General features: G+C 56.5%; 64 protein-coding genes, 2 tRNA genes, 1 other RNA gene and 1 pseudogene (1 of these 68 running past the window's edge). 43 read left to right on the top strand and 25 right to left on the bottom strand.

Translation table 11 applies throughout. The annotated features are described in order from the left end of the window. The 5 genes in view from NT131_03955 to NT131_03935 are tightly spaced (at most 14 nt apart) and all read left to right on the top strand, a layout consistent with a single transcriptional unit that may run on beyond the window. Positions 1-353: the 3' portion of a 30S ribosomal protein S19e gene (locus NT131_03955; GenBank protein ID MCX6650795.1), read on the top strand. It extends 70 nt beyond the left edge of the window; only the last 353 of its 423 coding nucleotides appear in the window; its start codon lies beyond the left edge, outside the window; the stop codon is at positions 351-353. 14 nt (positions 354-367) lie between these two features. Beyond that, entirely contained in the window at positions 368-697 is a 330-nt protein-coding gene (locus NT131_03950) for a DNA-binding protein (protein MCX6650794.1), read from the top strand. Position 698: 1 nt separating this feature from the next. Further along, positions 699-854, top strand: a complete 156-nt coding sequence (locus tag NT131_03945) for a 50S ribosomal protein L39e (GenBank protein ID MCX6650793.1) — start codon at positions 699-701, stop codon at positions 852-854. Between the two features lie 5 nt (positions 855-859). Next, on the top strand, positions 860-1,126 hold the full coding sequence (locus NT131_03940; protein MCX6650792.1) for a 50S ribosomal protein L31e: 267 nt from the start codon (positions 860-862) through the stop codon (positions 1,124-1,126). Between the two features lie 10 nt (positions 1,127-1,136). Further along, entirely contained in the window at positions 1,137-1,796 is a 660-nt protein-coding gene (locus NT131_03935) for a translation initiation factor IF-6 (protein ID MCX6650791.1), read from the top strand. Here NT131_03935 and NT131_03930 read toward each other — a convergent pair whose 3' ends face one another. Together NT131_03930 and NT131_03925 are read right to left on the bottom strand one after the other, a co-directional pair. Continuing rightward, a complete protein-coding gene (locus tag NT131_03930) occupies positions 1,797-2,432 on the bottom strand; it encodes an MBL fold metallo-hydrolase (GenBank protein ID MCX6650790.1) in 636 nt (211 codons plus the stop codon). Positions 2,433-2,443: 11 nt separating this feature from the next. Further along, positions 2,444-3,481, bottom strand: a complete 1,038-nt coding sequence (locus NT131_03925) for a hypothetical protein (protein ID MCX6650789.1) — start codon at positions 3,479-3,481, stop codon at positions 2,444-2,446. Between the two features lie 145 nt (positions 3,482-3,626). Here NT131_03925 and NT131_03920 point away from each other — a divergent pair, with 145 nt between their 5' ends. The 11 genes and pseudogenes from NT131_03920 to NT131_03870 all read left to right on the top strand — a co-directional run bounded on the left by NT131_03920 (position 3,627) and on the right by NT131_03870 (position 14,539). Beyond that, the gene (locus NT131_03920; protein ID MCX6650788.1) at positions 3,627-4,784 is read left to right on the top strand and encodes a DUF373 family protein; all 1,158 of its coding nucleotides are present in this window, start codon (positions 3,627-3,629) and stop codon (positions 4,782-4,784) included. A gap of 2 nt (positions 4,785-4,786) precedes the next feature. Further along, on the top strand, positions 4,787-5,422 hold the full coding sequence (locus NT131_03915; GenBank protein ID MCX6650787.1) for a DUF115 domain-containing protein: 636 nt from the start codon (positions 4,787-4,789) through the stop codon (positions 5,420-5,422). 504 nt (positions 5,423-5,926) lie between these two features. Continuing rightward, positions 5,927-7,537, top strand: coding sequence for an ABC transporter substrate-binding protein (locus NT131_03910; protein MCX6650786.1), 1,611 nt, complete (start codon positions 5,927-5,929; stop codon positions 7,535-7,537). A gap of 94 nt (positions 7,538-7,631) precedes the next feature. Next, positions 7,632-8,648 carry an ABC transporter permease gene (locus NT131_03905; protein MCX6650785.1) on the top strand — a complete coding sequence of 339 codons (1,017 nt, stop codon included), beginning with the start codon at positions 7,632-7,634 and terminating at the stop codon, positions 8,646-8,648. A gap of 4 nt (positions 8,649-8,652) precedes the next feature. Then, positions 8,653-9,621, top strand: coding sequence for an ABC transporter permease (locus NT131_03900; GenBank protein ID MCX6650784.1), 969 nt, complete (start codon positions 8,653-8,655; stop codon positions 9,619-9,621). 5 nt (positions 9,622-9,626) lie between these two features. Next, positions 9,627-10,595 (top strand): annotated as a pseudogene (locus tag NT131_03895) (ATP-binding cassette domain-containing protein). A gap of 147 nt (positions 10,596-10,742) precedes the next feature. Next, on the top strand, positions 10,743-11,042 hold the full coding sequence (locus NT131_03890; protein MCX6650783.1) for a hypothetical protein: 300 nt from the start codon (positions 10,743-10,745) through the stop codon (positions 11,040-11,042). Continuing rightward, entirely contained in the window at positions 11,035-12,141 is a 1,107-nt protein-coding gene (locus tag NT131_03885) for an ATP-binding cassette domain-containing protein (GenBank protein MCX6650782.1), read from the top strand. The genes NT131_03890 and NT131_03885 overlap by 8 nt, the downstream gene beginning before the upstream one ends. Positions 12,142-12,150: 9 nt before the next feature. After that, positions 12,151-12,438 carry a hypothetical protein gene (locus NT131_03880; protein MCX6650781.1) on the top strand — a complete coding sequence of 96 codons (288 nt, stop codon included), beginning with the start codon at positions 12,151-12,153 and terminating at the stop codon, positions 12,436-12,438. Positions 12,439-12,513: 75 nt separating this feature from the next. Beyond that, the gene (locus tag NT131_03875; protein MCX6650780.1) at positions 12,514-12,897 is read left to right on the top strand and encodes a hypothetical protein; all 384 of its coding nucleotides are present in this window, start codon (positions 12,514-12,516) and stop codon (positions 12,895-12,897) included. 34 nt (positions 12,898-12,931) lie between these two features. Continuing rightward, entirely contained in the window at positions 12,932-14,539 is a 1,608-nt protein-coding gene (locus NT131_03870) for a site-2 protease family protein (protein ID MCX6650779.1), read from the top strand. A 6-nt stretch (positions 14,540-14,545) separates the two neighbouring features. Here the strand turns inward: NT131_03870 and NT131_03865 are convergent, their stop codons facing one another. Continuing rightward, complete coding sequence (locus tag NT131_03865) at positions 14,546-14,842, bottom strand: hypothetical protein (protein MCX6650778.1); 297 nt, start codon at positions 14,840-14,842, stop codon at positions 14,546-14,548. Positions 14,843-15,007: 165 nt separating this feature from the next. Next, positions 15,008-17,128 carry an anaerobic ribonucleoside-triphosphate reductase gene (gene nrdD / locus NT131_03860; GenBank protein ID MCX6650777.1) on the bottom strand — a complete coding sequence of 707 codons (2,121 nt, stop codon included), beginning with the start codon at positions 17,126-17,128 and terminating at the stop codon, positions 15,008-15,010. A gap of 218 nt (positions 17,129-17,346) precedes the next feature. Between nrdD and NT131_03855 the strand changes: the two genes are divergently transcribed. Both NT131_03855 and NT131_03850 read left to right on the top strand, forming a co-directional pair. Beyond that, on the top strand, positions 17,347-17,925 hold the full coding sequence (locus NT131_03855) for a hypothetical protein (protein ID MCX6650776.1): 579 nt from the start codon (positions 17,347-17,349) through the stop codon (positions 17,923-17,925). Positions 17,926-17,972: 47 nt separating this feature from the next. After that, the gene (locus NT131_03850) at positions 17,973-18,980 is read left to right on the top strand and encodes a methanogenesis marker 2 protein (GenBank protein MCX6650775.1); all 1,008 of its coding nucleotides are present in this window, start codon (positions 17,973-17,975) and stop codon (positions 18,978-18,980) included. A gap of 4 nt (positions 18,981-18,984) precedes the next feature. Here the strand turns inward: NT131_03850 and ffs are convergent. After that, positions 18,985-19,296: signal recognition particle sRNA (gene ffs / locus NT131_03845), an RNA gene on the bottom strand. Positions 19,297-19,575: 279 nt separating this feature from the next. On the opposite strand from ffs, the gene NT131_03840 reads away from it, so the two are divergent. Genes NT131_03840 through NT131_03805 form a run of 8 tightly spaced genes read left to right on the top strand, consistent with a single transcriptional unit; the run spans position 19,576 to position 27,326 of the window. Beyond that, positions 19,576-20,346, top strand: a complete 771-nt coding sequence (locus tag NT131_03840; protein ID MCX6650774.1) for an ABC transporter permease — start codon at positions 19,576-19,578, stop codon at positions 20,344-20,346. A gap of 2 nt (positions 20,347-20,348) precedes the next feature. After that, complete coding sequence (locus NT131_03835) at positions 20,349-21,149, top strand: ABC transporter ATP-binding protein (protein MCX6650773.1); 801 nt, start codon at positions 20,349-20,351, stop codon at positions 21,147-21,149. Positions 21,150-21,153: 4 nt separating this feature from the next. Then, positions 21,154-22,119, top strand: a complete 966-nt coding sequence (locus tag NT131_03830) for an ABC transporter substrate-binding protein (GenBank protein MCX6650772.1) — start codon at positions 21,154-21,156, stop codon at positions 22,117-22,119. Between the two features lie 2 nt (positions 22,120-22,121). Beyond that, positions 22,122-23,177 carry a hypothetical protein gene (locus NT131_03825; protein MCX6650771.1) on the top strand — a complete coding sequence of 352 codons (1,056 nt, stop codon included), beginning with the start codon at positions 22,122-22,124 and terminating at the stop codon, positions 23,175-23,177. Then, complete coding sequence (gene lipA / locus NT131_03820) at positions 23,174-24,085, top strand: lipoyl synthase (protein ID MCX6650770.1); 912 nt, start codon at positions 23,174-23,176, stop codon at positions 24,083-24,085. Before NT131_03825 ends, lipA begins: the two co-directional genes overlap by 4 nt. Beyond that, positions 24,079-25,134: a pyruvate dehydrogenase (acetyl-transferring) E1 component subunit alpha gene (pdhA, locus tag NT131_03815; protein MCX6650769.1), complete on the top strand. Its 1,056-nt coding sequence runs from the start codon at positions 24,079-24,081 to the stop codon at positions 25,132-25,134. Before lipA ends, pdhA begins: the two co-directional genes overlap by 7 nt. Then, entirely contained in the window at positions 25,131-26,096 is a 966-nt protein-coding gene (locus NT131_03810) for an alpha-ketoacid dehydrogenase subunit beta (GenBank protein MCX6650768.1), read from the top strand. Before pdhA ends, NT131_03810 begins: the two co-directional genes overlap by 4 nt. A gap of 6 nt (positions 26,097-26,102) precedes the next feature. Next, on the top strand, positions 26,103-27,326 hold the full coding sequence (locus NT131_03805; GenBank protein MCX6650767.1) for a dihydrolipoamide acetyltransferase family protein: 1,224 nt from the start codon (positions 26,103-26,105) through the stop codon (positions 27,324-27,326). On the opposite strand, the gene NT131_03800 is transcribed toward NT131_03805, so the two are convergent. Genes NT131_03800 through NT131_03780 form a run of 5 tightly spaced genes read right to left on the bottom strand, consistent with a single transcriptional unit; the run spans position 27,323 to position 29,621 of the window. Next, positions 27,323-28,078 carry a biotin/lipoate A/B protein ligase family protein gene (locus NT131_03800; protein MCX6650766.1) on the bottom strand — a complete coding sequence of 252 codons (756 nt, stop codon included), beginning with the start codon at positions 28,076-28,078 and terminating at the stop codon, positions 27,323-27,325. The two genes, NT131_03805 and NT131_03800, sit on opposite strands and share 4 nt — an antisense overlap. Further along, positions 28,072-28,347, bottom strand: coding sequence for a hypothetical protein (locus NT131_03795; GenBank protein ID MCX6650765.1), 276 nt, complete (start codon positions 28,345-28,347; stop codon positions 28,072-28,074). Before NT131_03795 ends, NT131_03800 begins: the two co-directional genes overlap by 7 nt. A gap of 5 nt (positions 28,348-28,352) precedes the next feature. Further along, the gene (locus NT131_03790) at positions 28,353-28,640 is read right to left on the bottom strand and encodes a hypothetical protein (protein MCX6650764.1); all 288 of its coding nucleotides are present in this window, start codon (positions 28,638-28,640) and stop codon (positions 28,353-28,355) included. Beyond that, positions 28,637-29,068 (bottom strand): hypothetical protein, encoded by a 432-nt coding sequence (locus tag NT131_03785; protein ID MCX6650763.1) that lies wholly within the window; start codon positions 29,066-29,068, stop codon positions 28,637-28,639. Before NT131_03785 ends, NT131_03790 begins: the two co-directional genes overlap by 4 nt. Before the next feature lie 46 nt (positions 29,069-29,114). Beyond that, the gene (locus NT131_03780) at positions 29,115-29,621 is read right to left on the bottom strand and encodes a nitroreductase family protein (protein ID MCX6650762.1); all 507 of its coding nucleotides are present in this window, start codon (positions 29,619-29,621) and stop codon (positions 29,115-29,117) included. 83 nt (positions 29,622-29,704) lie between these two features. Here NT131_03780 and NT131_03775 point away from each other — a divergent pair, with 83 nt between their 5' ends. Genes NT131_03775 through hisD form a run of 5 tightly spaced genes read left to right on the top strand, consistent with a single transcriptional unit; the run spans position 29,705 to position 33,058 of the window. Continuing rightward, a complete protein-coding gene (locus NT131_03775; protein MCX6650761.1) occupies positions 29,705-30,322 on the top strand; it encodes a MarC family protein in 618 nt (205 codons plus the stop codon). A 56-nt stretch (positions 30,323-30,378) separates the two neighbouring features. After that, a complete protein-coding gene (locus NT131_03770; protein MCX6650760.1) occupies positions 30,379-30,639 on the top strand; it encodes a hypothetical protein in 261 nt (86 codons plus the stop codon). A 41-nt stretch (positions 30,640-30,680) separates the two neighbouring features. Then, positions 30,681-31,364, top strand: a complete 684-nt coding sequence (locus NT131_03765; GenBank protein ID MCX6650759.1) for a hypothetical protein — start codon at positions 30,681-30,683, stop codon at positions 31,362-31,364. Positions 31,365-31,378: 14 nt separating this feature from the next. Next, on the top strand, positions 31,379-31,762 hold the full coding sequence (locus tag NT131_03760; protein MCX6650758.1) for a thioredoxin family protein: 384 nt from the start codon (positions 31,379-31,381) through the stop codon (positions 31,760-31,762). Positions 31,763-31,795: 33 nt separating this feature from the next. After that, on the top strand, positions 31,796-33,058 hold the full coding sequence (gene hisD / locus NT131_03755) for a histidinol dehydrogenase (GenBank protein MCX6650757.1): 1,263 nt from the start codon (positions 31,796-31,798) through the stop codon (positions 33,056-33,058). On the opposite strand, the gene NT131_03750 is transcribed toward hisD, so the two are convergent. The 6 genes from NT131_03750 to NT131_03725 all read right to left on the bottom strand — a co-directional run bounded on the left by NT131_03750 (position 33,055) and on the right by NT131_03725 (position 38,202). Further along, a complete protein-coding gene (locus tag NT131_03750) occupies positions 33,055-33,465 on the bottom strand; it encodes a hypothetical protein (protein ID MCX6650756.1) in 411 nt (136 codons plus the stop codon). The genes hisD and NT131_03750 overlap by 4 nt on opposite strands. Positions 33,466-33,588: 123 nt before the next feature. Then, the gene (locus tag NT131_03745; GenBank protein MCX6650755.1) at positions 33,589-34,398 is read right to left on the bottom strand and encodes a TIM barrel protein; all 810 of its coding nucleotides are present in this window, start codon (positions 34,396-34,398) and stop codon (positions 33,589-33,591) included. Positions 34,399-34,439: 41 nt separating this feature from the next. Continuing rightward, positions 34,440-35,036 carry a methyltransferase domain-containing protein gene (locus NT131_03740; protein MCX6650754.1) on the bottom strand — a complete coding sequence of 199 codons (597 nt, stop codon included), beginning with the start codon at positions 35,034-35,036 and terminating at the stop codon, positions 34,440-34,442. Next, positions 35,033-35,593 carry a methyltransferase domain-containing protein gene (locus tag NT131_03735; GenBank protein MCX6650753.1) on the bottom strand — a complete coding sequence of 187 codons (561 nt, stop codon included), beginning with the start codon at positions 35,591-35,593 and terminating at the stop codon, positions 35,033-35,035. The genes NT131_03740 and NT131_03735 overlap by 4 nt, the downstream gene beginning before the upstream one ends. 27 nt (positions 35,594-35,620) lie before the next feature. Beyond that, positions 35,621-37,432, bottom strand: coding sequence for an ABC-F family ATP-binding cassette domain-containing protein (locus NT131_03730; protein ID MCX6650752.1), 1,812 nt, complete (start codon positions 37,430-37,432; stop codon positions 35,621-35,623). Between the two features lie 35 nt (positions 37,433-37,467). Further along, a complete protein-coding gene (locus tag NT131_03725; GenBank protein ID MCX6650751.1) occupies positions 37,468-38,202 on the bottom strand; it encodes an MBL fold metallo-hydrolase in 735 nt (244 codons plus the stop codon). A gap of 96 nt (positions 38,203-38,298) precedes the next feature. On the opposite strand from NT131_03725, the gene NT131_03720 reads away from it, so the two are divergent. Beyond that, positions 38,299-38,445 carry a hypothetical protein gene (locus NT131_03720; protein MCX6650750.1) on the top strand — a complete coding sequence of 49 codons (147 nt, stop codon included), beginning with the start codon at positions 38,299-38,301 and terminating at the stop codon, positions 38,443-38,445. Further along, positions 38,442-39,290: a DUF1638 domain-containing protein gene (locus tag NT131_03715; GenBank protein MCX6650749.1), complete on the top strand. Its 849-nt coding sequence runs from the start codon at positions 38,442-38,444 to the stop codon at positions 39,288-39,290. Before NT131_03720 ends, NT131_03715 begins: the two co-directional genes overlap by 4 nt. Here the strand turns inward: NT131_03715 and NT131_03710 are convergent. Continuing rightward, on the bottom strand, positions 39,274-40,563 hold the full coding sequence (locus NT131_03710; GenBank protein ID MCX6650748.1) for a hypothetical protein: 1,290 nt from the start codon (positions 40,561-40,563) through the stop codon (positions 39,274-39,276). The two genes, NT131_03715 and NT131_03710, sit on opposite strands and share 17 nt — an antisense overlap. Positions 40,564-41,030: 467 nt before the next feature. Then, entirely contained in the window at positions 41,031-41,153 is a 123-nt protein-coding gene (locus NT131_03705) for a hypothetical protein (protein MCX6650747.1), read from the bottom strand. 264 nt (positions 41,154-41,417) lie between these two features. Between NT131_03705 and NT131_03700 the strand changes: the two genes are divergently transcribed. Then, the gene (locus tag NT131_03700) at positions 41,418-42,950 is read left to right on the top strand and encodes a catalase (protein MCX6650746.1); all 1,533 of its coding nucleotides are present in this window, start codon (positions 41,418-41,420) and stop codon (positions 42,948-42,950) included. A 32-nt stretch (positions 42,951-42,982) separates the two neighbouring features. On the opposite strand, the gene NT131_03695 is transcribed toward NT131_03700, so the two are convergent. After that, positions 42,983-43,210 carry a hypothetical protein gene (locus NT131_03695; GenBank protein MCX6650745.1) on the bottom strand — a complete coding sequence of 76 codons (228 nt, stop codon included), beginning with the start codon at positions 43,208-43,210 and terminating at the stop codon, positions 42,983-42,985. 428 nt (positions 43,211-43,638) lie between these two features. Between NT131_03695 and NT131_03690 the strand changes: the two genes are divergently transcribed. Then, a complete protein-coding gene (locus NT131_03690; GenBank protein ID MCX6650744.1) occupies positions 43,639-43,896 on the top strand; it encodes a tautomerase family protein in 258 nt (85 codons plus the stop codon). 286 nt (positions 43,897-44,182) lie between these two features. Here NT131_03690 and NT131_03685 read toward each other — a convergent pair. Together NT131_03685 and purB are read right to left on the bottom strand one after the other, a co-directional pair. Continuing rightward, positions 44,183-44,276: transfer RNA gene (locus tag NT131_03685), tRNA-Ala, on the bottom strand. A gap of 47 nt (positions 44,277-44,323) precedes the next feature. Then, positions 44,324-45,670 carry an adenylosuccinate lyase gene (gene purB / locus NT131_03680; protein MCX6650743.1) on the bottom strand — a complete coding sequence of 449 codons (1,347 nt, stop codon included), beginning with the start codon at positions 45,668-45,670 and terminating at the stop codon, positions 44,324-44,326. 110 nt (positions 45,671-45,780) lie between these two features. Between purB and NT131_03675 the strand changes: the two genes are divergently transcribed. The 8 genes from NT131_03675 to yjjX all read left to right on the top strand — a co-directional run bounded on the left by NT131_03675 (position 45,781) and on the right by yjjX (position 52,519). Beyond that, positions 45,781-47,343 (top strand): hypothetical protein, encoded by a 1,563-nt coding sequence (locus NT131_03675; GenBank protein MCX6650742.1) that lies wholly within the window; start codon positions 45,781-45,783, stop codon positions 47,341-47,343. 61 nt (positions 47,344-47,404) lie between these two features. Then, on the top strand, positions 47,405-47,743 hold the full coding sequence (locus NT131_03670; GenBank protein ID MCX6650741.1) for a winged helix-turn-helix domain-containing protein: 339 nt from the start codon (positions 47,405-47,407) through the stop codon (positions 47,741-47,743). Positions 47,744-47,790: 47 nt separating this feature from the next. Continuing rightward, positions 47,791-48,153: a winged helix-turn-helix domain-containing protein gene (locus tag NT131_03665; protein ID MCX6650740.1), complete on the top strand. Its 363-nt coding sequence runs from the start codon at positions 47,791-47,793 to the stop codon at positions 48,151-48,153. A 120-nt stretch (positions 48,154-48,273) separates the two neighbouring features. Further along, a complete protein-coding gene (locus tag NT131_03660) occupies positions 48,274-49,146 on the top strand; it encodes a phosphoserine phosphatase (protein ID MCX6650739.1) in 873 nt (290 codons plus the stop codon). Between the two features lie 254 nt (positions 49,147-49,400). Beyond that, positions 49,401-50,744 carry a signal recognition particle protein Srp54 gene (locus NT131_03655; GenBank protein ID MCX6650738.1) on the top strand — a complete coding sequence of 448 codons (1,344 nt, stop codon included), beginning with the start codon at positions 49,401-49,403 and terminating at the stop codon, positions 50,742-50,744. After that, positions 50,741-51,328, top strand: a complete 588-nt coding sequence (trmY, locus tag NT131_03650; GenBank protein ID MCX6650737.1) for a tRNA (pseudouridine(54)-N(1))-methyltransferase TrmY — start codon at positions 50,741-50,743, stop codon at positions 51,326-51,328. Before NT131_03655 ends, trmY begins: the two co-directional genes overlap by 4 nt. A 37-nt stretch (positions 51,329-51,365) precedes the next feature. After that, positions 51,366-51,560, top strand: a complete 195-nt coding sequence (locus tag NT131_03645; protein MCX6650736.1) for a DUF2116 family Zn-ribbon domain-containing protein — start codon at positions 51,366-51,368, stop codon at positions 51,558-51,560. Continuing rightward, positions 51,560-52,519 carry an inosine/xanthosine triphosphatase gene (gene yjjX, locus NT131_03640; protein ID MCX6650735.1) on the top strand — a complete coding sequence of 320 codons (960 nt, stop codon included), beginning with the start codon at positions 51,560-51,562 and terminating at the stop codon, positions 52,517-52,519. Before NT131_03645 ends, yjjX begins: the two co-directional genes overlap by 1 nt. Here yjjX and NT131_03635 read toward each other — a convergent pair. The 4 genes from NT131_03635 to NT131_03620 all read right to left on the bottom strand — a co-directional run. After that, the gene (locus NT131_03635; GenBank protein MCX6650734.1) at positions 52,510-52,749 is read right to left on the bottom strand and encodes a hypothetical protein; all 240 of its coding nucleotides are present in this window, start codon (positions 52,747-52,749) and stop codon (positions 52,510-52,512) included. The two genes, yjjX and NT131_03635, sit on opposite strands and share 10 nt — an antisense overlap. Positions 52,750-52,930: 181 nt before the next feature. Continuing rightward, a tRNA-Ser gene (locus NT131_03630) sits at positions 52,931-53,017 on the bottom strand. A 7-nt stretch (positions 53,018-53,024) separates the two neighbouring features. Then, positions 53,025-54,680 carry a phenylalanine--tRNA ligase subunit beta gene (pheT, locus tag NT131_03625; GenBank protein MCX6650733.1) on the bottom strand — a complete coding sequence of 552 codons (1,656 nt, stop codon included), beginning with the start codon at positions 54,678-54,680 and terminating at the stop codon, positions 53,025-53,027. Positions 54,681-54,755: 75 nt separating this feature from the next. Further along, positions 54,756-55,115 (bottom strand): 3-hydroxy-3-methylglutaryl-CoA reductase (locus NT131_03620; GenBank protein ID MCX6650732.1); only part of this gene is annotated, 360 nt, incomplete at its 5' end.

The following is a 55,115-nucleotide window of genomic DNA, read 5'->3' as shown; positions in this document are numbered from 1 at the left end:
GAGCGGTGAATCCCCCGGAGTGGGCCGAGTTCGCCAAGACTGGTGTTCACACCGAAAAGGCACCCATCCAGAAAGACTGGTGGTACACTCGCGCAGCCTCGGTCCTGAGAAAGGTCTACATAAAGGGGCCTATCGGCACCTCCAAGCTAGCTGCCGAGTACGGCGGGTTCGTGGACCACGGATCCAGGCCCAATAAGGCCGTCAAGGGCAGCCGCTCCATCATAAGGAAGTCCCTGATGCAGCTGGAGTCCGCCGGTCTGGTGGCTAAGAACAAGAACAACGGGCGCGTCGTCACTCCCAAGGGACAGGCTCTGCTGGACGGGGCCGCCAAGGAAGTCAGCGGGTCCAACTGAATCAGGTGATATCCGTGGAAGATGCTGAACTCTCTGAACTGCGACGGCGGAAGATGGCCGAGATGCAGCGCCAGGGAGAGCAACAGGCCGTCGTGGAGCAGCAGAACCAGGCTATGGAAGCCCAGAGGCAGGCCATCATGCGCCAACTGCTGACCCCGGAGGCCAGGGACCGCCTGGCCAACGTTCGCATGGCCTACCCGGACATAGCCCGCTCCGTCGAGGACCAGCTAATCAGGCTGGCCCAGAACGGTCAGATAAACTCCCAGATAGACGAACCTACCCTGAAACAGATACTCAGGAAGGTATCCCCTCAGAAGAGGGAAATTAACATTGAGAGGAAGTAATATGGCACGTTACAAGCACTCCGCCATGAAGGCGCGATTGATGAAGAAGGTCAAACAGAACAGGCGCGTACCGGCATGGGTCATGATGAGGACCAGCCGTACCTTCCTGCGCCACCCAATGCGAAGGAACTGGCGCCACAGCAATCTGAAGGAGTGATCAACATGGCAGAGGAGCAAGAGTCCGTTTACATCATACCCCTTATCAAGACCAAGACGGTCCCTACCACCGAACGTTCCAGAAGGGCCATCAAGGAGATACGAGCTTACGTCGCCCGGCACATGAAGGCCGAGGAGAAGGACGTATGGATAGACCCCAAAGTGAACGAGTCCATTTGGGCCCGCGGCAAGACCGCCCCTCCGAGCAAGGTGCGCGTGAAGGCGGTGCGCTTCGAGGACGGCCTGGTAGAGGTCTCCCTCCCCGCCGAGTGAGCATTGAGACATGTTACGGGTCTCCAATTACAACGGCATCGAGTTCGTAGGCGTCTACGCGGTGGCCAACGAGTTCATGGCCTTGCTGCCGATGGACTCCGATGAACGGTTCGAGCAGGACGTCTCCACCGCCCTCACCGTCAAATGTTCCCGGGGAACCATCGCAGCCACCAACCTTATAGGTTCCCTGGTAGCCCTGAACTCTTACGGAGCAGCGGTCGCCAATTTCACTACCGACGAGGAGATGAAGGCCTTTTCCGGACTGAACGTGGTCAGGCTCGAGGACCGTCTGAACGCCTGCGGCAACAACATACTAGTGAACGACCGCGGTTGCCTCGTCAACCCCGAAGTGGACGATCGCACCGTCGTCGCCCTCGAGAAGGTCTTCAACGTGGAAGTGCTCCGTGGGGCCATCGCCGAACAGAACACTGTGGGCTCGGTGTGCAAGGCCACGAACAAAGGCCTGATATGCCACCCGGCGGCCACCAAGGCCGACCTCCAGCTCCTCAAGGACATCTTCAAATTGGAACCGATGATCACCACCCTCAACTACGGCTCCCCTTACGTGGGGGCCAGCATCGTGGCCAATAGCAAGGGCGGAGTGGTGGGTATGCGCAGCACTCCCATCGAGCAGGGCCGGGTCGAGGACGCCCTCGACATAATCAGCTGATCACTGCGAGAACACCCAGTACTCGGTCTCCTTGGGCAGGTCCTCTTTCTCGAAATCAACTTCGTTCCCTACGCGAACGACCTTGTCCTCGGGAAGCCCCTTAAGGAAATCGTTGGCGTTGTGAATCGATAAGGAAAGCCCGCCGACACGGAAATGCATGGGAATGGCCACCTTCGGTCCGATGTCCCTGACCAATTTTTGGGCCTGAGCGCCGTCCAAGGTGAACACGCCTCCTACCGGTATGAACAGCACGTCGACCGGACCTAGGTCCTTGAGCTGTTGTTCCGAGAGCATGTGGCCCAGATCGCCGAGATGGCAGAACCTCACGCCGTCAAGGGTGAAATGGAAAATGTTGATCCGACCGCGTTTCTCTCCTTGCACATCGTCATGGAACGCCGGAATGCCCCGTACCTCGACACCTTTTATGACCTTTGGGGCGACGTCCTTTATGACGATGTATTCTCCTTTGACCACGCGGACAGCGTTGTGATCGAAATGATCGTGGCTGATGAGGACGAGGTCCGCCTTCAACGAAGGGGGTTTGACCCCTATGGACCTCCCATCATGTGGGTCGGTGACCACGGTGACGGTGTCGTCCACCTCGAAACAGGAGTGCATGTGCCAGATTACCTTCACAACAAACCCACCTAATCCTCGGGCAGGAACGCTGCACCACAGGCGGGGCAGCGGTCGCCGTCCCTGTCAACGCTCTCATGGCATTTGGGACAGATAAAAACCTCGTCCAGTTCCTTCCGCTTGAACGAAGGATAGGCCATGGCCGCTCCTATCACCACCATCAATGACGATACGCTCCCTAGGCCCAGGCTGAATGCGGTGCCGACGAATCCAATGGCGGTCAGGGCCAAGGTGATCAGGTAGAGGAAGATGCCCACAGCCAGTATCCCTACCGCGACCATCGCTCTCTTACCATGCAAGAGTTTGGAATTTTTATGCACCTCTGCCGTTTGCGGAGCCTCATCTTCGCTTGTCCTGGTCCCTGTCTCTTCAACGACCACGACCTCGTCCCATACCACGCTGACGGTCTCCGGCGGCTTGACCTCCTCGCTTACGGCGGGAGCGGTGGTCATCGCCTCAGGCGAAGGGGCCGATACCACTTCCTCCGGTTCCGGAGATGCGACCTCGACCGGGCGCTCCTCCTCTGGGATCTTTTCGGACTTCTCAGTGGCGGTTTCGGCCGGAGACCGCTTTTCTATGGACGACCCGGGGACAGGCTCGGTAATGACCTTAGGTTCGGTCGGTTCCTCATGGATTTTCGGCGCTTCCTCAGACACTGCCAGAGGAGGTTCGACCGTTACTATGGTGCCGGAAGGGGCTTCCGCGGAAATGGAAGCTTCCTTCGGCGGTTCAACTGCAGGTTCGTCTTTGACGGGAGGTGTCTTATCGAACTCCTTCAGGATGTCCTCAAGGTTGGCCACCTCCTTAACTTCCACAGGCTTGTGATGGGGGGGCTCCTTGCGAATGATAGTCGATTCGATGCGCCGCGAGGTCTGATAATCGACCGTCCCTCGGCTATCGGCCTTGGTGAAGGATTCCAGGTCCTTGACGTGGGACTGCCAATCGTCGCCCGCGGTAAGGCTCTGCCCGCAAAAATCGCACTGGACCGCTGTTGGTTTGTTGCGAAGCCCGCATTTTGGGCACTCTTTAAAACCGGCCTTGCGTTCCATTGCGGGACCGTATACCTCCATTCCCAGTTATATCTTTTTTCTGTCTGGTATCGAAATATTACCAAGACCTGTACGGTGCCCCAGTTCCCCATTTCATCTGTCGTAGCATAATTTTAATATAGAGGATTACTGGATTGATATAGAGATGAAGGTCCTAGTCCTCAACGTCGATCGCGACGATGATTTTGGCAAGAAGGCCGGGCTGAACAGCCCTTTCATTGGTCGCGAGGAGAACGCCAACGCCATCATGGCGCTGGGGCTCAAGGACCCTGAGGACAGCGACGTCAACACCTGCCTGGCCGCACTGAGCATGTACGATGAGATGCTGAAAAAAGGCGAGGACGTGGAGGTCGCCACCATCTGCGGCGACGTGAAGGTGGGCTACGAATCCGATCTGGTCCTGACCACACAGCTGGAAAACGTGCTCGAGCTGATAAAGCCGGACCGGGTCATCCTGGTCAGCGATGGGGCCGAGGACGAGTTCATCTACCCTATGGTCTTCTCCCGAGTGAAGGTCGATTCGGTCCGTCGTGTCTGGGTGAAACAGGCGCCTACGGTTGAAGGGACGTACTACATCATCATGAAGATGCTGGCCGATGATAAGATGAGGAAGCGCATCTTCACCCCCATCGGACTAGTGCTGGCCGTCCTGGGCCTGTTCAACATCCTGCCCCCGATACTCAAATTGATGCAGCAGGATGCTAGCATCGAGTTGATCGCCAGCATGGGCTGGGGGATGATAGCTTTGGTGATGGGAATTTACCTGCTGTTCTTCGCCTATAAGGTGGCAGAGCGGGTGGAGAACTCCCTGCGGAACACTGGCAAGGCCATAAAGAACGGCAGCCAGATGATCCCTTACGCCATATTGTCGGTAATCCTCTTCCTGGCTGGAATATTCTTTGCCCAGGACGTCCTGTCACAGGACACCGAGGCCAGCGCGACCTCGCAGCTGCTGAAGCTTTCCAGCGTGTTGTTGTGGATGTGGGTGTTCTCCATATTCTGTTACCAGATGGGAAAGTTCGTCAATCACTACTTCTCCTTCGGGAAGATCTACAGCACTAGTCTGGTGGTCAGCACCAGCATGTTCGCCATCGCCTTCATCCTGCAAGGCTCCTTCGACCTGGCGGCCGTGGTCTTAGGCTATGCCAATTATGAAGAAGCGATCATCTTCCTGCAGTTCCTAGTTGGATTCCTCCTGGCCGGGTTCAGCAGTTTGATCAACGCCAACATGAAGAGCTACTCCCGTCCGGCCAAGGTGGATGCCGAGAAGGAGAGCGAACCTCAGCACTTCCCAGAGGCTTGAGGATGGAATGGGCCCTTTGGAGACCTCTATACCTCGAGATTTTGAAGGATTTCAATTTCGATCCGCAAGCGGACATCGAATCCGCTTTGGTCCTTTCGAAATTGATCGATTCCCAACGAATTCCGAATTTTTGTACGATTGTCGATAAACTGGGTAAGAGCGTGTCGATATGCGGGGCCGCAGCATCATTGGAGAATGAACTTGGCAATTTGTCCGCCGATAGAACGATCATATCGGCCGGGTCCGCCACTGGTCGATTGATGCACAAGGGTATCATGCCAGATGTGATCGTAAGTGATTTGGACGGGGAAGTTGAGTTCGAGATCGAGGCTAGCGCGAAAGGCGTTCTCATGTTCGTCCACGCCCACGGGGACAATATTCCCATGCTGCGACGGGTCGTTCCGAAATTGCTCGGACCGATCGTCCCTACGGTGCAATGCCAGCCCTTTGATGACCTCTACAATTTCGGAGGATTCACCGACGGCGACCGATGCTATGTCATGGCAAAGCACTTCGGAATCGACGATATTCGATTTTTCGGTTGGGACCTCGCTAACCCGTTCTTTGACGAAAGCAAGGACCGGGGATTGAAGCGGAAAAAATTGATATGGGCTGAAAGGATAATTAAAGAATATTGAACTCGACCGACCGAACAGGGACTGTTTTCAACAATTGCATTTGATTTTCGAACGATCATTATGTCAATAATTCACCTCGATTATCCATCATAATGACAAATAATTTGGAATATTGTTGGACACACCTTGAATAAAAAAATCACATTTGTAGCCCATGCGTTCACATTGCTGGATAGTAGTCCCTTATACTGTAAAACGGAAAAGGTATATATAGCATCAAATTGTTTACAAAAGTTAATCTCCCAGTCATTTATGAAATGGGAGGAAGGAGGATTGAGAATGGAAGGAAGTGCTGATACCTCTGCAGATGCTGGGAAAGGCAAGTCCAAGATAAAGATAATCGCTATTGTGGTTGTCGCTGTCTTGATTATTGCTGCTCTTGGTGCTGCACTGTTAATGTCAGGTGGTGAAAGCGAGAAGAAGATCTTCGTCGTTGACACTATCTCTGGAAACCCTGAGAGTTTAGACCCGGTTGTAGGCTATGAAACCGTAGGCGGGGAAATAATGCAAAACGTCTACGAGACCATGATGTTCTACGAGGGAGCGAGTGCAAGCGTATTGGTTCCGCAGCTCTGTACCTCGGTGCCAACTGTTGCTAACGGCGGTATAACCGACGATGGCTACACCTACACCTACAACCTGCGCACGAATGTCACATTCCATGACGGAACTGATATGACCGCTGATGATGTGGTCTACAGCTTCGTTCGCGCTTTGAGGTATAACTACCAAAGCGGTGCCACCTGGATGGTTGGCGAGCTGGCAATCCCTTGGTACTACAACTATACTGAGGCAACGTTCGGTAACGACGGGAATATTAACAACACCGCCGTCCTTAATCTAGCGAATGGGACAGTAATCACACCTGGGACCATTTCGCTGGATACGATCGCTGAGCACATTTGGGCGAAGGACGATTACACTGTTCAATTCAACCTGACCGTCCCCTTCCCCGGCTGGAACTACGTGATCACCTATACCATCGGCGATGTCATTTCCAAGGACTTCGTTGAGGCCAACGGCGGTCTCACCAAGGACGGATACGATTACATGGCCACACATATGTGCGGTACTGGACCGTTCTCCTTGGGCGAGTTCATTGCCGATGATCACTTCTTGCTGCTGAAGAACAATGACTATTATATGACCCCGGCCAAGCTGGACCAGGTTCTAATCAGGCAGGTACCTGAAGCGAGCACCAGGCTATTGGAACTGCAGAGCGGCGACGCTGATGTAGCTGCGATCCCCCGCACGATGGAAACCTCGGTTAACAACCGCACCGACATCCGCATCGTCAAGGGTCTTGGTACGTTCTCTGTCGACTTCATCGGGCTGAACATGGACATCAACCCCAATTCGACCCTGATGTCCCACACCAATGTTCCTCTGGATTTCTTCGCTAATAAGAACGTACGCCTAGCCTTCGCTCACGCCATGAACGTTTCCAAGCTGATCGCGACTGCGTATAACGGTGCTGGAATCCAGGAAAACGGGGCAATCCCGATGGGCATGTTCGGCTATGATGCAAGCACACCAACCTACGACTTTGATCTGGCCCTAGTCAAATCCTACTTGGAGAACGCCACCTACACCGATCCGGACACCAACGAGACATGGAACTGGTTAGACCACGGTTTCAGCCTGGACATCTTCTACAACTCCGGTAACACTGTAAGGCAAACTGCATGTGAGCTGTTCAAGGATGGACTGGAGGCTGCCAGCGACAACATTCATATATACGCCACTGAGCTGGAATGGTCTGTCTTCCTGAACGCAAGGCGCCATGGAATGCTGCCGGTCTTGTTCCTGGGATGGGCTCCGGACTACGCTGACCCGAACGACTATATGCAACCGTTCTTCGTCGGTACCTACGCTGACACGGTTGGATACCACAACGTCACCGTGAACGCGGAGATAGCCGCGGCTGCGGCCGAACAGAACCCGACTGCCCGGGCTAACATGTACTCCAACATAAGCTATGAAATGTACAAAGAGTGCGTGTTCGTTTGGACCGTACAGGCGACCAACTTCCACTGTGAGCGAACCACGGTCACTGGATACGTGTTCAACCCGATGTACTCCGGTCTGTACTATTATCCGATGGATAAGGCATAAGCCAGAAGCAGGAACGACGGTTCAAACCCTTTCCCTTTAAATTTTTTATAATTGACAAGGAAAAAGATTGACCAGATAACGACGAGGCGATGGAATGCGTTTGTTCAGCTATATTTTTAAAAGATTGTTGTTGATAATTCCCGTCTTGCTCGGTGTCTCGATAATCATATTCACTCTTTCGAGATCGACTGGTGGAGATCCCGCGTCAGCCTACATCAATGAAAAAATGACGGAAATCCAGATCCAGCATGTCTATGAAAAATATCATTTCGATGAGCCAATAATCAACCAATATTGGTATTGGCTCGAGGGTATACTCCAAGGTGACTGGGGTTGGTCTAAGACGGCGCTCATGCCGGTGACCGAGGCCATTCTGACTAAGTTGCCGGTAACGTTCGAATTGACTGTGTTCAGCATGCTCATCGGTGTGTCCATGGGTGTGACCATCGGAACGATGACCGCCCTTCGCAAGGACAAACCGTTCGACCACATCACTAGGGTCATTTCATTAATAGGTGTATCATTGCCCGTTTTCTGGCTGGCATTGATCTTTCAATATGTGTTCTATGCTAAGCTGCATATATTACCTTCATCTGGTCTTTACGGTATTGAATTCATAGGGAATGTCCACCGCATTACAGGGCTGATATCAATTGATGCCCTGCTCGTCGGTAACATTCCATTATTCTTTGATCATCTCGAACACTTGCTGATGCCAGCGATCGTTCTATCATTTGGAACAACCGCGGTCCTTATACGCATTCAGAGGAACAGCATGTTGGAGGTCCTTAACTTAGATTATGTCAAAACAGCCAGGGCAAAGGGATTGCCTGAAAAGATAGTTATCAACAAGCACGCTAGGCGAAACGCGCTGATCCCCACTACAACGGTCATTGGTCTATCCTTCGGTGGATCATTGGGCGGAGCAGTTTTGACCGAATCCATCTTCGCCCTTCCCGGATTAGGGAGGTGGTCAGCATATTCCATTACTCGAAATGATAATATTTCGGTTCTGGGCTTCTGCCTTTTCATCGCACTCGTATATGTAATAGTAAATCTAGTTGTCGATGTGCTTTACGCATATCTGGACCCTAGGGTAAAACTGGAGTGATTACATGGCCGAGAAAAAAATGAACAAGAAAGCGGCCAAACGGGCGAAGAGGAAGAAAAATCGTAAAGCATCCAAGATGGATGATTTCGTTTCCGGTCTGAAACCGAGGTTCCGGGAGTACAAAAATATCATGGACCTTATCGTTCACAACCCCAGCGTGATGCTGGGCATCTTCTTCATTATTTTAATCGTGTGTGTGGCGATTTTTGCCCCAGTATTGGCCCCACCTATCAATGATAACGATCCTTACCGCATACCGAAGGATTACATCGAACCCCCTAGAGCGCCCGGGGTCAACGGCAAGATATTCGGTACTGGGGATATGGGACTGGATGTGTTCTATGGTGTGGTCTGGGGAGCCCGGACATCGATATATACATCGCTCATAGTGGTCGGGATCGCCACCTTCCTCGGGCTCGTTCTAGGGTCCGTTGCCGGTTTCTACGGGGGTAAGTTGGACAACCTCCTCATGAGGATCACGGACGTGTTCCTTTCTCTGCCCGCTCTGATCATGGCCATGGCCGTGACCAGTGTTCTGACCAGGGACCTGAACAGCATCATCTTAGCCCTCATCATCGTCTGGTGGCCTTCCTATGCTAGGCTAGTGCGCGGTCAGGTACTGGCCATTAAGGAGAACACCTATGTAGAGGCGGCCAGGGCCATTGGGGCCAAGAAACCGCGCATCCTGTTCAGGCATGTCATACCGAACTCGCTTACCCCCTTGATCGTCGCGGTCACCATGGATGTGGGCTCTGTTTGCCTGACCACCGCCGGTCTGAGCTATATTGGTTTCGGGGTCAGCACTGGTTACGCCGAGTGGGGACGCATGGTCTCAGATGGGGAGAAATGGTTCGTTCAGGGGTACTGGTGGACTATTGTGTTCCCAGGGATGGCAATATTGCTGTTCACGATGGGATTCAGCTTACTTGGTGACGGATTGAGGGACATAATGGACCCCCGGGCGAAGAGGTGACCAAGATGGGCGATGAACTGTACTTCCTGAAGATAAAGGACCTCTACGTCAACTTCTACACTAAGTCGGGTGTGGTGAAGGCCCTTGACGGCGTAGATGTGGAAATAAAGCGCGGCGAAACCTTCGGCCTGGTCGGAGAGAGCGGCTGTGGCAAGAGCGTCACCGCCAACAGCGTGATGAGGATCATTCCCTCACCACCAGGCAAGATCGAGGGCGGACGCATCCTTGTAGACCCTCCTGCTGATCTTCAGCAGAAGCTGTCGGCCATCGAGGCCGAGCAGGCGAACGGAAGGAGCCCGGAGGACATCAAGAAAATGATGGACGAGATCGCTCCCGAGCTCAACAAGTACGACATACTGAAGATGTCGGCGAACAGGCTGAGGAAGATACGCGGAAAGATCATCTCCATGATCTTCCAAGAGCCGATGTCGGCCCTTAACCCGGTGTTCACCGTCGGCAATCAGATAACCGAGATCCTGATCCTTCACGAACTTCCGGACCTGGTAAAGGGAACGCTCCAGAAACTGGATGAGAACTACACCTCCCTGTCAACGACCGGACACACCACCATCAAGAGGATCGAGGAGAACGGTGAGATCAAGTGCTCGGACTGCGGCTCAACAGTAAGCGGGAAGTCCAATAAATGTCCCTATTGCGGTGGAAGTTTCAACAAGAAAGGGTTCAAGGGATTCCACCTTTGGCAGATAAAGTACTACAAGAAATTATACAAGATGATGCTGAAGGACCCGGACGATGTCACGCTGTGGTTCATGAACAAGATACCTATCCTCAACCGTTATCGGAAACCGCTGCAGGCGGAGGCCACTGGAAGGGCCATAAGGATGCTCCGACTGGTCCGAATACCCGACCCGGGCAGCATAGTCAAGAATTACCCACACGAACTATCCGGAGGGATGCAGCAGAGGGTCATGATCGCCATGGCCCTGGCTTGCAAGCCCAAGCTGCTCATCGCCGATGAGCCGACCACCGCGTTGGACGTTACAATACAGGCCCAGATCCTGAAATTGATGAGGGAGCTGCAGGAAGAGACCGGCACATCGGTACTCATGATCACGCACAACCTTGGTGTCGTTGCTGAGGTATGCGAGCGCATCGGCGTCATGTACGCCGGGAACATCGTCGAGGTCGGTTCGGCCGAGGAGATATTCGCCCAACCCCTCCATCCCTATACCCAGGGGCTGATAAACTCCATACCCAAGCTGACGGAGAGCACCACCCACCTGGAAGTGATCAAGGGAAGCGTGCCTAACCTGCTGCATCCTCCGCCGGGGTGCCGTTTCCACCCGCGCTGCCCGTTCGCCATGCAGATATGCAGTGAGGTCAAGCCTGTGCTCCAGGACATCGTTAAGGACCATAGGGTGGCCTGCCATCTATACGGGAAGGTGAAGCGGAATGAGTGACGAGAACCTGTTCGAGGTCCGCGGGCTTCAGAAGTATTTTCCCATTCGGAGCGGCCTTATTAAGAAGAACGTGGGGAACGTCAGGGCCATAGACGGCATCGATTTCAGCATACCACGCGGAAAGACCCTGGGCCTAGTAGGCGAAAGCGGCTGCGGCAAGACCACCACGGGGCGCTGCGTCCTCATGCTCACCCCGCCCACTGGAGGGAACATCTACTACAAGATGCCCAACGATGTCCATGACCGGATGCTTCAGCTTGAGGCCGAAGAGGTCCAGCTCAATATGCCTAAGGGCGGCATGGTCAAGAAGGCAAGGCACGTCAAGCCGGTGACCATACCTGAATTGGAGGACATACGCAACACCTATACCCTGAACCGGCGCAAGCCGGAGGACCTGCGGCGCTTGCGCAAGGACATGCAAATCGTGTTCCAGGACCCTTACTCTTCCTTGAACCCGCGCATGCTCATCAAGGACATCATCGCCGAGCCGATCAAGATCCACGGGATGTCTAGCAGTACCAATGTCACCGGCAGGGTGAAGGAGCTGATGGAACGCGTGGGGTTGGCACCGGAGCACATCTACCGCTACCCGCACGAGTTCAGTGGAGGCCAGAGACAGAGGATAGGCGTGGCCAAGGCGTTGGCCCTCAACCCGGACTTTATCGTCCTGGACGAACCGACCTCGGCCCTGGACGTCTCCGTGCAATCCCAGATACTAAACCTACTGAACGACCTGCAGGCGGAGCTGGACCTGACCTACATGTTCATCTCCCACGACCTGTCGACCATCAAGTACATGTGCGACTTCGTCAACATCATGTACCTGGGCAAGATCGTGGAATCGGGCCCCAAGGACGAGATATTCGCCAAGCCCATACATCCTTACACCGAGGCATTGCTCAATTCCATCCCAGTTCCCGATCCAAAGCTTAAGAGGAAGAGGGTCCCCCTGAGCGGTGACATACCATCCCCGGCCAACCCTCCGTCTGGTTGCCGCTTCCATACCCGGTGCCGCTATCGGGAGGAGATATGCGAACAGATGGAGCCGCAGCTGGTGGACAAGGGCAACGGTCATATGGTGGCCTGCCATTTCCGTTAATCTGAAGACATGGCAACGAAGAGGAAGCTAGTCATCCACAATACGGAGACGGTCGAGGAGGAAGGGGAGGAGCCCCCCTCCCAGCCATGGCTTAAGCGCGTCTACGCCAAATACTGGTTCTGGCTGCTGGCCCTGGCCTTGGCCACCATGGTCCCCCTGGAGATCGTGACCAGGCACGAGGAGTGGGGAGGACTGCGCTGGTCGGCCGCTTTTATATTTATTGCCGGCGTGGTGATCCTTTTCGTCATATTGTACCTTAAGATTTGGGGAAAGGACGGTATTTGGGGCGAGGATTGAGTTTTAAAAGCAATTCCCGTTAAAGAATCATTATATTCGTTAACCGCGTTGACTCACGGAGGGTGGGGTTAGGGCATGACGGTCGTGAGCATGGAGGACGTGGTAAAAGCGTTGTCCAATACCATGGGCAAGAAAGGCATGTCCCATGAAGACCTGGAAAAACTGGCGGAATACATTCTTTCCTTCTTCGGCTACACCGACGAGGTCATCGACAATCGTCTCACTTCCGAGGACCGGGACGTCTTCTACATGTTGGAGGAGGAAGGTTTCCTCACCACCACTCAGGAGGAGGTCCACCTCAAGAAGGGCAAGCTTTGGCGCATTCACTACTGGATCCTGAAGAAGGACCAGATCTTGAGGATGGCCCACAAGTGCGAAGATGAGACCTGTGGGCCAGAGGACCCCTCGGCCGTCTACGCCACCATGGACGATGACGTGTGGAAAGACCGGGAGCGTTAGGTATTTTATACCCAGCCCTCGTTCCTGGCCCTTGATGTACGAAGACCTGCTCTTGGTCCTGCTGGCCATATTCGCATTCATATTCATCGTGCGATTGGCCGACAAGAAGGGATGGATCAAGAAGTACGGCATGAAAGCCTACGGCCCTTTCCTCATGTGGAGCACCCAGAGGGGCAAGAACTTCATTGACGTTCTGGCACGCCCCAAGCGTTTCTGGCAAATCTACGGCATGGTGGCCAAATGGGTCTGCGTAATAGTCATGTTCCTGATGATGGCCTTGCTATTGTGGGAGGCAACCATCGTCTCCAGCATACCGGCGGAGTCCGCCCCGGGCCTGGACATGTTGCTGGGGATTCCGGGCATAAACCCCATCATTCCCCTGTGGTACGGGATAATAGGGCTGGTCGTGGCCATCTTCATCCACGAGTTCGCCCACGGCATCCTGACCAGAGTGGGAGGGATGGCCATCCGTTCTATGGGGGTGTTATTGCTCATCGTGCCCATGGGCGCCTTCGTTGAGCCGGATGAGGAAGCATTGGTCAAGACCGAGAAGCGCAAGCGCATGAACGTCTACGCCGTTGGTCCGGCCACGAACATCATCGTCGGGCTGATGTGTGCCCTGATATTCTCCTCGGCCATGATGGCCTCGGTGGAACCGGTGCGGGACAACCCCATCGTGGTTAGCGTGGCCGACGGCGGGCCGGCGGACCTGGCCGGACTGAGCTTCGGTGCACAGATAATGGAGATAGACGGCCAGGCGATATCCACCTATGAGGATTACTCCTCCTTCAATGCGCCGGACCCTGGTAATGTGGTGAATGTTACATATTACTCTAAGGACGAGCTTCGGACGACGCAGGTGACCTCGGGCGTCATGCTCACGTCCGTATCGAGCGGTTATCCTGCAGACGATGCCGGTCTAGAGGTGGGCATGATCATCTTCTCCCTCAACGACACCGTCATCCGCAGCAACGAAGATCTCACCGGCACCCTCAAACAGACCGTGGGCGGACAGGTGGTCAACGTGACCGCGCTCGCCTACGACAAGGATTTGGACAAGTACGTGCTCGACCCGTCGGTAACGAGCGTCACCCTGATGAGCCGTCTGGACTATTACCAGGACGTCAGCCCCGGGTCCATCGACGAAGACTTCGTCGACTATGGTTTCATGGGCATCAACTCCGCCTACCTGGGAGCGGGGGTCAACACGCCGGAGGTCATTCTTGATCTCTTGTCCACGCCCTATGACGGAGCGGACGATGTAAGCTCCGTCATATCCGCCTCATTGACCTACATCGCCCTGCCCTTCTCCGGTCTGGCACCTATTCAGAGCCCCGTTACCGGCCTCTTCGAGCCCACCGGGCTCTGGGGCAGTCTGCCCGACGGGGTGTTCTGGGTCGCGGCCAACTGCTTCTACTGGATATTCTGGATCAACTTGATGGTAGGCATGACCAACGTCCTCCCGGCGGTGCCCCTGGACGGTGGGTACCTGTTCCGTGATGGACTGGACTCACTGGTCAAACGCTTCAAGAAGGGAGCGACCGAGGAAGAACGCATGAGGTATGTGGGGACCATAACCTACGCCTTGGCACTGTTCGTGCTGTTCCTGATCATCTGGCAGATAATCGGACCAAGGATTTAGAACGTCCTATTCCCGGCAGACCACGCTGATGACCACCTTTCCCTTGGCCGCGTGGTTACACTCCGGGCACAGCTCGTAATCAAGGACGCATATGTTCTGATATGGGTCGTAGATTACTCCACATTGCCGGCATTTCATGAAGACGAACAAGAGTGGCTTGAAGCCCTGGCATTCGGTCACTCTGCTGCCGTCGAAGGATGTGCATCCCCGTTCCGAGCAATTGTCGCAAAGGCTGCGCCTGCGTATGTTGACAAGACGATGCTCGGAGACCTGCAGATGCACCAAAGGATAGACCTCTGCCAACCATCTTCTGTTCAGTGAATACAAATACTTTTTCAGATACCTTCCAGATTTGACAAAAAAGGACAATGACCTACTGATCTCATTGACAGATGATCACCACCTTTTCTTATAGATGAGAAATGAGAAAATATTAAAAATGGGGGGTGTCCCCCGTTATGACGCCGTTCAGGAGATGGTGTTGCGCGTTCTCTCCTTGAGCTCTCCCAGCTTCCCCTTGTTCCATCCGGAGGTCTTGGAGAAGAACCCGGTGACCCTGGTTATTCCCTCCACGTTCGGGGAGTGACAATAAGGGCAGGTGTCGCTCAGGCCGCGGGAGGTCTTCCCGCAGCTCAGGCAGGAGGTGAACTCCGGGCTGAAGGCGATCTGCGAGTTCTGGGTGTTCTGGAAGGTCTTCACCACGAACGCCGCCAAATTCTCTGCCGGGGGCTTGTGCTCCCCGAGCCATACGTGCGATAGCGCTCCAGCTTCTATCAGGGGATGGAACAAGCCTTCGGTCTTCACCCTCTCGATAGCGCTTATCTGCGCTCCCACGTTCAGGTAGGTGGAGTTGGTGTAATAGATCTCCCCGGAGCTCTTGTTCCCACGTATGACCGTGGGGGCTTGCAGGGGATAGTACTTCATGTCCAGTTTGGCGAAGCGGTAGGCAGTGCTTTCGGCCGGGGTCTGCTCGAGAGGCATCTTGATGCCGTACTTCTTGCCGACCTCCTCAGCTTTCTTCTTCATGACCGAGATGACCTTGAGGCCGAACATGGTGGCCTCCTTGCTCTCGTGCATCTGCTGCCCGGTATGGTACTGCACCAGCTCGTTCAGGCCGACCATGCCTATGAGGAACGAGGCCTTGTTGAATCGGTAGTACGGCTCGCCATCCAGGTTCATGGTCAACAGGGCCAGGGGACCGAACTTGCCCATGCCCAGCAGCTTACCGATGAACTCGCGCTTCTGCAGGTGCGCCTGGGCCACCATCTCGATTCTCTCCTCCAGCAAGCTGAACAGCTTGGCGTCGTCCTGATGCGCCTCGTAGGCGATGCGCGGCAGGTTGATGGTGACGTTCTGCATGGCCGAGTACCTCATCTTCCAGGGGGTCTTGGCATCGTTGAGGTCGTTGTCGTCCAATTTGAAGGTCAGACGGCAGCACTCGGATATCTTGGCGGTTCCACCGCGGTCAAACACGAAGTAGGTGTTCCCCTTCTCCGTGGCGGTTTGGCAGATCTTGTTCAGGAACTCTTCGTGGCCCTCGCTCTTGAAGAACTTCTCGGTCATGTGCACGTTCGGCTTAGGGAAGAAGAACGGCCTTCCCATGGCGTCCCCTTCCAGGTACACGTCGAACAGGGCGTTCACGAACCTCTGGCTCTCCTCAGCATAGTCACCGTAGACCTTGCCAGTGAACTGACCGTTGGGGCCGATGGCGTCCACATTCTGGAAGTGGTCGGGTACTTCCCAGTACAGGTTCAGGTCGCTGAATATAGACTGGCCGCCGCGGGCCACGGCCTGCTGGGCGAACTCGAATATCAGTATCTGGGCCAGCTGCTTCATGCGGGCGTCGTCGACTCCCACCAGGTAAGGGGCCAGGAAGAGGTTGAAGGCGTCCCAGCCAATGGCTCCGGCGAAGTTGCCCTGGAGGGCGGCGGAGAACTTGACCACCTGCTCGATCAGCACCTCAGGGTGCTTGGCCGGCTTGGCGATCGATATTGAATTAGGCAGGTTCAACCCGAACTTCTTGACGTACTCTATGGACTGCCCGCTGCAGTAGGGACGGTCGATCATACCGAGATCGTGAAGGTGAATGTCTCCGCGCATATGGGCGTCGGCCAGGTCCTGCGAGAACACCTCGAGCAGGGCGAACTCCTTCTTTATCTGTTCGGCCAAGGTCAGGTTGGTGGCCTCGGGCCCGTGGGGAACGTTGGCGTTCTCCTTGTTAGGGCTCATGATTATCTGCCGGGCATCGTAGAGGGGCACTCCCAGACGGGTGTGCTGCCGACGGATCTTGGCCAATCCGTATTCGACCAGCTTAGCGTTGGTCAATTCGCGTATCAACGGGGCAGTGATAACGTCTAGCTGTAGCTCCCCAATCAGCTTCTCCACTTCCCTTGCTACTATAGCCGCGGCATCTTCGCTGATATCTGTCTCTCTCATCAAGGCGTCGAATATCCTGCTCTTGTCCCACTTCTTGATCTCCTCATCAGAAGTGCGTACGAATAAGGATATCTCGGTTGACTCTCTATCATTGTTCAGACCAGAGCCTGACTCTGAGGCTCTCGAATCTCGGGGGGCTTCTACACTTTTCATTTTCTCACGTTCTCTATCAGATGATCCCTTGTACATTAATGAATTAGAAAGGAGGACCTATTTAGAGGGTCCTTTTGCATCCATCCCAACTCGGGAAGATGACATACTCTGTAAGGGTTTAAATGAATTTTTGAACTCAATCTGTTAACAATTAACATTATTAAAACTGGTCTGCAAACCTATATTATTACCATATTTGTTACCATATATGTTAACATATGTTCCATCCAGACAAGGATTTAAAACAAATAATCATCTCAATGCTCGCCGAAGAGGGCAGATCAATCAGCTATCTATCAAGAGAATTGAGTAAACAGGGTTTCGACATGCACCGGCTTACTTTGACCGGCTACCTTCGGGCTATGTCAGACCTCAACATCCTGAAAGAGAAGGATGTTCCTCCCGCAAAAATTTACACCCCAGTCAAGGGAAAAGAACGTGATATCTACTTGAAAATCGCAGAGAACGCCCGATCAATCGTCGGAGATAGGCCCGCAGAGCTGACATTATACACTCTTTTCAAATTGTTCCACCGCCCAATATTCAAGGAAGAGCTGGAGAGGGCGAGGGTCATGGACGCTTCGCCCGGTGTCCAGGCACGAGATGAGGAAATAATCGAAGCTCGCAAGTTCATGATGAAGATAGGATTCAAGATCCCTACGAGCAGCAAGGCATACGTACCCATTAATGACGAGCTAGAAGGAGCATACCAGAGCCTCCTCACACAGATAATCCTTAGCGACGCTGAGGCTACCTATCTTATTCGGGAGACGAAGCAGACCAAACTGGAGCTCTGAGGCATTTGCGAATAACGTATAAATCCCCTGAAGGCTTTTCGGGAGGCATGGACCTGAACGGCCTGGTCGATGCTCTGCGTAACTTTCCCGGAGTGACCAGAAAGAAAAGCATCTCAGATGTTATCAACTTCTTTCCTAAACAGGCGCACACTAAGATCCTAGCTTCATATGGCGAGGATGCCGCAGTGGTGGAGGAAAATGGAAAGCTCCTGCTCCTTGCGGCGGATGGGATCATGCCATCACTCATGAGGGCTAGCCCTTTTTTTGCAGGATATTATGCTGTCCTGGTCAACATCCATGATATAGCGGCCATGGGTGGAGTGCCTATCGCCATGCTCGACATATTATCTGTCAAGAACAATCGGATGTGCTCACAAGTCATGAAGGGCATGGAGTCGGCGGTCAAAAAGTTCGGAGTGCCCATCGTCGGAGGGCATACGCACCCTGATTGTGATTATGACGCCATCGACGTTGCCATCATCGGAACGGCCGAGATCGGTGAAGCCATTTACAGCCACACCGCCCGGGTCGGGGACGATGTCATCGTGGGAATGGACCTCGATGGCTATTACCCCGAAGAGCTTCAACTGGCCTGGGATACGACCTCCCGGAAGGAGGCCCCTGCACTGAGACGACAGATGCTCATCATGAACAAGATCGCCAAACAGGGCCTAGTGCGATCTGGAAAGGACATCAGCAATCCGGGCACCCTTGGGACATTGGGAATGCTGCTGGAGACCAGCGGGAAGGGGGCCACGGTCGAGCTGGACTTGATACCTCGTCCAGCCAAGGTGGATCTTCTGCAATGGCTTAAATCGTATCAGGGATTCGGTTACGTGGTCACCTGTGATCCGATCAACTCACAGCGCACCATCGAAATGTACGCCTCGGTCGGGATCACCGCTAACGTAATCGGCAAGATCACCGAGGAGAAACAGTTGGTCGTAGAGCATGGCGACGAATCCGCGGTCATGTTCGATTTTGACAAGGATATCATAACCGGCTGCAAGCCGACCTCCACCGTGGGCTGGGAATCCATGGAACTGGGAAAGTAAAAAGTGCTAGGCCATGGAGGTTGCCGCCCGGACCGCTAGAGGTGGACCAATCACTGACTCAGCCCCGCTCCCCTTCGAGCGTAGGTAGTCCGTGGTAAGGCTGTTCCCGTCAGGGCCTGACCCGTTCCCCACGATCAGAGCAAGGAGTGCCGCCCTCCAGCTGCACCGCAATGCTGCCACCGACCCCGTAGGACAGGGCCTCAGCGCCAATGACTGGGCCTCTAACGCTCCGGATACGACGTCCCCCACTGTCACCCCCGCATGTCGACGATTACGGTGTACAAGGACACGCCGAACGTCCCGGTCAAGCCTAGCAGGTGGTCTTATTCATACAGCCTATTTAAAAATTCTCCAACGGAAAACGAAATAGTTGTCGAGGCCAATCGGAGCAATAAATTATTAAATAGTTTATTTGCAATTTACAAACAATATTTGATTTCATTATCAAATAATATAAATCAATATCAAGGGGTTTGAATTCCTGACAAGATGTGAGCGGTTAGAACGCAGCGAAGCGGTTTCAAAGGCGTTGAAGGATGGGAGCTCCCATTTCACATTTTCACCAGAGAAGCGAAGGCTGTTTCTTCGTAATCTATTGAATGTTATCCTTGGCATTCTTATTGTCATAGCCACCTGGTGGGTAATTGCCGAGGTCATCATATATGTTAAAGGTGCTGATTTTCCCAGACCATTTGAGACCTTTGAGGCCTTATGGAACGCCCTTAATGGATCTAAGATCAATGGAGAGAACATCTTCACGCACACCAATGCTTCTCTGTATCGATGGGGTCTGGGTTACATCATCGCTTTGGTACTTGGGATTGTAATTGGTTTCCTTTTCGGCACCATACCCAGACTTCATGAGACCGGTATGATACCGGTCTATATCATGCAGATGATACCTGGTCTGGCTTGGGTCCCCATTGCCATGCTGATCTTCGGCCTAGGGGAGACATCGACCGTCTTCATCATCCTGGTAACGGCCTTACCGCCCATAGTCATCAACACCGCCGGAGGCATGCGGCAGGTGCCTCCCATCTATACACGCGTGGCCCAGATGTCAGGAAGGGACAGTTGGGCACTCTTCTTCAAGGTGCTTTTACCTGGAGCGGCCTTGTCCATTATCAACGGAATGCGGGTTGGATTGGCCAATGGATGGAGGGTGCTCATCGCTGCGGAGATGGTGGTCGGGGTATCCGTAGGTTTGGGAGCATCTATCTTCAATTCCAGGTACAGCCTGAATTTCATTGACGCCTTCGTCTGCATCATCGTCATTTGTGCCATCGGTCTGATCATAGAGAAGCTGTTCTTCGTTTGGATAGAGAACATGTTGCGCAACCGTCTCGGTCTGGACAGGGAGGACTGAACATGCTGGCTTCGTTGAAGAATGTGTCTAAGGTCTTCACCAATCCCCGGACGGGAAAGGGTCTGGTCGCGCTGAACGATGTGACCCTGGATATAGAGGAGGGCGAGTTCCTCTGCATTATTGGACCGAGCGGCTGCGGCAAGAGCACTACATTGAACTTGCTGGCTGGATTCGAATTCCCCACCACCGGTAAGGTGTCCTTCAAGGACATTCCTATCAAAAGACCTTCCCCGGAGCGAGGGGTGGTGTTCCAGGAACCCAGCCTGTTTCCCTGGATGACCGTTCTGCAGAACGTCACCTTCTCTCTGCGCGGTGCGGAGGAGAAAAAAGGGAGGGAAAGAATAGCCCTGAAATATCTAGAGCTAGTCGGCCTGACCGACTTCGCTCAGGCCCGCCCCAACGAGCTATCCGGAGGGATGAAGCAGCGCGTGGCCATTGCGCGTACTCTGGCTATGAATCCCGACCTGTTGTTGATGGACGAGCCGTTCGGCTCCCTGGACGAACAGACCCGCAGGAAATTGGATAATGAAGTGTTAGACCTGTGGAAGAAGGAGGGGAAGACCGTGGTCTTCGTCACCCATAGCATCGACGAGGCATTGATCCTGGGGACGAGGGTTGTGCTCATGTCTGCGTCACCTGGACGCATGAACAAGGAATGGAGGATCGGTCTACCCTGGCCCAGGGACCCTTCCTCGCCGCAGATGGTGAAGTTGAAGGAGGATATGATCCGGGGATTGCAGGTTTGCTCCTGCGCAAGTAGCGCTCCCCGGGTGTCCTTCATTAGCGTAGAGAAGGAGAATTGAAAGAATGAACCGTAAGATATTGGCAGCAATCGTGGTGATCATCGTGATCGTCTCGGCCGTTGGGGCAATAATCATGCTCCAACCTTCGTCGGAGGGGGAATCGGACATCACCATAGCCTATTCACAGAAGGTGAACTACGAGACGATAATGGTAGCGAACGACGAGGGCATGTTCGAAGATCAAGGACTGAATATCACCGCTAAGATCGTGACCGGTGGCATTCAGGCGGCCGAGGCTCTTATTACAGCGTCTACCGACCTGGCGGCCATGGGCGACGCCCCGGCGGTGCAGCTAATGACCAAGGACACCGGGGCCAGGATCGTAGCCCGCTTCATCGGTGGCGCCGGCATGCACCGCTTCATCGCTTGGAACGATATCGTGCAACCGACGGACCTGGAAGGCATGAAGGTCGGACTACAGCAAGGCTCCAGTACGCATGGGGCATTCCTGCAATGGTGCCAGGCCAATGACGTGAACGCGGACAACATAACCTTCGTTTTCATGAACCCCATTGATATCCCCTTGGCCATGAGCACTAGGCAGATCGACGCTATGGCCGGCAGCGAACCCTGGGCAGTGAACACCGAGAACCTGTGTGGTGATAACGTCCACGAGCTGGGCAACTCCTCGGAACTTGGAAGTACATTCCCCATAGTACTGGTCGCTTCGGAAAAAGCCTTGCAGGAGAAGGCCGAGGCCATTAAGAAGGTCCTTAAAGCACTGGACCAGGCCAACCAGTTCATCGTGGAGAACTGGGATGAGGCCATGCTAGACTGCGCCAACCATACCGGTCTTAGCGTCGAGGACCAGTCTAACTGCAGTATAGTGCAGTTCTACGAGGTCGGCTTCAACGCCACCGACGTGCAGAGTATCACCATGACCGCCATGGCATTACTGAGCTTTGGAAAGATAAACGAGATGCCGGTGATCATGGACAACGTGGACCTGAGCTATCTGCCCGAGGACTGAACATGAAAGGCAGGGAGAGGTTCCTTCGCGCACTGGAGATGGGCGTACCAGACGCCCCTCCGGTCTTTCTTAGGGACCTTACCCTTGGCCTGGATGAATCGGACTATAGCACTCCGGAAGTGTGCGCCGGAGCTTATGATGCTACCAAGGCATACCGTTCCATAATAGCCCTACATCGTCGCCTGGGTCAGGATGCGGTGGTGGGTTGCATACATTTCGTGGGCTTGGAGGTCGAAGCCCTAGGTGGACTGGTCAAGTATCCAGAATGGGGAATCCCCAGCGTGGTCAGGCACCCATTTCAAGATGCTGTTGACCCCATCTTCGAACCATTGGATTTCCAACGGACCGCACCCTTCCCCCATATACTGGATTGCTATCAACAAGTTTCCCGGGAAATGAGATCGGATACCGCCATCATCTGCAACCTTGAAGGGCCGATCACCAAGGCGGCGCTGCTACGGGGCATGGAGAACCTGGCCCTGGACATGCATTTCCAGCCAGATCTTGCCGCCTCCTATGTCCGGTACGCCACGGAACTGGGGGAGGAGTACCTGAGGGCTGTGGCAGGAAGGGCCGATCTGGACTGCGCCTTCATCGCCGCCGCCTCGGACAACCCGGACATATTCGGCCAAGAGGCTTTCCGTGAGCTCACGCTGCCCAACCTGGCCCGGTTGAGATCGGCCGCCCATGAGCTCGGGCTACCGACCGTCTTCCATCCGCACGGGGATATGAGCTCGCGCCCCAACCTGCCCCTGATGGACGGCATCCTGGCCACCGACATCGAAGGGTTCCAATTTGCCGAAGGCAACGATGCGGAGCTGCTCAAGAAGGCCTTCTCCGGGAAGGTGTGCCTCATGGGGGGCATAGACGCCTTCTCCACTCTATTGCTGGGTCCGGAACAGAGGATCGTTAACGAGACGGAAGGTTTTCTTAGGACGTTCGAACCTTGGGACGGATACGTCTTCATGTGCTCCTGCTCATTGCACCGGGGAATGCCTTTGGACCATGTGGACGCGCTCATGCGCTGCGTTCGTAGGTTCGGTAAGAAAGGCATATGAACCATGGGCAGACATATGCTCAGTACATGGCCCCTCCGGACGTAGTGGAGAAACCGCCCTGGCTGAGGACCAGGGTGGCGTCGCCCGCCCGCTCCCAGGGCATGAGAAGTTCCCTTAGCGCCTCAGGATTGCGCACGGTGTGCGATTCCTCGCGCTGCCCTAACCTAGGCGATTGCTGGGGGCAAGGTCATGCCACGTTCATGTTGCTGGGCGACGTGTGCACCAGGGACTGCCGGTTCTGCGCCGTGCCCTGCGGTGACCCGGGTCCCGTGGACGAGGGGGAACCGTCTCGGGTGGCCGAGGCCGTCAAATGTATGGGTTTACGACACGTGGTCATTACTTCCGTCACCCGTGACGACCTGGAGGATGGAGGGGCGGAGATGTTCGCGGAAACGGTACGCCAAGTGCGCTGGATGAACCCTGGGACCTCGATCGAGGTCCTTGTGCCGGACCTGCAAGGGCGGCGTTCCAGCCTGGAAGCGGTGGCGATGTCATCGCCCGAGGTGCTAGGGCACAATCTGGAAACGGTGCGCTCATTGCAGTGGATAAGGGACGCCAGGGCGTCCTATGAGCGCTCGTTGGGCGTGCTGTCCTTGGTCAAGGAGATGCAGCCTGGCATCATGACCAAGAGCTCGCTGATGTTGGGTCTGGGGGAAGAAAAGGAGGAGGTCGTCACTTCGATGAAGGATCTTCGGACCGCGGGCGTGGAACTGCTCACCCTCGGTCAATATCTCCCTCCGGCCGGATCGACCCTGCCCTTGAGAAGGTACGTTCTGCCGGCAGAGTTCGACGAGCTGCGGAGCACGGCCCTGTCGATGGACTTCAGGGGGGTCCGGGCCGGACCGCTGGTGCGGTCATCCTATGACGCTTACAATCTGATTCATGAGGCAGGTGCGAGAAGATGCTGACGGACGATTTCGATCCTTTAAAGGGGGAGATGCTGCGGATAATGGACGAGGAGGGGAACGTGGATGCCGCCCTCAAGCCGAAGATGAGCAGGGAGATCATGCTCCAAGCCTACCGCACCATGGTGCTCACCCGCTTGGCGGACGACAAGGCGGTCAAGCTGCAGAGGCAGGGGCGCCTGGGCGCGTATCCCCCGAGCAAAGGCCAGGAGGCCAGCCAGATCGGGCCGGCCATGGCCCTGAAGGAAAAGGATTGGCTGGTCTGGGCCTTCCGGGAGATGGGCGGGCTGTTGTGGAAGGGCGTGCCCCTGAGGACGGCCTACCTATACTGGATGGGCAACGAGCAGGGCAACGTTTACCCAGAGGGAGCGAGGGCGACGCCATCGGTGGTCCCAGTGGCATCACAGATCCCGCACGCCGTGGGCATCGCCTACGCCAGCAAGCTGAGGCGAGAGGACAGCGTGACCATGGCCTTCTTCGGCGACGGGGCCACCTCGGAAGGGGAGTTCCACGAGGGGCTCAACTTCGCCGGGGTCTTCCGGACGCCCAACGTCTTCGTCTGTCAGAACAACCAGTTCGCCATATCGACCAGGCGTGCCAAGCAGAGCGCCTCGCCCACCCTGGCCCAGAAGGCCGTGGCCTACGGATTCCCAGGCATCCTGGTGGACGGGAACGACGTCCTGGCCATGTACGCCGCGGCGACGGAGGCGGTGGAGCGGGCCCGCCGGGGCCAGGGGCCGACGCTCATCGAATCGTACACTTACCGTCTCAGCGACCACACCACCTCCGACGACTGGAGGAAGTATCGCTCCAAGGAGGAGGTGCTGTCCTGGGAGATGAAGGACCCGCTGAAGCGGTTCAAGGCCTACCTGCTCTCCCAAAATCTGATCAAGGATGACGGTTCCCTCGAGAAAGAGCTGAGCGAATTGGTGGAGATGGCCGCCGCCGAGGCGGAGGCCGTGCCCGTCCCCTCGCGTTCCGAGGTCTTCGAGCACACCTATGCCGAGATGCCCCCGTACCTCGAAAGGCAGCTGAGGGGTGATGGTAGATGATGATGAACATGGTGCAGGCCATCAACGCCGCCCTAATGCAGGAGATGGAACGCGATCCATCGGTGGTGGTGCTAGGCGAGGACGTGGGCCTGGACGGCGGGGTGTTCCGCGTCACCGACGGCCTCTTGGACAGGTTCGGCGGGGAACGGGTCATCGACACTCCCTTGGCGGAGGCGGGCATCGTGGGGGTGGCCATCGGCATGGCCATGAACGGATTGCGGCCGGTGGCGGAGATGCAGTTCATGGGCTTCTCCTACATTTCCCTCAACCAGATGATCAACCACGCCGCCCGTATGCGGAACCGGACCCGAGGCCGGATCACCGTGCCCATGGTCCTGCGCATGCCCTACGGCGCTGGCGTCCGAGCTCTAGAGCATCATTCGGAGAGCACGGAGGCCCTGTACACCCAGATACCAGGACTGAAAGTTGTGGTGCCATCCACGCCCCTGGAGGCCAAAGGACTTCTGACCTCGGCCATTCGGGACCCGGACCCGGTGGTGTTCCTTGAACCGACGCGATCGTACCGCATGCTGAAGGAAGAGGTGCTGGACGGTGAGCACGTCGTGCCGCTGGGAAGGTCCCGGGTGGTCCAGGAGGGGGACGACGTGACCGTGGTCGGCTGGGGAGCCATGATCCCCCTGGTCCAGAAGGCCCTATCGCAGGTGCAGGCCTCGGTGGAGGTCATCGATCTGAGGACCATCTCGCCCATGGATTCGGAGACGGTGCTGGAATCGGTGCGCAGGACCGGCAGGGCGGTGGTGGTGCACGAGGCCCCGCGCTCCTTCGGCCCGGGGGCGGAGATCGCCGCCCGCATCTATGAGGGAGCGATACTGAAGCTGGAGGCGCCGGTGGAACGGGTGACCGCCCCGGACATCACGGTCCCCCTGCCCAAGGGCGAGGACCATTATTACGTGAACGAGAAGATGATTGTCGAAGGGATAGAGCGCACGTTGAGGTTCTAGGTGATCATGATGGCCATACAGTTCAAGTTCCCGGACCTGGGAGAGGGGATCGCCGAGGGCGAGGTCAAGAAATGGTTGGTCAAGGAAGGGGACGTGGTGAACAAGGACCAGTCCCTGGCCGAGGTGGAGACGGACAAGGCGGTGGTGGAGATACCCTCGCCGGTGGCCGGAAAGGTGCTGAAGCTCCACCACAAGGAGGGAGAGCTGGTCAAGGTGGGGGAGGTCTTGGCGGTAATTGGGGAGGAGGGCGAAGCACATTCGACCTTACCGAAAACCGAGCCGGAGGAGAGACCGCCGTCCGTGTCCGTGGTCGGCGAGCTGCCCACCGAGGAGGTGGTGGTGTCGTCCTCCACGGTCAAACGTTCCAGCCGTGAGATCCTGGCCACGCCGGCCGTGCGGTATATGGCCAAGGAGAAGGGCGTGGATATAGCTCAGGTGACGCCCTCCGGTCCGCAGGGTCAGGTGTTGGAAGCTGACCTGGGACGCAAGGCCGCGCCTAGAACTGTGCCGAAGTTCGACATCTACGGCTACGTGGACCGCATCCCCATGCGGGGGATCAGGCGCACCACGGCCAAGCGCATGCTCGAATCGCAGCAGAAGGTGGCCGCGGTAACCAGCATGGAGCAGGCGGACGTCACTCGATTGGTGGAGATGAGGGAGCGCCTCAAAGGCCCCATGAAGGAGCGGAGGGGGGTGAGCCTCACCTACATACCGTTCATCATCACCGCCCTGGTCCGGGCGCTCAAGGCCCATCCGCTGCTGAACTCCGTGATCGACGACGAGCGGGAAGAGCTGGTGGTCAAGAAGTATTACAACATCGGCGTGGCCGTGGCCATCGACGACGGCCTCATGGTCCCGGTGATCAAGGCTGCGGACCAGAAGAGCCTGTGGGAGCTGGCCGAGGAGATTGCTTTTTTGGCCAAGAACGCCCAGGAGCGGAAGGTGGACCTGGCCGACCTGAAAGGAGGTACTTTCACCATAACCAACTACGGCGTCTTCGGCGGTACGTACGGAACGCCCATCGTTAACTACCCGGAGACGGCCATACTGGGCCTGGGACGTATAATGGACGCGCCGCTAGTTGTTGACGGCAAAGTGCAGGTGCGCAAGGTGCTGCCGTTGTCGTTTACGTTCGATCACCGAGCCTACGACGGCGCAGTGGCCGCCAAGTTCCTGAAGGACCTGGTCAACCTGCTAGAGAACCCGGAGCATCTGCTGTTGGAGGATTAGGCACCGCTGGTCCAGTCCTCGTTGGAATATCTTTCCCGGGATATCTGTTCGGCCCGGGCCAGTTCGTCCTGGGTCAGATCTCCGATGTACCACTGCTTGTTCAGGATGAAGGCGTTGACCATGGCAGCCACGGCGAACTCCCAAGGCACCTTCTTCTGCTCCCTCACGCTGGTGACCCGCTCGGCCGGTCCCTCTATCCCCTGGGGCCTCAGCTTGTCCGGGGGGACCTTCAATACCGAGAACATCCGCACGCGGTCCAGGTCGTACATGAGAGTGCCGTGCTGCAGGAAGATGCCCTGCCGCCGGGATTGCGCGCTCCCGCTTATCTTCTTCCCGTTCACCAGCACGTCGTTTATCGGCTCGAAGGTCCCCTCGATGCCGATGAGCTTCAGGGCGTTGACCAGCCAACCGCCTATCTCCCGGTAGGCCTCGTTGATGTCCCGGGGCATCATCTCCTCGAGGCATACGACGCTGTAGGTGATCTCCTTTCCGCGGTCGTGGAAGACGGCGCCGCCTCCGGTGCTGCGGCGAACCACTTGGACGCCGAGCTTGCGGCATTGCTCGAGGTCCACGACCTCCTCCAGGTCCTGGAAGCGCCCGATGCTCACCGCCGCCGGTTCCCAGCCGTAGAACCTGATGGTCGGACCGGCGACGCGAAACTTCACCGCCTCGGCGATGGCCTCATCCAGGGCCATGTTGTAAGCCGCAGCTTTCGGCTCGTAGCGCAGCACCCTCCACCTGTTCCTCAGCATCTCAATCCTCTCAGCAAATAGGCCAGGTCGGCCGGGGCGAACCCTACCGCCCGGTATCCGTGCTCGTCCAGGAACTTGGAGATCAACGATTCCACGTCCTCCATCTGCCAGATCGAAGAGGTAAGCAGGAACGATTCCAGCTGGGCCACGCCTTCCTCGGGGAAGAAGAAGAAATCGCCCTGCAGGCGCAATCCCTTCACCGCACCGTCCTGACATTCCACCTTCAAGATCAGGGTCTTGCCCCCGGTGACCCTGACCCTTCTTTCCAAAGGACTCACCCCTTGGCCCAGGCCTTGAGCTTGTCCATGTCGATGCGGCCGCCGCAGATGGCCTTGCCCGTCACTTCGTTATAGAAGGTCGGGACGCCCAGGTCACCTCCGCAGGCTGGGGCGATCACTTCGGCCAGCGAACGCATCAGCTTGGCGTTCTCTTCGCTGTGCCAGACCTCCAGGCGTGTTAGCTTGATTCCGTTCTCGGCCTCGAACTGGTCCACCATCGGGGCCATCTTGCGGCAATGGGGGCATTCCCTTCCGTGGAACCAGATCAATCTCTTATCGCTCATTGCTCATCCCTCTTCACGAAAAGCCCGCACCAGCATTCCCCCGTTTCCTTGTAGGTCTGCTGCTTGAGGAAGTTGCAGGGGCATATCAGGTTCAGGTCCTTCTTCCGGTCGCCAGTGGTTATGCGGCAAGGGCAATAGCGCTGCCCGCGGTTCCGCAGGTTCTCCAGGACACCCTGGGACAGTATCTCGATCTCGTCCGTTTTATCCGTTAGCTTGACCGTGGGGCTCTGGTCGGAGAACTGCTTCCAGGCCGCGACGACGTCCGTGCGGGCCTCGATGGCCGGATGCTCCTTGCCTATGATCTCCAACGTTTCGTTCAGATCCGAGCGCACGAAGGCGTTCTTGGCCCCGCAGGTGGGGCACACATCCGGGGGCTTGTTCCCCAGATGAACATCGTTACAGACGTGACATCTCCAAAGTTGCTTCATCCTATCAGCACTCCCATCGTGTATGATATAAGTGGTAGATTAATGGTCACCAGCCGTCCCGGTGCACCCTCTCCCCGTCGAAGCGGTCCAGCTTCTTCTTCTCCTCGTCCGGATGCCCCAAAGGGACCAGGGCGAAGGGGATGATGTCCTCCGGCAATCCCAGCAATCGCCTCAGGCCGTGTACCCGGTCCTCGATTGGATATATGCCCAGCCACACCGCGCCCAGGTCCAGTTCCACGGCCATGATCAGCATGTTCTCCGTGGCCGCGGAACAGTCCTGCACCCAGAAACCGGGATACTTCTCCAACGAGGGGTCTCCGCACACAAGCACCGTCACCGGGCATCGCTTGAGCATTTGGGCATACGGATGCACTCCCATTATCCCCTGCATGACCTCCTTGTCCCGGATGACCACGAAATGCCAGGGGCGTTCGTTTCCGGCCGAGGGCGCGGCCATGGCCGCCTCCAGGACCTTCATGACATCCTTCTCCTCCACATCCTGCGCGGTGTAGCGCCGGATGCTCCGACGATTGAGAATGGGGTCCTTTCTCATCGTTTTCAAAAGAGAGCCCCTCGGTCATATAACTATCGAGATGGTGCGAAAAATGGATATTGACCTTTCCTTTACTCTCATCCATGCCCGGATTCGAGGATCTGATCTACGCAACCACGTTGCTGTTCTTCATCTTCGATCCGTTCGCCACCGTACCTATGTTCATTTCCTTGACCAAGGGGCAGGGCGAGAAGGAGCAAGTGGCCAGCGCGAACAAGGCCGTGTTAGTTGCCGGCCTGCTGTTCGTAATCTTCGCCCTGATAGGCCCGCAGGTGTTGGCCTTTTTCAGCATAACCACCAGCGCCTTCCGTATCGCCGGCGGCATCGTTTTGCTGCTCATGGCCATGGAGATCATATTCTCTTTGACGCTCAGTAAAAAGGAGGACACTAGCGTGGCCTGGGTCATAATCGCCACCCCGCTGCTGACCGGACCGGGAGTCATCACCACGGCCATCCTGCTGGTCACCCTGTACGGCTATTTCACCGTGCTCATTGCCGGGATCATCAGCCTGGCGGTCACCTGGGGCATCATGAGGAACTCCCTGCTCATCTCACAGAAAGTTGGCAACAACGCTCTGGAGGTCTTCTCCAAGATCATCGGGCTGCTGCTGGCGGCCATAGCCGTGGAGTTCATCATGCGGGGGGCGGTGGACTACGTCCTCGCCAGCCTGAACATGGCTCTCCTGCTTCCCCTGGTCTGATGCGATTATGCAAAGTTTTTTATTTATCGTGCACAAACGACAACCGAGGTGAAAATGTGGCCAACTGCAAGAAGTGCGACAACAGCCTTGATGCGATCCAGGTTGACGAAACGCCAAAGCTCACGGTCAAAGGCCTAGAGGTAGGCATAAATGACCTTGATGACATCATGAAGCAGGTCTACGCCCTCAGACTGCAAGAACCGCAGCTGGACCATGAGCTGCTAGAAGAGGTCAACCGCCGGGACCACGTACCGCCGTCCATAGAGAAGGAGTACCTCCTCGCCCAGGTGCAGGAATACGGGCGCCGTTTCGGCTGATACATCTGAACATAATATCACGATCAATGGAAGGAATGCAAATGGAAGCTTCGAACGGGAACTCATCCAACGACCTGGACCTGGAGATCAACGACGCGCACCTGAAGATGCTGGACATGTCCGTGCATCTGCTGGGGTACCTGAACGCCTACCGGGCCATATCCGAGCTGCCGGACTACCTCGGAAGAAAGAGGATGCGCTACTCCCTCCTACTGGTGATGCTGGACGAGCTGGCCTCGCTCATGGAGCTGATGAACGAGTGCCAGCGCGGCATTACCGAACATATGGAGCACGTGCACATCGAAGGCTTCCATTCCCTGGAACGCCGTCAGGAAGGCGTGGAAAGGGTGCTGGACGAGATCGGAAAATCTGAACTGCTGTTCATCAAGGTGAAGAAGAACCTGGGCCGCGAGCCCTCGGCCATAGACTTCGCCGTGTTCAAGGACCTGTTCCGTCGCTCTGGCGGCAACCTATACCCCATGGTGGAGAAGGTCCTGCGCTACGATTGGAAGAAGGGGAACGATGAATCGGATATCCCCGACGAAGAACAGCTGGACATGCTATTCATGGCCGTGGAACTGAACGTGCGCGGCGCGGCGGAGTTCGCTTACCAGTGGGCCGCCGCCAACGAACTGGAGCTGAACTTCAGATTGGAGACCCGCTACTGCAAGGATGGCTGCGACAAGCGCAAGGAAAAAGGTTATTGGGTCTCCACCCCCCTATAGTTCCGAGGATGCCCATGGGTGACATCAGAGAGGTCAGCGACGAGCTCTTCCTGGACCTGCTGAGGAGGGAGAGGGGGTTCATAGTCCTGGAGTTCTGGTCCCCGGGATGCTCCGTCTGCAAGCAGGTGGAACCGGAAGTGCTGCAGGCCCAGAAGGAAGTGGGTGCGGACGCCACCTTCATGAAAATCAACACCGACCACAACAACGTCCTGGCTGCCAGATACCAGGTTACCGGTACCCCCACCTTCGTCTATTTCTGCAAGGGCCAGAAGATAGGCGGCGCCGTAGGTTACGTCAACGCCACCGTCCTCCGCAACACAGTGAAGGACCTCATACGCCATTCGGCCAACTGCCCGGCGGGGAAGCGGCCATCGTATGAGATGGACGGCTACGGCTGAGCATTTATTTATGACGGGGTTAATCACCACATCATGTGGGAACCTCTGTCCGTCGGGTCTTGGAAGGCGCGCGGACGATCCGATCTGAGCGCGGTCCTTCCGGCGGTCGACGACATCATCAAGCAGGTGGCGGAGAACGGCGATGCGGCGGTGAAGAAGCTCACCGCCCGCTTCGACAAGGTGGAGCTGACCTCGCTGCAGGTGTCGGCAGAGGAGATCGAAGAGGCGTACACAAAGATCGACGCCGAACTGTTGGTCGCTTTGAGGTTCGCCAAGGATCGGATCGAAGCCTACCACCGGAGACAGAGGCCGGACGACATCGATCTTATCAAGGAGGGGGACAGCGCCCTGGGCTGGAAGTATTCACCCCTTGAATCCGTAGGCATATACATCCCCGGCGGGAGGGCATCCTATCCCAGCACCGCTCTTATGTGCGCCGTGCCGGCCAAGGTGGCCGGCGTGACGAGCGTCGTAGCCTGCACCCCTCCGCCAGTTCACCCCCTGACGCTGGTGGCCTTGGACCTGGCCGGGGTCGACCGCATCTACAAGTGCGGAGGAGCCCAGGCCATAGCGGCCATGGCCCTGGGGACGAAGACGGTGCCCAAGGTGCAGAAGATCGTGGGACCCGGTAACATCTACGTCACCGCCGCCAAGGTCAGACTGAGGCAGGAGGTGGAGATGGACTTCCCCGCCGGGCCGAGCGAGATAGCCATTATCGCGGACAGCAGCGCTCGCCCGGAGAACGTGGCAGCGGACATACTGGCGCAGGCGGAGCACGACCCGCACTCGGCGTGCGCCCTGATCACTGACGATAGAACTCTACCAAACAAGGTGTGGAGGATCATCGATGATCATGTGGCCCAAAGCCCCCGGCGGGATATCATGCTCAGTTCGCTGAAGAACAGCGGCTACATCATCACCGGGGGTGTGGAGGAAAGTGCGGCGGTGAGCAATCAGTTGGCCCCAGAACACCTTTCTCTGCAGGTCCGGGACCCCCTTTCGTTGCTGTCATCGATCAAGAACGCCGGGGCCATCTTCCTGGGGCACGATTCCCCTGTAGCCTGCGGTGACTACACCACTGGCACGGACCACGTGCTACCGACGGCGGGCAACGCCGCGCTACACTCTGGACTGGATGTGCTGCACTTCATGAAGCGCTCCTCGGTGCAGTTCCTGGACCAGGAGTTGTTGGAAAAGCTGGCCCCCGCCACCATAAAGCTGGCGGAGACGGAAGGTTTGCACGCGCACGCCGATTCGGTGCGCGTAAGGTTAAAAAATAAAAGGAAGATGGCCTAGACCATCTTCTTGCCGGCGTTGAAGTTGGCGCTTTGGTTCCAGACCTCTTTGACCTCAAAAACCCAGACGCCGCTGGCCTTCATCCCCATCTTCGACAATTCGGCGTTCATGCCGTCGAACATCGGACCGGAGGTGACCAGTTCCTTGACCTTGGCTCTGATCTCGAAAGAGGTGGTCTTACTTCCAGCTAGTATAGAGACCAGCTCGCCCTTGGCCTTCATGCCCTCCAAGTTCTTTCCGGTGCGCTTCATGAGGATGGCACCGATGATGACGGTGTCCGGGGCGGGGGCCTTTATGCTTCCTGCCTGGATAATATGAACATCGCCCTTCTCTGATTTTGTCGCTATGACCCTCACCGAGGTTGGGTCGTTGAGGACCTTCATTACTTCATCCGGTATCGCTACCATGTTAATTCACCACTCAAGTAATGAGTTTACGGCGTTATAAATCATTGCAACAGAACCATGACCCCCACATCTGGCCATTAGAAATGGGCCAGCAGACGAATGGCACATGTATGACCATTTGGGTCATTTTAATGACTTTGCATCGGGCAGGCAACCCCTTTGGCGCATGGTCAGCACGGCCTGCCGGACGGCCGCTTCGGTCTTCACTTCGATGAGCACGGACATGTCCTTCTCCCTCGCCATATCCAGGAAGTGAGGGCAATCGATGTTGCCGGTGAAGGGCAGCTGGTGGTCGCTCTTCCCGTCGTAGTCGTGAAAGTGCATGTGCCATAGACGATCCGCATGGGCCAACATGAAATCTTCCTCCTGATGGCCGACGCGGGCATCGTGGCCTATGTCCCAGCAAAGGCCGATGGAATCCAGGTCCAATACCGATTCCACCGCCCGGCGCATGAACGGCAGGGCGAGGTGCCCGGTGTTTTCCAGGCATATCCTAACTCCCAGCCCAGAGGCCAGGGAGGAAAGCTGGGACAACGAATCGTTCAGGGATTCGATGTACTCGTTCTGATACCGCTCGTACACCCAGATCTTGCCGTCGGGCAGGGTGAAGTACACCCCGGGGTTCAGGTGCAGGTTCAGCAGGAACACACCGTTCTTCGCCCCCCAGCGCAGGGCGTCCTCGCATCGGGCGATATGCCCCTTGCGGACGGATCGGTGTAGCGAGCCCAGATCGAGCTCGTCGTGCAGGTGGATGCTAAAGCGCATCCCCTCTTTCAGCGCCCACTTCACCTCCCGGGAATTAATGTTCTCGGGAAAGGAGTATGGCAGGTTCATATTGAGCTCGATGAAGTCCAATCCAAGCTCATGGCACAGCTCAAGGTTGGGCCGCAGTTCCTGGTACTCTATCAGCACTGGCATTCCGAATCTATGCATCCGGACCTCAACTTACGCAGTGATAGATAAAGGGAGCGAACTCACTTGCGGAGCAGCGCGCGGCGTTCCTGCCGTACTTCGTCCCGGCCGTGGTAGCGCTTGGACACACATCTGGTCCATTCCTCTTCCAGTTGCAGGTCCGGGAATAGTTCAATGACCTCCCCCTCCGCGAAGTAATGGCAGATTATGCCGTTGCCCCTTTCGTAGGTCCGCTGCTCAACCTCCGTTCCTTTCCCGCAGCGCATATCGCCGTCCCCGAAGACGCTGATAAAGAGACGCCCGTCGTTCGCCAGTACTCTCGTTATCTCCATAGCTGCGTCTATCCTGTCCGGAAGCAGAAGGTGACCGAGGACGTGGGAGGTGGCGATCGACGGCATGCATGCGTCCCGAATGGGCAGGGCGGTGACGTCCCCCTGCAACAGAGGCAATGAGCGCCATCGACGGCAGGACCACAGCGCCTGACGGGAGAAGTCCAATCCTATGGGCTGCGTGTTCGTCGACAGCGCCGCCAACCCCTTTCCGTTCCCCACGCCCAGCTCCAGGACCGTTCCCTCGAAGGGCAGCGTGGCGTCCGGGTCCCCCTTCCAGGGACGGTCGTCCCTTTTGTACAGGCGGTCCCAGCTCTCCTTTTGGCTCATTCCCGGCGAAGCTCCAGATGATAATAGTTCTCGTCGTCGTATTTCCTTTCCAGAACGAAATCGGGAAAGTAGGACGGGGCGACGTCGATGGGAACTCGTTCGTGCCGCGGCGGACCCCTCTCCGTCTGCCTGGCCTGCCAGTCCACGATGGTGATGCGTCCGTCCTTTCGCAGGACGCGCCCGATCTCCGCTGCCAGCCTTTTCTTGTCTTTAACCTCATGAAAGACGTTCAGCATGACTGCCCGGTCCAGCGAGGCATCCGGCAACGGTATGTTCGGCAGCTCGGCCTTGACCAGCGCAATCCTCTCTGAGCCATTATCCCTTTCCCGGATTCCGTCCAACATCTCCTGCTGGAAGTCCAGGGCGATGACCTTGGCTCCGGCATCGGCCAGCGGTATGGACAGGTAGCCCACGCCGGCTCCCAGGTCGGCCACGGTCTCACCGGGAGACAATCGCATGCGTTCCAGTACCGCTTCCACCGGCTGCCTCCGGCGACGGTCTTCGTCCACCAGGCGGTGCTTCTCTGAGGCCGGGAATTGCGAAGGCTCTTTGTTCATGCGCTTTGCCATCTACCAGGCGGTATTTCAATCATCCTCAGCCGGGGCAGGGGGCTTGCGCACCTTTTTCAGTTCGGTGCCTCCGACCTTCTTCAGCTTCCCCGTTTCCAGGGCCCACTTGAAGTTCTCCAGCTCGGTCTTGGCGATGATCACCTTGTCCCCGGCCTTGTACGTTGCGCCGTTAGTCCAGTCCTTGAAGCTGGAAACGGCCTTGTAGACATCGGCGACCTCTACTCCCTGGGAGGACTTCTGTCTCCCCTTCATCTCCGAATATGTTCCGTTGAACACCGTCAGCTTCCCGCCTCGCAGCTCCCCGACCTTGGTGCACACCGCGTCCAGAAGATAACGGTCATGGGTGACGATGATCATGGTACCAGTGTATTCGCGCAGGGCCGCCTCCACCGCCTCCTTGCTAGGTATATCCAGGTAGTTGGACGGTTCGTCGAGGATGAGCAGGTTCTTGTGCTGCGCTAGCAGCATGGCCAGGGCTACCCTGGCTCTTTCCCCGCCGGAGAGGATGCTTATCGGCCTTTCCACGTCCTTGCCGATGAGCAGCAATCTGGCCAGTATGGCCCGCGACTCCGTGGCCTGCTGTCCTAGGGTCTTCTTCATCTGTTGCTCCGCCGTGAGGTCCTGCTCTAGCAGATCGTGCTCCTGGGCGTAATAACCGATCTTCACCCCCGGGGAGACGTGCAGCTCCCCCAGGTACGGCAGTTTCGATTGTAAGGCCTTGAGCAGGGTGGTCTTACCACTTCCGTTCGGACCGAATATGCCCAGCTTGTCACCCTTCTCGATCTCTATGTCCAGTTTGTCCAGTACCTTGCGGTTCCCTCGAGCTACGACCAGATCCTTGCCGGTGATGACGTTCTTGCCCGATTTTCCCAGGGCGTAGATGCGGACCTGTAGGTCCTTCTCTTCTATCGGGGGGTCCGGGACCTCGATCCTCTCGGCCATCTTCTCCCGGGTCTTGTGGATCGACTTGAACTTGTACTTGACATGAAGTTCCTCGGCGATGCGTTCCTGCCGTTCCTTCTCGCGCAGCGCCTTGTCGTGCGCCTGCATCAACCGTTCCCGGTCCAAGGCCTTCTTCTCCATGAAGACGGTGTAGTTGCCCGAATAATGCGTGAGCTTGCCGTCCTCCAGCTCGATGATGCGAGTGGCCACGTTGTCCAGGAAGTAACGGTCGTGGGAGATGATGATCACCGCCCCCTTGAGCTTCAGCAACTGGTCCTCCAGCCATTCCACGGTCTCGATGTCCAGATGGCTCGTCGGTTCGTCAAGGAATATGAGGTCCGATTGCTCGGCCTGCGCCAGCACGCGGGAGAGCATGACCTTGGTACGCTCGCCCCCGCTCAGCTCCCCCATGCTCCCCTGGGCCTTGTGCTCCAGGCCGAACTCCCCCAGGATGCCCAAGGCCTTCCCTTTGGTCTGTGAGGGAGAAATGCGCAACAGTTCATCCTGGACCGAGGCGTACTCCTGCGACAGGGCGTTCCAGTCCGTGTCGGAATCACCGCCGGAGGCCATTACCTCCTCGATCTCCATGGCCCGCCGCTTCAACGGTGCCGCCTCCTCGCTCAGGACGCCGACGGTGGAATCCACCGAGGCGGAATGGTCCACCTCCACGAACTGGGACAGATAGCTGACCTTGCTGGTCTTTAGCGTTAGCATGCCCACGTCGGGCTTGATGTGTCCCATGAACAGCTTGATGAGGGTGGTCTTGCCGGCGCCGTTGCGGCCTACCAGCCCGATACGGTCCCCCATCTCGATCTGGAGGTCCACCTCCTTGAGGACCTGCTTGGGACCGAAGGCCTTGCCCACCCCTTCCGCTTTTAGGAGCATGGCAAGGCAATCACTGTTGGGACTTTATGTCTTTCTCATATGGTGACGATCATGCCGTCCTTGGAGACGGTCAGTTTGCCCGGATGCCTCTCCTCAATCTCCTCCCTATCCCGCATCGTCGGGTACTTGAAGGCGTCGAAGTGGGTGAGGACCAGGCGCTTGGCCTTGGACTCGTCCTTTATAGCGATGGCGTCCTCCGGGGTGAGGTGGGGCCACAGGTCGCTGCTCTCCCCGGTGCGGAAGGCGCTCTCGGTTATGAGCAGGTCGGCGTTCCTAGCCAGCTCCACGGTGTTCTTGCACGGACCGGTGTCGGTACAGAAGGCGATGGACCTCCCATCCAGCTCCAGACGGTACCCGAGGCAGGGCGAGGAATGGAAGAGCAGACGGGAATGGAAGGTGAAGGGGCGATCGTGCACGCCCTCCCTTACTTCCATAAACTCAATGTTGTAGGGGATGAGCCCCAGAGGCACGGAGTACGGTTCCCGCAACAGCTCTTGCAGGATGTTGAACGTGCCGATTAGGCCGACGATGGTCACCTTGTTCTTGAAACGGAAGCGGGCCAGCTGGTGCAGTCCGATGAGATGGTCCAGGTGATGGTGCGAGAGCATGATGACCGTCGGCTTCGACAGGTCGGCGTAGCGGTCCAGCTTGTGCAGCCCGCCCCCGGCGTCCAGGACCACGTTCATTTCCTTGGCCCGCACCAGGACGCTAAGTGTGTTCCCCGTGTCGGTGTCGTACCAGCCGTTGGTGCCCATGAAAACTACGTCCAATTGACCACCGTGTAAGCTATGACGCTACGTGCCATAATAACCATTCGGCACTTTTACACGTAAGTTATTAGAGGAGAATCATCCCTTTACGGCCGAATGAGCGTTGATGAGACCATCCTTCTGAAGCAGATCCTGGACGAATTGAAGGTCCAGAGCCAGTATCTGTTCGACATGCGGAAACGGCTCGAAGAGCTGGAGAAGGCGGTCGGCCGTATAACGGACGCAACCAAGGTGAACAAATGAACGGAGAAGGAAGATTGGCCATCGTCGGTTGCCCGATACTGGAGGACGAGATAATTTATCTCCTGTCCAACGATCATGAGCTGAACGACATTTTCGTGGTGGAGGACGACCACTCCCGGAACCTGCTCAGGAAATTGAGCCAAGCTAGACCTGATATCCACAGGGTGAAGGAGGCCCAGGTGAACGACCTGCCTTCGAGCGAGGGCCGAAGCGTCCTGGTGTGGATGAAGTCTATGGGGCTGCATGAGGAGCCGAAAGAGCTGGGAGCGGAGGTGGTCCGGACCGTCAAACTGCTGGACGGCAGCTGCTCGGTCATACTGTTATTTTACGGGCTCTGCGGGAACGCCTTCCAGAACATGAACATATTATTCGAGGACGTGCGGACGCCGGTGGTCATCTTGACCGACGCGCAGGGGCAGATCGTCGACGACTGCATCGCCGTGCCCCTGGGAGGTACGGACGGTTACTTGCGCCTTCTGAAACGGTACGCCGGCGTCTTCTACATGACCCCGGCCTGGGCCGAGAACTGGCCGGACCTCATCAAGAAGATGGAGATCACCCGAGGAACGGACATGACCAACCTGGACATGCTGAAGATGCTGTTCGAGATGGCCGGGTACAACCGGGTGCTGCGCATTAACACAGGTCTCGGGGAAACTGATAACTTCCATGCCCATGTGAGGGAGTTCAGCCAGGAATTCAATTTCAAAGAGGTCGACCTGGAGCCGAACTTCATCTCCACCAAGGTCAGCGAGGATGCTTACCGTAAGTGCCTGAACATAGTGGAGAACGGAAAAAATGGAAAAGAGAAAGGGTTTCAGGTCGAACCTAGGCTTTTTTCCTAAGAGATAGCACCAGTACGACGACGGCCACTATCACGGCGATTATAGCTATGACCATGACGATCAATAGGTAGGTCGCCGCAGCATCCAGTTTGTCGTTGGCGTCAGATAGGTTGTTCTGTAGTTCGCCCACCTGGTCTTGCAGGTCGTTTATGGTCTGATTCTGAGCCTCCAGCTGCTCGTTCATGGTCTGAGAGTGAACGAATCCTATCCCTATGTCGAACCCATCGAAGCTCAGGTCGTCATACGGGTAGTAAGATGGCCTGAGCTTGGAGAACTCTACCGAATAATCCCCGCTTGGTAAACCCTGTGGGACGTCCACCCAATAGTATCCGGGATTCCCTTCGGCGACGTAGGCGGAAAGCTCCGACATGGCTACGACATCGCCATCCGAATTGCGGATGTTGACCTGGGCAGTCACGGATTCATAATCAGCGAAGGCGAAGTTGAAGTCGGCAATCACCAGCATCTGTTCCCCAGTGATGATGTCCTGGCCTTGCGGGAACACCTGTAACTGCAGGTCCATGACCTTCAGCTTCGAGGCGTTGGCCGTGGTCTCCCCGACCGGTGCATCGAACGAGTATCCGCCTATCACAAAGATATTGCCTTCCTCGTCGAACCCGACCGAGTGATATTTGCGGTCCTGGGTCATGTCGGGCACGCTGATTGTTTCACCTTTGAACGGGTTGAAGCAATACCCGTTGTAGCTGGTATAGCTATTGGTGCTCCACGCACTATTACCACGCCCCCCGCCGATCAGGTATATCTGTCCGTCGGGCCCGATGACCGCGTCCGTAGCGGCCATCTTCTCCGGTAGGGTCCATGATGAGGTATACCAGTAACCGTCCCTTATGTTATAGAACATGATGGTATTGTAGGATACGGAAGAGTCGGAATTCCCCCCGCCCAGGTACATGATCGTGTTATCATTGATAGCCACGGCAGACCCGGAGTATATCTCGGTCGGCATGGAAGGACCGAAGGTCCACGAATTGGCGACCGGGTCGTAGACCTGCATAATATCTTTGATGAGTATTGGATCACTTCCATTGTTACCCCCCATCACATAGATGAGTCCGTTAGGCATGGCAACCGCATCAGCGATGGTCACGGCCTCCGGCATTGATGCACCCAAGGACCAGGTGTTGGTAGATGGATCGTATATCTGCACTTGAGGCATGTAGATGTTAGCGATGCTTGCGTTCTTGCCCCCAAAGACATACACTTTACCATCAAGCCCTATGGCCGCACAACCACCAGCCACGCCCACAGGCATATTGGCCAGGCTCGTGATCTGTTCGTTGCTCAGGTCATATAAGGTTACATTGTCCGTCGGGTTTGCGGAAAGGCCGCTGCGCCCACCTATGATATAGAGATTATAATTGCCATCCTGGACCGAAGCCGCAAGATATATTGGATAAGGTAATGGTGTGGCTTCCTGCCATTCCGGTTCGGGTACCGCCGCAGAAGCGTTGTTCACAGTGACAGCGCCTGCTGACAGCAGAAAAAGCGCTGCGAGCATGAGACAAACTAATCGAGTTCGCAAAATCATGTTATATCCTCCTAAAGAACAGGTTTTCCACCAACCTGCTTGTGAAAATTATTTTTTAGTGGATTATAAAATCATTTCTATCTGAGCATCCAAGCGATAAAGGTTGATCCGTTCGAATGGAAATTAGAGATGGGTGATATAGAAAAATGAGATAAGTAAAAGGGAAGTGGTTTGCAAATTGCTTTGATGGTTTAGAACCTGTCCTTCGGCTTGTGCTTCTGGAAGCAGTCCCTGCAATAGACAGGCCTGCCCTCGGTCGGCTTGAAAGGAACTTGTGTCTTTGCTCCGCAATCGGAACAAATTACATCACTCATCTCGCGGGGCCCGTCGTTTCTGGGGCGGTTGTATCCGCCCGTCCTCTGTCTTCCGTACATTACTAATCTACCTATTTGTGTTAGCAAAGATCAGCTGACCCTTGCAACAAATTATACGAAGCAATTACTAGTATTTATATTAAACACTTGAAGACAGAATAAATATAAACGAATGAGGGGCCGGGTGCCGGATCTACCATCAATGACATTCATTGACCTTTTCTCCGGGAAAATGATATCTATTCCCTGCTTGCTTTTAAAAACATGAGAAAGGCAGCCCCCAAGAAACAGTCTTTGACCGATAACTTCGGCAAGCCTGTAGAAGATGACCAGAACACCCTGACCGCGGGAAGGAACGGCCCGGTGCTGGTCCAGGACATCCACCTCATAGAGAAATTGGCCCATTTTGACCGGGAACGGATCCCGGAGCGTGTGGTGCACGCCAAGGGAGCTGGCGCCTTCGGGTATTTCGAGGTCACCAAGGACGTCTCGAAGTACACCAGAGCGAAGTTCTTGAGCAAGGTTGGGAAGAAGACGGAGGTCTTCGTGCGTTTCTCCACCGTGGGCGGGGAAAAGGGTTCCGCAGACGCCGAACGGGACCCCCGCGGCTTCGCCGTGAAGTTCTATACCGAGGAGGGCAACTACGACATGGTGGGAAACAACACCCCGGTGTTCTTCATCAGAGATCCGCTCAAGTTCCCGGACTTCATCCACACCCAGAAGAGGAACCCCAGCAACAACCTGAAGGACCCGGACATGTTCTGGGACTTCCTTTCCCTGACGCCGGAGTCCGTGCACCAGGTCACCATATTGTTCTCGGACCGGGGGATACCCGCTACGTTCAGGAATATGAACGGATTCACCAGCCACACCTACAAGTGGTACAACGATAAAGGGGAGTACTACTGGATTAAACTGCACTTCAAGACCGAACAGGGAATCAAGAACCTTACGGCCGAGGAGGCCGAGGTGATGAAGGGCAAGGACCCGGACCATGCCACGCGTGATCTGCACGACGCCATCGAACGCGGTGAGTTCCCGTCCTGGAGGGTAGAAGTGCAGATAATGACCCCGGAGCAGGCGGAGAAGTATCGGTTCGATCCGTTCGACATCACCAAGGTCTGGCCGCATGGCGACGTGCCACCCATGACCTTCGGGAGGATGGTACTGAACCGGAACCCGACCAACTACTTCGCCGAGGTGGAGCAGTCAGCGTTCTCTCCCGCGAACTTCGTACCGGGCATCGGAGCGTCGCCGGATAAGCTGCTGCAGGGACGGTTGTTCTCGTACCACGACACGCACCGCCACCGGCTAGGGACGAACTACCACCTGATACCGGTGAACCAGGCCAAAGGCACGACCACGGGCAATTACCAGCGGGACGGGCCTATGATGACCGGCGACAACCAAGGCAACGGACCGAACTACTATCCCAACAGCTTCCAGGGACCAACACCGAACATGGCCTTCGCCGAGCCGCCGTTCGATCTAAAAGGGAAGGTGACCAGGCAGCGTCACGACCACCCCAACTCTGACTTCGTGCAAGCTGGGTCGTTATACTCCAAGGTGATGAACGACGCGGAGAAGAAGCGTCTGATCAGCAACATCGTCGGGCATCTCGGCGGGGCGCAGAAGCGCATCCAGTACCGTCAGACGGCCATATTCTACCTGGCCGACGCGGACTACGGGAAGAACGCGGCCAAGGGACTGAAGCTGGACCTGAAGAAGGTCAAGGAGTTGGCGGCCATGACCCAGGAGGAGAGGGTGACTGCGACCAAAGAAGGGTCGAAGCTCTAACCTCAAACCCCTTCCTTTTTTCATTTTGCCTCCTATTTCGTGTGAAACTTCGTAACGTATCTATCGCACTTAGGACAGTAAGGCATCATTGGATTATCTTTGAGAACGCATTTTGTATGGCATTCAGAACAGGTGGCGTTTTTTGCAGCTTCTTGTATTTCTTCTGTCTCTTTGGCCAACTTTGTAAGTTCGCGATGATATTCTTTCGCAACTTTCTTTGATTTTTGATCATCTCTTTGTTTCTTTCTTCTTTCGTTCATTCAACCAACTGATGCAATTAAAAATCTGATATAACTAAGTGAGCCTTCCCTGAATTTGTCGCATCCTACAATATATCGGTAGAGAATTCGACGATCTATGCAGTGCGATGCGGTTCTATGCCGAGCACCAACAGCGACAAAACGGGTTGCCCCAAACAATGGCAAAAACCTATAAGCCATATGAAAAAATATGCACTGGGGGATAATGGCCCACTCGGACGACTGGATGGAGTATCAAAATTTCCTAAAGTGAAAAAGTGCAGTCGAATGTCTTGGCAGAGGATTTGAAAAATAAGTAAACCCTTTACCTTTTTCTTTTATAACAAATTATTAGAATTAGCATCCTCTATAAATCATGAGGGTTTACTTGATTGTGAACCCTATCTCGAAAAGTTTATGCCTCTTAATGGGGGGGAGGTGAAAACGAGATGCCAGTAGTGACAATTGATATTATTAAAGGAGCTATGAGCAAAGAACAGAAAGTGGAAATGATGAAGCGTGTTTCTGAAGTGGTCGCAGAAATTGAAGCCCGACCAAATCCAAAGGAGAACATGCTTCCATTTGTGTATTGCATTATAAGGGAATCCGAGTGGGGGGACTTTGGCAACAATGGAGTAGGTATAACTCCGGAATTACTACAAGCAGTGAAACATGGAATAGTCCATATAGCCATTAAGCCACAATAAATTTCTCATTCCCCTTTTCTTTTTTTATTAGGATTGTGAGAAGAACGGAAGGGATTTCAATTAATCCCGAATTCTACCCTCCATCATACCGGATGTTCTACCGGAGATCATACTGAATGGATAAGGGGAGCTGAAAAACCTACTCTAAACCCCTTTCCCTATCATTTTCATATTGTCGAAAGTAAGCGATACTAATTTTTAGTAACAAACTGAATTTAACGCCGATAATTATGACAGAATCCATTTTCCCAAAAAAGGAAAAAAATGCAGAAAGCCAGATGAAAAATGGACACTGGGGGATTTGAACCCCCGGCCTCCGCCTTGCGAAGGCGGCGATCTTTAGCGACGTCGTATTGACGCATCCGCTGATCTAAGTGCCCGTGCGAGAGTCAGGAAATGAACCTATGTTTATAATCCTTTGCTGGACTCAACCCAGTATCTTCTTGGCTTTTACGATGACTTCGTCGGTCATCTGCGGCGCGAACCCCAGGTAGTTCTTGGGGTCCATGACCTTGGCCAGTTCCACCTTTGTGAAATGTTTTTTGACCGTTGGGTCCATTAAGAGCGCTTTCTGTAAATCCCAGCCCTTCTCTTCGGCCATCATGCTGCACGAACGGACGATCTCATGCGCGTCCTGTCGGCCGATGCCTTTGGACGTCAGCGCCATCATCACTGGCTCGGCCATGATCAGACCCTTGGCGGCGTTTATGTTCCTCAGCATGTTGTCCTTGTTGACCGTCAGTCCGCTGAACACGCCCACCATCTTTATCAATATCTCATCAGTGAGGACCATCACGTGAGGCAGGGTGAAACGCTCGGCGGAGGAGTTGCTCAGGTCCCTCTCGTGCCACAACACCATATTCTCGAACGTCGGCGTGACGAAACCGCGGACGATGCGACTGAGGCCGCAGACGTTCTCCGAGATTATCGGGTTCCTCTTTTGCGCCATAGTGGAGCTGCCCACCTGCTTCTTGGCGTCGAAGGACTCGGCCACCTCAGAAATCTCAGACCTCTGCAGGTTGCGTATCTCCGTGGCATACCTCTCACAGGACGTGCAGATATTCGCCATCAGGCAGACCAGCTCGGTGTAGCGGTCCCGACAGACCACCTGCGTCGCGGCCTCCTCGTAACCGAGGCCCAGGTCCTTCATCATCAACGACTGCACATCACGGGCCTTCGGTCCCAGGGCGGCGGCGGTGCCTATCGCTCCGGACAGCTTGCCCACGCACACCCGCTTGCGGCACTCCCTCACCCTCTCGATGTGCCTCATGACCTCCGAGGCGTAGCCGGCGATCTTGAAGCCGTACGTAGTCGGTATGGCGTTCTGCCCGTGGGTGCGGCCCATGCACATGGTGTCGCGGTGCTTCTTGGCCAGGTCGGCCAAGGTCAATAGCAACGCCAGCAGGTCCTTTTCCACAATGTCCAGAGCGGCCTGGAGCTGCAGGGCGGTTGTGGTGTCGATTATGTCGTTGGACGTAGCGCCCAAATGAACGTAGTTGCCAGCCTCGCCGCACTTCTCCGAAAGAGCCTTCACCACGGCCATGACGTCGTGCCTGGTCTCGCTCTCGATCTCGTAGACCCTCTCCCTGGTGACGATGGAGATCGAGGCCTTGGAGGATATGGTCTTGGCGGCGGAGGCGGGGATGTTGCCAGCCTTGGCGTGGGCCCGGGCCAGGGAAGCCTCGACCTTCAGCTGTAGGTCGATCCTGTGGTCCTCGGAGAATATCTCCTTCATCTCTTTGCGCCCGTAGCGGAAGTCCAATGGACAGAGCATCATTTTCGCACCAATTTATGAATAGGATTCTGCTATGATATTTCCTCCATATAAGCTTACTATCGTTCTTGAGAGCTTACTCGGCTGATAACCGGGCGGATATCCTTATTATGCCTCTGCTGGATATGTCCGCCAGGTGGAACGTGAGCCGAAAGAGCAATGGGGCATTGCCCCAGGAGATAATCGATTTCCTTCTGTCGCCCGGTGGGCATTCCCTCCTGGTGAAGGGGGAGGCCGGCACAGGCAAGACGACCATAGCCCTGCAGATCATCGAATCCCTCTCGGACCAGCAGCCGGAGTACTACCTCTCGGCCAGGGTCTCTGACGTATCCTTGTACAACCAGTTCCCCTGGCTGAAGGAACGGGTCAAACAGAACCGCCTTCTGCGGGCGGGCATGGCCTTCCTGCGGCGCTCGTACAACAAGGAACCGGGGAAGGGCGGGGAGGCGGACGTGGCCGGACCGGATCTGTTGGTGGACCGCCGGGAGCTGAACCGGCTGGAGGGGCAGATAGAGGCCGGGGAGATGGGAATGGAGGAGGAGGAAGGTTCGGTGATGCATCCGGACGGCTCCATCGTGGTGGAGGTCGGGGCGCTGCTCCCGGAATTGGAGATGGCCTACGACATCGTGGAGAACAATCTGCCCAAAAAGACGCTGGTGGTGCTCGATTCCGTAGAAGCGCTGGCGGAGAACTATGGCATTCCCGCGAACCGCATCGTTAACGCCCTGCAGAAGGACCTGGTGGAGAAGGCCGGCACCAACGTCATATTCGTCATGGAGACCCCGGAGCGCAGCCATCTGGACTATCTTGGTGATGGGGTCGTCAGCCTCAAGAACTCGGTCATGGGCGATCATCGCGTACGCACCATCGATATCGACAAATTGCGCGGCTCCGAGATACGCAACTGGAGATACCTGTTCACCTTGGAAGAGGGAAGGGTCCGGGTCATCGACCGGGACATAGACCTGTCCGACCTCAAACTGTCAAGATCGACCAAGGCCATGCTCTCCGGACGAGGGGCTTTTGGCTGGTCAGAGATGGACCGTCTGTTCGCCGGTTTGCCGTTGGGCTCGCTCACCCTGATAGAGGTAGGGCCGAGAGTGCCTATGGACCTGCTGGAGAGGATCGAGGTGGCCCTGGTGGCCGAGCAGCTGCGGAATGGACGCGGCGTTCTGTGGTACCCGCAACGCACTCTGGACCACGCCGCCTTGCCGGGATCGCTGGAGAAGGCCGGGGCGCCCCCGGGCCTGGAGCACCTGAACGTCCTGGACGTCAGCGAGGTGGTCAACGGCGCCCACTCCTTCGTGAAGAAGCTGGAGGGGGAGGACCTGGCCAGCGACCTGCGCTGGGACTCACTGAACTTCCTGCTGAAGGGTTCGGCCACGCCCTACGCCTCGATATTGGGCATGGACGCCTTGGAATCGGTCTACGGCGTGAACGTCGTTCCCAAGCTCCTGCAGCACGTGGATGCCATGCGTCGCGGCGGTCACATGGTAGTAGTGGAGGCCACGGACCGATCTTCCAACCTGGAATCACTGAGCCACCAGGCTCGCATGCACCTGCGGCTGGAGAACATCAACGGCTCGGTGGTGCTGCACGGCATCAAGCCCAGCTCCATCTTCCATTGCCTGGAGGTCGAGGAGGGCGTTCCGAGATGGGTGCCCATGCTCTGACGTTATCATCCATGATATCTGGGGAAGGGAGATTATAAGCCCGGGGGACGTAGCAAATAGCATGGACAGTGGACCCCGTTCCATCTCGGACCTGGTGTCCGACGAGTACGCCGGAAGGATCCTCAGCCTGACCTTCTCCCAACCGCGCTGCGTGCAGGAGATATGCGCCATGACCGGCATTCCTATAGCTGTCGCTTACCGCCGCGTGGCCGCCCTGGAGAACGCCGGCCTGATCAAATGTCATAGGACCGAGGTGTCGCAAGGGGGCAAGAAGAGCAAATATTACCGGTGCCAGGTCGACCTGGTCCGCCTGACCTTCCGCAAAGGGCGCTTCGAGGTGGAGGTGGAGTGGAAGGACAGCCGGAGCGAGCGGCACATACCGGCCATGGTCTCCAGATAGGTCCGCTCTCCAAGCATTTTTATTCTTTGAACACGTATCTTATCCGGATGGGGAAGAACGACCTTCTGGACAAGTCCCGATTGTTGACGGACGAGTACGCGGTCAAGATATTGGTGGCCACGGTACGCTCCCCCCGCAACGCCCAGCAGATCTCTGAGCAGTACGGCATACCGATAGCCGCCTGCTACCGTCGCATACGGGACCTGGAGCTGGCCGGCCTGATCGTCTGCACCGAGAGGAGGCTCTCCCAGCAGGGGAAACGGGTCTGCTATTACCTATCGCGCATCAAGACCGCCACCGTCCAGTTCGACAACGGCAAGCTGAAGGTCCGCTTCACCATGAAGGACGAGTGTCCAGACCAAGATTGGCAGGACGTGAACCTGCGGGATGAGGACGGGGACGGCCGATGAAGGGACTTCTTACCCTGCTGGATGTATGTTCGGCTCCATAGAAAAGAATATAAACAAAATTCAGTATGCCTACTTCCAGGCTTGAGTCTTATTTAATTTCAAGATTGAGCGTGAACGTTTATGACAGAACTCTTGGAGGACCTCGACCAGAAGCGTCAATTCAACAATAACGAGGCGGAGAGGCGCCGCCGGCTTAGGGACGAATTGAATGATAAGACCAAAGAATGGGTGCAGAAGAGAGACGAACTTAACGCGAAAGTCCGCGAGCTGGTCGACAGCGCTGCCAAGCACCGTGAGACCCGCGACAAGATGAACGAACAGGTCCGCGCGGCCAAGGACGCCCGGGACAAGTTCAACGAGCAGGTCAGCGAGCTCAACAAGAAGGTCATGGCCCTGAAGAAGGACACCGTTCAGCAGGAAGGTCCCTCCGTAGCCAAGATGAAGAAGGAGCTGAAGAACCTAGAGTTCATCCACATGACCTCTGGCGACCTCAAGCGGGACAAGGAGAAAGCCTTGGTAGAACAGATGAAGGCCCTCCAGATGCAGATCCGCGAGAGGGAGAAGACCCTGGAAGCCAACGACGAGGTCAAGGGCGCCATCACGGAACTGCGCGAGGCCAAGGACAAGGCCGAGGAGCAGCACCGCCTGGTAAGCGAGCTGGCCGAGGGCGCCCAGAACGAGCACGACGCCATGATAAAGATCTACGAGGAGGCGGACAAGCTCAGGAAGGAAGCCGACGAGGCCCAGGAGAAGTTCATCGAGACCAAGGGCAAAGCCGATGAGGAGCACCGTCGCCACATAGACCACATCCGGCAGGTGCACGACTATGACAAGATCATCACCGGCCTGAGGCAGAAGGCCCGCAAGGCCCGCAAGAAGAAGGACGATAGCGTAGCGATGAAGGAAGCTGAGGATATCTTCGACAAGTTCAAGAAGGGAGAGAAGCTCAGCACCGAGGACCTAATGGTCCTGCAGAAGAGCGGCTACCTCTGACCAAAACCCCTTTTTTCCTTAAATTTAAATTTTACTGGCTGCGAAATCCCGCCGCCTTTCTCCCCTTTATTACAATAATGCCAAACTATAAATATCGTCGAAAAGATAGTAGAGTTCGGGAAGGTCTGGGCTGGTTTTCAGAGTGCATCCCATCCCTTCTGACAGGACAGGTCCTTCCCAAACCCCTTTTTCTTACTCTTCTGCTTAGGGCAAAGGTTATCTAAGTCCACCGGGTTGTTGATGGAGGTCGTCAAATGGTATTGGAAGGATTGGGCCAGTCACTCAAGGACGTCCTCAAGAAGGTCGCCAACTCTAACAACATAGACGAGAAGCTGATCAAGGAGGTGTCCAAGGACATCCAGCGGGCGCTCCTGCAGGCCGATGTCAACGTGAAGATGGTCCTCGAGATCACCAAGGAGGTGGAGCGCCGGGCGCTCACCGAGAAGCCTCCCGCCGGAAAGAGCTCGAGGGAGCATGTAATCAAGATCATCTACGACGAGCTGGTCAAGATCCTGGGCGAGCAGAAGGCGCTGCTGCCGGGCAAGCAGGTCATAATGATGGTCGGCCTGTACGGCCAGGGAAAGACCACCAGCGCTGGCAAGCTCAGCCGCTATTTCCATAAGAAGGGGCTGAAGGTCGGGCTCATCGCTGCCGACGTGCACCGCCCAGCCGCCTACGACCAGTTGAAACAGATCGGCGACAAGGTCGGCGTGCAGGTCTACGGCGTTCCCGGAGAAAGGTCGGCGGTAAAGATCGTCGAGGCCGGCATGAAGGAGTTCCATTCGTTGGACGTCATCATCATCGACACCTCCGGGCGCCACGCTTTGGAGGGCGACCTCATCGAGGAGATAAAGGATGTGACCAACGTGGCCAAGCCCAACGAGCGGATATTGGTGCTCGACGCTAGCGTGGGGCAGCAGGCCGGCCCGCAGGCGCAGGCCTTTCACGACGCCGTGGGCGTCACTTCTGTCATACTCACCAAGATGGACGGCACGGCCAAGGGCGGCGGTGCGCTTAGCGCAGTCTCCCGCACCAAGGCGCCCATCGTGTTCATCGGCGTCGGCGAGCACCTCGAGGACCTGGATCTCTTCGTCCCGTCCCGCTTCATCTCCCGGCTGTTGGGCATGGGCGACCTCGAGTCGCTCATGGAGACGGCCAAGGAGAGCATCACCGAAGAGCAGGCCATGGAGACGACCAAGAAGATCATGTCCGGCAAGTTCTCCCTCAAGGAGATGTACGAGCAGATGGAGATGCTCACCAGCATGGGCCCGCTCAAGAAACTGATGGCCATGCTGCCGGGCATGGGCATGGGGCTGCAGGACAAGATCAACGTGGAGGAGTCCCAGGAGCGCCTCCAGCGCTACCGCATCATCATGGACTCCATGACCGAGGAGGAGATGGAGAATCCCAAGCTCATCAAATCCTCGCGCGTGATGCGGATAGCCCGGGGCTCGGGCATGGACCCCAAGCACGTGCGGGAGCTGCTGCAGCAGTACAACACCTCCAAGAAAGCGGTAAAAGGATTCATGGGCAACCGCAAGCTGCGCAAGCAGCTGATGAAGCAGATGCAGGGCAGCGGGTTCGAGGGTCTACAATGAGGCGCTTCATCGTCATCGGGCATAAGGCCGCCACGGCCGCCGACTTCAAACTGGACGACCTGGCCGGCGGAGCCGGGAGGCTTGACGTGCTGTTGCGGTGCATCAACTCCGCCTTCTTCCTCAGCCACGACCTGCGTAGGGACGTGGAGGTCCTTCTCATTCTTCAGGGTCCGCCCGGCCCGGCGCGCACCATCCGCCTGGTCGGCAGCGAGCTGCGCTACTTGAACCCGGACGAGAGGAGCACCGGGGCGCTCATACGCAACGCTCTGATGAGGGAAACCACGTCCGAGGAGCGCAGCACCCCCGGCATCTACGTCAGCACGCGCACCTTCCAGGACGTGTTGGGGCTGCTGGGCTCGGAGACCAAGCTGGTGTACCTGAAGGAGGACGGCGAGGACATTCGTTCGGCGGAGATGCCAGGGGACGTCACCTTCGTGCTGAGCGACCACATGGACCTGACCCCGGACGAGGAGGAGCTGCTCCTGCGGTACAGTCCGCAGGTGCTAAGGCTGGGACCGATTTCCTACCACGCCGACCACTGCGTCACCATCGTGCACAACGAGTTGGACCGCCGTTCCCCCTGAGCCAAGATTTATATCCATACTGAATGGTGAGAGGATTATGAACCAAAAAATCGCCCAGCACAAGCATTGCCGGTCCTGCGGCAAGGCCTTCGTGGGCGATGGCCGTTACTGTTCCACGGAATGCGGGGAGGGCAACGAGAAAAAGCTCAAGGGCAAGAAGCGCCAGCTGCTCATCCTCTACGTCATTAGCGTTATCATCCTGATCTTCGCGTTGGTTCTAACGGTGAGATGATGAGGGTCGGCGTGGGAGGAACGTTCAACGTCCTGCATAAGGGGCATCGGAGGCTTTTGGACACGGCCATATCCGAGGGCGATGAGCTTGCGGTCGGCCTGATGAGCGACGCATATTGCCAAGAGAACAAGTCCTCCATCATACCATATCACCAAAGGGAGGGCGCGCTGCGGGAGTACCTGGACGATAGAAAGATAAGGTACAGTATAACTCCCCTGAGCGTTAAGGAGGGCACCGCCCCAGAGGACCCCGAGCTGAGCGTGCTGGTGGTGTCCGAGGAGACCCAGCTGTTAGGACCGAAGATAAACGACATGCGCCTGCGGAACGGATTGCGCATGGTAAAAGTGGTCGTCGTGCCGTACGTTCTGGCCGACGACTACCGGCCGATCAGCTCCACCCGGATACTGGCCGGGGAGATCGACGTCGAGGGCAAGCTGAAACGTCCGCTCAAGGTCATGATCGGTTCCCTCAACCCGGTCAAGGTCGCGGCCGTCCGGGGCGTCATCGAACGCTTCTACCCCCAGTTGGAGATCGTGGCAATGGACGTGAGCGGCGGAGTGGGTGAACAGCCTTGGGGCCAGGAGGCCGAACGGGGTGCGATGGAAAGGGCCAGGGCCTGCCTGGGGAACGGTGACCTGGGAGTAGGGATCGAGGCTGGAGTTTGGGATGGGGAGGACGGGCTGTACGACGTGCAGTTCTGTGTCATCGTCGACGCTATGGGGCGGACGACCGTCGGCCACGGTATGGGCTTCCGTTACCCGCCGGCAGTGGCTGAGCTGGTGCGGAACGGTTCATCGGTCGGAGACGCCTGCGCTCAGCTTTTCGAGGAAGGGGACCAGGGATCCGGAAAGGGAGCCATCGGAATTCTGACCAACGATGTCCTCGACCGGAAAACGTTGACGGAACAAGCGGTGCTGGCGGCCATGGTGCCTCGGATAAGGAAAGAGCTCTACTGGTAGATCTCGGCCTTGTCCTTGCGCCTGATGGACGACATGTAATCCTCCTTGGTGGCGCAGTTCTCCAGACCCACGCAGCCGAAGCGGTTGTACTTCAGGCAGTAGTCCCCGCCGATGAGGTGTTTGCACATGGCCTCGCGGTTCTGCATGCGGCACTTGTCCTTGATGCAGGTGAAGCCGTAATACAGCCCTTTGCACTTGCCGTCCGGACCCATCTGGGGGCAGTCGCTCATCTGCCGGTCACCCCCGACGCTGAATCATGGCGAGGAGGTGAGACCACCATGCGGTGGACATAACAGTGGTCCCTGTCACGAAGAAACTGCATCGAACCCCATACCGCCTTGCGATGGGGCGTATATTGATTTAAAGATGTTAAATAATTTGCTTCCAGCCTGTCGTTTTGATGAGAAGGAGCGCCGAGGGGGAGATTCGAACTCCCGGGGTACTAGGTACCACCGGCTTTCAAGGCCGGCGCCGTGATCCAGGCTTAGCTACCTCGGCTTGTGTTTCAGATGAGCTTCTCTCCGCGGCCTGACATCAGGTCCTGCAGGTCCAGTTCGAATGAGATGATGGGGTATCCTAGCTCGTAGGCGGTGATGACCTGCGGGTGCAGTTCACCGAAATGTCCCACTTGGCGCCCGTTGACCTTGATCACCGCGCACCTGCCGGGAATGAACATGCCCATATTCCCCGACTGCAACGAACATTGCACCCCCAGTTCCTTGAGCACGCCCTCGGCCAGGGACTTCATCTCGGTGAAGCTGGCCTTGGAGTGTATGGCCAGGACGGCCAGATGCTTGCGGCGCTTGGTGGAGATGACAACATCGCCGACCTCGAAGATGCGCTGGGGAAGGTCGCGGTGCTGGCTCTTGCGTAGGATGGCCATCAGCGAAGGTATGAGATGGACGCGCAGGCAGTTGTGGTCCTCGCTGACCGGGTTCAGCACCTCCACCGCCTCCGCCGGAGGGAGGCGCACCATGTCGAACTGCTCGTTCAGGGAGGAGAGCGTCAAGGTGGTCACCTCCCAGTACCCGAATCCGACCATCATCTGACGGACCAGGTCGGCCACCCTCTCCATCTTTCTCTCCCCGCCGATGGTGCTGAAGACCGGGCGGGAGTTCCCGAAGTTCTCGTAGCCGTAGCCGATCGCGACGTCCTCCACCACGTCCGCGGGGTGCATCAGGTCCATCCTCACCGGGGAGGAGGACACCTTCACCTTGCGCCCCTTCGGTTCAGCAGAGTATCCCATGCGGGTGAGGCACTGGCACATGGCCAGCGGTTCCAGGTCCAATCCCAAGGCGGCGTTGGTGCGCTCCACGTCCAGCAACCATTGCTTCGGCCGAAGGTTGGGGCTCATGCCCTTCTCCTCGCCGCGCAGGGTGATGGTCTCGATGACCCCGCTCCTCTCCGCTATGGAGGTGCAGACGATGTTCAGCACCCCGCTGATGGTGTTATAGTCCGTGCCGGTGACGTCGATGAACAGGTTCTTCGTCTCCGGGGTGACCGTGGTCAGACGACCGTTTATTATCGGGGGGAAGGACAGCAACTGGTTGTTGCGGTCCAATATGACGGGATAGAGCTCCTTGCCGTTCAGGAGGTGCTTGTAGTCCCGTCCCTTCTCGTGCTTTTCCAGCACCTCGGATAGGGTCATCTCTTCCTGCTTGGCCAGGGGAACGAAGGATATGGAATTGGGCGGTACGGCCTTGTAGGTGAATGGCGGTTCTACCTTGTCCAGGTCGTGGACGCCGATGGCCACCTTGGCCCGCTTGCGCCCCACGGTCATGTGCAGCTTCTCCTGCAGCTCCATGAGCGAGCGTATGGTGGCGTCGTCCATCTTCACGCCCCGGATGACCGCCCCAACAACGTAGGGACGGACGTTCTTGACCGAGCTCTCCACCTTCATCACAAGGTCCGAGGCGGCGATGTCGTAGGTGCGCAGTCCCAGCTGGATGTCGAAGAAGGCCCGCAACGCCCTGGCTATTCCCTCTACGGAATAGAGATCGGGGCGGTTAGGGAAGAACTCGATGGAGGTTTCCTTGCTGACCGGGTCGAAGTCGTGGAAGTCGGCGCCGATCATGGGTATGCGGTCCAGGATTTCCCGGTCCTCCATACGCGTCCCGATAAGGGACTTCAGGTCCTCAAGGTTGAAATTGATGACTGGCATTGCGTGCGGACCATGAGATTGATGGTATATGAGGGTTTTTGAACGTCAACCGTTGGTCGTTGTGGCATACTGATATCAGCGGCCCAGGGCCTTGTGCGCCTTGCCCAGCTCCCCGGCCGATTGCGCCGCCAGGGTGGAAAGCTCCCCGGCCAGGACCAGCGCGGCGGCGATCTCCGCCAGCTTCTTGGCCTTGCCCGGGCCCAGGCAGTCCATCATGGAGAGCGCCTCGGCCTGGCAGGGCAGCCTGGTCCCACCTCCCACGGTGCCGACCTCCAACGACGGCAACCGGAGCGAGAAGTACAGGGCGTCATCGACCAGCTCGGCCGTGGTCATGGCCATGCTGCCCTCCACCACCTGCGCGGGGTCCTGACCGGTGGCGATGAAGACCGCGGCCAGCATGTTCGCCACGTGGGCATTGTAGCCGTAGGAAAGGGC

This window comes from Methanomassiliicoccales archaeon, assembly GCA_026394395.1.
Lineage (GTDB): Archaea > Thermoplasmatota > Thermoplasmata > Methanomassiliicoccales > UBA472 > UBA472.
Note: the sequence above shows the minus strand (reverse complement) of the source record. Positions and strands in the feature narration are given on the sequence as shown.

Bases quoted from the DNA above. Each gene is read 5' to 3' on its own strand.
- NT131_03945 (MCX6650793.1), top strand. From the start codon at position 699: ATGGCACGTTACAAGCACTCCGCCATGAAGGCGCGATTGATGAAGAAG.
- NT131_03940 (MCX6650792.1), top strand. From the start codon at position 860: ATGGCAGAGGAGCAAGAGTCCGTTTACATCATACCCCTTATCAAGACC.
- NT131_03935 (MCX6650791.1), top strand. From the start codon at position 1,137: ATGTTACGGGTCTCCAATTACAACGGCATCGAGTTCGTAGGCGTCTAC.
- NT131_03925 (MCX6650789.1), bottom strand. From the start codon at position 3,481: ATGGAACGCAAGGCCGGTTTTAAAGAGTGCCCAAAATGCGGGCTTCGC.
- NT131_03920 (MCX6650788.1), top strand. From the start codon at position 3,627: ATGAAGGTCCTAGTCCTCAACGTCGATCGCGACGATGATTTTGGCAAG.
- NT131_03915 (MCX6650787.1), top strand. From the start codon at position 4,787: ATGGAATGGGCCCTTTGGAGACCTCTATACCTCGAGATTTTGAAGGAT.
- NT131_03910 (MCX6650786.1), top strand. From the start codon at position 5,927: ATGCAAAACGTCTACGAGACCATGATGTTCTACGAGGGAGCGAGTGCA.
- NT131_03905 (MCX6650785.1), top strand. From the start codon at position 7,632: ATGCGTTTGTTCAGCTATATTTTTAAAAGATTGTTGTTGATAATTCCC.
- NT131_03900 (MCX6650784.1), top strand. From the start codon at position 8,653: ATGGCCGAGAAAAAAATGAACAAGAAAGCGGCCAAACGGGCGAAGAGG.
- NT131_03890 (MCX6650783.1), top strand. From the start codon at position 10,743: ATGTACGCCGGGAACATCGTCGAGGTCGGTTCGGCCGAGGAGATATTC.
- NT131_03885 (MCX6650782.1), top strand. From the start codon at position 11,035: ATGAGTGACGAGAACCTGTTCGAGGTCCGCGGGCTTCAGAAGTATTTT.
- NT131_03880 (MCX6650781.1), top strand. From the start codon at position 12,151: ATGGCAACGAAGAGGAAGCTAGTCATCCACAATACGGAGACGGTCGAG.
- NT131_03875 (MCX6650780.1), top strand. From the start codon at position 12,514: ATGACGGTCGTGAGCATGGAGGACGTGGTAAAAGCGTTGTCCAATACC.
- NT131_03870 (MCX6650779.1), top strand. From the start codon at position 12,932: ATGTACGAAGACCTGCTCTTGGTCCTGCTGGCCATATTCGCATTCATA.
- nrdD (MCX6650777.1), bottom strand. From the start codon at position 17,128: ATGAAAAGTGTAGAAGCCCCCCGAGATTCGAGAGCCTCAGAGTCAGGC.
- NT131_03855 (MCX6650776.1), top strand. From the start codon at position 17,347: ATGTTCCATCCAGACAAGGATTTAAAACAAATAATCATCTCAATGCTC.
- NT131_03850 (MCX6650775.1), top strand. From the start codon at position 17,973: ATGGACCTGAACGGCCTGGTCGATGCTCTGCGTAACTTTCCCGGAGTG.
- NT131_03835 (MCX6650773.1), top strand. From the start codon at position 20,349: ATGCTGGCTTCGTTGAAGAATGTGTCTAAGGTCTTCACCAATCCCCGG.
- NT131_03830 (MCX6650772.1), top strand. From the start codon at position 21,154: ATGAACCGTAAGATATTGGCAGCAATCGTGGTGATCATCGTGATCGTC.
- NT131_03825 (MCX6650771.1), top strand. From the start codon at position 22,122: ATGAAAGGCAGGGAGAGGTTCCTTCGCGCACTGGAGATGGGCGTACCA.
- lipA (MCX6650770.1), top strand. From the start codon at position 23,174: ATGAACCATGGGCAGACATATGCTCAGTACATGGCCCCTCCGGACGTA.
- pdhA (MCX6650769.1), top strand. From the start codon at position 24,079: ATGCTGACGGACGATTTCGATCCTTTAAAGGGGGAGATGCTGCGGATA.
- NT131_03810 (MCX6650768.1), top strand. From the start codon at position 25,131: ATGATGATGAACATGGTGCAGGCCATCAACGCCGCCCTAATGCAGGAG.
- NT131_03805 (MCX6650767.1), top strand. From the start codon at position 26,103: ATGATGGCCATACAGTTCAAGTTCCCGGACCTGGGAGAGGGGATCGCC.
- NT131_03800 (MCX6650766.1), bottom strand. From the start codon at position 28,078: ATGCTGAGGAACAGGTGGAGGGTGCTGCGCTACGAGCCGAAAGCTGCG.
- NT131_03790 (MCX6650764.1), bottom strand. From the start codon at position 28,640: ATGAGCGATAAGAGATTGATCTGGTTCCACGGAAGGGAATGCCCCCAT.
- NT131_03785 (MCX6650763.1), bottom strand. From the start codon at position 29,068: ATGAAGCAACTTTGGAGATGTCACGTCTGTAACGATGTTCATCTGGGG.
- NT131_03780 (MCX6650762.1), bottom strand. From the start codon at position 29,621: ATGAGAAAGGACCCCATTCTCAATCGTCGGAGCATCCGGCGCTACACC.
- NT131_03775 (MCX6650761.1), top strand. From the start codon at position 29,705: ATGCCCGGATTCGAGGATCTGATCTACGCAACCACGTTGCTGTTCTTC.
- NT131_03765 (MCX6650759.1), top strand. From the start codon at position 30,681: ATGGAAGCTTCGAACGGGAACTCATCCAACGACCTGGACCTGGAGATC.
- NT131_03760 (MCX6650758.1), top strand. From the start codon at position 31,379: ATGGGTGACATCAGAGAGGTCAGCGACGAGCTCTTCCTGGACCTGCTG.
- hisD (MCX6650757.1), top strand. From the start codon at position 31,796: ATGTGGGAACCTCTGTCCGTCGGGTCTTGGAAGGCGCGCGGACGATCC.
- NT131_03750 (MCX6650756.1), bottom strand. From the start codon at position 33,465: ATGGTAGCGATACCGGATGAAGTAATGAAGGTCCTCAACGACCCAACC.
- NT131_03745 (MCX6650755.1), bottom strand. From the start codon at position 34,398: ATGCATAGATTCGGAATGCCAGTGCTGATAGAGTACCAGGAACTGCGG.
- NT131_03740 (MCX6650754.1), bottom strand. From the start codon at position 35,036: ATGAGCCAAAAGGAGAGCTGGGACCGCCTGTACAAAAGGGACGACCGT.
- NT131_03735 (MCX6650753.1), bottom strand. From the start codon at position 35,593: ATGAACAAAGAGCCTTCGCAATTCCCGGCCTCAGAGAAGCACCGCCTG.
- NT131_03730 (MCX6650752.1), bottom strand. From the start codon at position 37,432: ATGCTCCTAAAAGCGGAAGGGGTGGGCAAGGCCTTCGGTCCCAAGCAG.
- NT131_03720 (MCX6650750.1), top strand. From the start codon at position 38,299: ATGAGCGTTGATGAGACCATCCTTCTGAAGCAGATCCTGGACGAATTG.
- NT131_03715 (MCX6650749.1), top strand. From the start codon at position 38,442: ATGAACGGAGAAGGAAGATTGGCCATCGTCGGTTGCCCGATACTGGAG.
- NT131_03710 (MCX6650748.1), bottom strand. From the start codon at position 40,563: ATGCCTGTGGGCGTGGCTGGTGGTTGTGCGGCCATAGGGCTTGATGGT.
- NT131_03705 (MCX6650747.1), bottom strand. From the start codon at position 41,153: ATGAGTGATGTAATTTGTTCCGATTGCGGAGCAAAGACACAAGTTCCT.
- NT131_03700 (MCX6650746.1), top strand. From the start codon at position 41,418: ATGAGAAAGGCAGCCCCCAAGAAACAGTCTTTGACCGATAACTTCGGC.
- NT131_03695 (MCX6650745.1), bottom strand. From the start codon at position 43,210: ATGAACGAAAGAAGAAAGAAACAAAGAGATGATCAAAAATCAAAGAAA.
- NT131_03690 (MCX6650744.1), top strand. From the start codon at position 43,639: ATGCCAGTAGTGACAATTGATATTATTAAAGGAGCTATGAGCAAAGAA.
- purB (MCX6650743.1), bottom strand. From the start codon at position 45,670: ATGCTCTGTCCATTGGACTTCCGCTACGGGCGCAAAGAGATGAAGGAG.
- NT131_03675 (MCX6650742.1), top strand. From the start codon at position 45,781: ATGCCTCTGCTGGATATGTCCGCCAGGTGGAACGTGAGCCGAAAGAGC.
- NT131_03670 (MCX6650741.1), top strand. From the start codon at position 47,405: ATGGACAGTGGACCCCGTTCCATCTCGGACCTGGTGTCCGACGAGTAC.
- NT131_03665 (MCX6650740.1), top strand. From the start codon at position 47,791: ATGGGGAAGAACGACCTTCTGGACAAGTCCCGATTGTTGACGGACGAG.
- NT131_03660 (MCX6650739.1), top strand. From the start codon at position 48,274: ATGACAGAACTCTTGGAGGACCTCGACCAGAAGCGTCAATTCAACAAT.
- NT131_03655 (MCX6650738.1), top strand. From the start codon at position 49,401: ATGGTATTGGAAGGATTGGGCCAGTCACTCAAGGACGTCCTCAAGAAG.
- trmY (MCX6650737.1), top strand. From the start codon at position 50,741: ATGAGGCGCTTCATCGTCATCGGGCATAAGGCCGCCACGGCCGCCGAC.
- NT131_03645 (MCX6650736.1), top strand. From the start codon at position 51,366: ATGAACCAAAAAATCGCCCAGCACAAGCATTGCCGGTCCTGCGGCAAG.
- yjjX (MCX6650735.1), top strand. From the start codon at position 51,560: ATGAGGGTCGGCGTGGGAGGAACGTTCAACGTCCTGCATAAGGGGCAT.
- NT131_03635 (MCX6650734.1), bottom strand. From the start codon at position 52,749: ATGAGCGACTGCCCCCAGATGGGTCCGGACGGCAAGTGCAAAGGGCTG.
- pheT (MCX6650733.1), bottom strand. From the start codon at position 54,680: ATGCCAGTCATCAATTTCAACCTTGAGGACCTGAAGTCCCTTATCGGG.